General features: G+C 56.7%; 49 protein-coding genes, 2 tRNA genes, 1 pseudogene and 2 riboswitches (1 of these 54 running past the window's edge). Of the genes and pseudogenes, 19 read left to right on the top strand and 33 right to left on the bottom strand.

All coding sequences use genetic code 11. The annotated features are described in order from the left end of the window. The 9 genes from gcvP to apbC all read right to left on the bottom strand — a co-directional run. Nucleotides 1-462, bottom strand: partial view of an aminomethyl-transferring glycine dehydrogenase gene (gene gcvP / locus ERD84_RS15075; protein ID WP_130040497.1) — the 5' end (the start) only. 2445 nt of this gene lie to the left of the window's left edge; only the first 462 of its 2907 coding nucleotides appear in the window; the start codon lies at nucleotides 460-462; its stop codon lies off the left edge, out of view. Between the two features lie 3 nt (nucleotides 463-465). Next, complete coding sequence (gene gcvH, locus ERD84_RS15070; protein ID WP_130040496.1) at nucleotides 466-846, bottom strand: glycine cleavage system protein GcvH; 381 nt, start codon at nucleotides 844-846, stop codon at nucleotides 466-468. A gap of 60 nt (nucleotides 847-906) precedes the next feature. Next, a complete protein-coding gene (gene gcvT, locus ERD84_RS15065; protein WP_130040495.1) occupies nucleotides 907-2001 on the bottom strand; it encodes a glycine cleavage system aminomethyltransferase GcvT in 1095 nt (364 codons plus the stop codon). A 55-nt stretch (nucleotides 2002-2056) separates the two neighbouring features. Continuing rightward, nucleotides 2057-2167, bottom strand: a riboswitch (glycine riboswitch). A 24-nt stretch (nucleotides 2168-2191) separates the two neighbouring features. Continuing rightward, nucleotides 2192-2278: riboswitch (glycine riboswitch) on the bottom strand. A 78-nt stretch (nucleotides 2279-2356) separates the two neighbouring features. After that, complete coding sequence (locus tag ERD84_RS15060; protein ID WP_130040494.1) at nucleotides 2357-3625, bottom strand: BaiN/RdsA family NAD(P)/FAD-dependent oxidoreductase; 1269 nt, start codon at nucleotides 3623-3625, stop codon at nucleotides 2357-2359. 16 nt (nucleotides 3626-3641) lie between these two features. After that, nucleotides 3642-5903 (bottom strand): arginine/lysine/ornithine decarboxylase, encoded by a 2262-nt coding sequence (locus ERD84_RS15055; protein ID WP_130040493.1) that lies wholly within the window; start codon nucleotides 5901-5903, stop codon nucleotides 3642-3644. 25 nt (nucleotides 5904-5928) lie between these two features. Next, a complete protein-coding gene (gene dcd / locus ERD84_RS15050; protein ID WP_130040492.1) occupies nucleotides 5929-6492 on the bottom strand; it encodes a dCTP deaminase in 564 nt (187 codons plus the stop codon). A gap of 74 nt (nucleotides 6493-6566) precedes the next feature. Then, a complete protein-coding gene (locus tag ERD84_RS15045; protein WP_245150720.1) occupies nucleotides 6567-10178 on the bottom strand; it encodes a translocation/assembly module TamB domain-containing protein in 3612 nt (1203 codons plus the stop codon). Beyond that, nucleotides 10175-11947, bottom strand: coding sequence for an autotransporter assembly complex protein TamA (locus ERD84_RS15040; protein ID WP_130040491.1), 1773 nt, complete (start codon nucleotides 11945-11947; stop codon nucleotides 10175-10177). The genes ERD84_RS15045 and ERD84_RS15040 overlap by 4 nt, the downstream gene beginning before the upstream one ends. A 6-nt stretch (nucleotides 11948-11953) precedes the next feature. Beyond that, a complete protein-coding gene (gene apbC, locus ERD84_RS15035) occupies nucleotides 11954-13039 on the bottom strand; it encodes an iron-sulfur cluster carrier protein ApbC (protein WP_130040490.1) in 1086 nt (361 codons plus the stop codon). 112 nt (nucleotides 13040-13151) lie between these two features. On the opposite strand from apbC, the gene ERD84_RS15030 reads away from it, so the two are divergent. The 4 genes from ERD84_RS15030 to ERD84_RS15015 all read left to right on the top strand — a co-directional run bounded on the left by ERD84_RS15030 (nucleotide 13152) and on the right by ERD84_RS15015 (nucleotide 18123). Next, nucleotides 13152-13400 carry a hypothetical protein gene (locus ERD84_RS15030; RefSeq protein WP_130040489.1) on the top strand — a complete coding sequence of 83 codons (249 nt, stop codon included), beginning with the start codon at nucleotides 13152-13154 and terminating at the stop codon, nucleotides 13398-13400. Between the two features lie 162 nt (nucleotides 13401-13562). Next, on the top strand, nucleotides 13563-15635 hold the full coding sequence (gene metG / locus ERD84_RS15025; protein WP_130040488.1) for a methionine--tRNA ligase: 2073 nt from the start codon (nucleotides 13563-13565) through the stop codon (nucleotides 15633-15635). A gap of 22 nt (nucleotides 15636-15657) precedes the next feature. Continuing rightward, a complete protein-coding gene (locus ERD84_RS15020) occupies nucleotides 15658-16575 on the top strand; it encodes a cation diffusion facilitator family transporter (protein WP_130040487.1) in 918 nt (305 codons plus the stop codon). Between the two features lie 9 nt (nucleotides 16576-16584). Further along, nucleotides 16585-18123 (top strand): MDR family MFS transporter, encoded by a 1539-nt coding sequence (locus ERD84_RS15015; RefSeq protein ID WP_130040486.1) that lies wholly within the window; start codon nucleotides 16585-16587, stop codon nucleotides 18121-18123. Between the two features lie 41 nt (nucleotides 18124-18164). On the opposite strand, the gene ERD84_RS15010 is transcribed toward ERD84_RS15015, so the two are convergent. The 14 genes from ERD84_RS15010 to ERD84_RS14945 all read right to left on the bottom strand — a co-directional run bounded on the left by ERD84_RS15010 (nucleotide 18165) and on the right by ERD84_RS14945 (nucleotide 35371). Then, nucleotides 18165-19655 carry a sugar ABC transporter ATP-binding protein gene (locus tag ERD84_RS15010; protein ID WP_130040485.1) on the bottom strand — a complete coding sequence of 497 codons (1491 nt, stop codon included), beginning with the start codon at nucleotides 19653-19655 and terminating at the stop codon, nucleotides 18165-18167. A gap of 4 nt (nucleotides 19656-19659) precedes the next feature. Further along, complete coding sequence (locus ERD84_RS15005) at nucleotides 19660-20748, bottom strand: SMP-30/gluconolactonase/LRE family protein (RefSeq protein ID WP_130040484.1); 1089 nt, start codon at nucleotides 20746-20748, stop codon at nucleotides 19660-19662. A 4-nt stretch (nucleotides 20749-20752) separates the two neighbouring features. Continuing rightward, the gene (locus ERD84_RS15000) at nucleotides 20753-22864 is read right to left on the bottom strand and encodes an ABC transporter permease (RefSeq protein ID WP_130040483.1); all 2112 of its coding nucleotides are present in this window, start codon (nucleotides 22862-22864) and stop codon (nucleotides 20753-20755) included. A 63-nt stretch (nucleotides 22865-22927) separates the two neighbouring features. After that, entirely contained in the window at nucleotides 22928-23992 is a 1065-nt protein-coding gene (locus ERD84_RS14995; RefSeq protein WP_130040482.1) for a sugar ABC transporter substrate-binding protein, read from the bottom strand. 105 nt (nucleotides 23993-24097) lie between these two features. After that, on the bottom strand, nucleotides 24098-25162 hold the full coding sequence (locus ERD84_RS14990) for a sugar ABC transporter substrate-binding protein (protein WP_130040481.1): 1065 nt from the start codon (nucleotides 25160-25162) through the stop codon (nucleotides 24098-24100). 26 nt (nucleotides 25163-25188) lie between these two features. Next, nucleotides 25189-26202 carry an ABC transporter permease gene (locus ERD84_RS14985; protein ID WP_245150719.1) on the bottom strand — a complete coding sequence of 338 codons (1014 nt, stop codon included), beginning with the start codon at nucleotides 26200-26202 and terminating at the stop codon, nucleotides 25189-25191. Between the two features lie 420 nt (nucleotides 26203-26622). Then, entirely contained in the window at nucleotides 26623-27384 is a 762-nt protein-coding gene (locus ERD84_RS14980) for an IclR family transcriptional regulator (RefSeq protein WP_130040480.1), read from the bottom strand. A 31-nt stretch (nucleotides 27385-27415) separates the two neighbouring features. Next, the gene (locus ERD84_RS14975) at nucleotides 27416-28828 is read right to left on the bottom strand and encodes an FAD-binding oxidoreductase (protein ID WP_130040479.1); all 1413 of its coding nucleotides are present in this window, start codon (nucleotides 28826-28828) and stop codon (nucleotides 27416-27418) included. A 66-nt stretch (nucleotides 28829-28894) separates the two neighbouring features. Next, nucleotides 28895-30679 carry an IlvD/Edd family dehydratase gene (locus ERD84_RS14970; protein WP_130040478.1) on the bottom strand — a complete coding sequence of 595 codons (1785 nt, stop codon included), beginning with the start codon at nucleotides 30677-30679 and terminating at the stop codon, nucleotides 28895-28897. 154 nt (nucleotides 30680-30833) lie between these two features. Next, complete coding sequence (locus ERD84_RS14965; RefSeq protein WP_130040477.1) at nucleotides 30834-31868, bottom strand: TRAP transporter substrate-binding protein; 1035 nt, start codon at nucleotides 31866-31868, stop codon at nucleotides 30834-30836. Nucleotides 31869-31938: 70 nt separating this feature from the next. Further along, nucleotides 31939-33219 carry a TRAP transporter large permease subunit gene (locus ERD84_RS14960; RefSeq protein ID WP_130040476.1) on the bottom strand — a complete coding sequence of 427 codons (1281 nt, stop codon included), beginning with the start codon at nucleotides 33217-33219 and terminating at the stop codon, nucleotides 31939-31941. A gap of 11 nt (nucleotides 33220-33230) precedes the next feature. Continuing rightward, nucleotides 33231-33779, bottom strand: a complete 549-nt coding sequence (locus tag ERD84_RS14955) for a TRAP transporter small permease (protein WP_245150718.1) — start codon at nucleotides 33777-33779, stop codon at nucleotides 33231-33233. Nucleotides 33780-33852: 73 nt separating this feature from the next. Further along, nucleotides 33853-35025 (bottom strand): fumarylacetoacetate hydrolase family protein, encoded by a 1173-nt coding sequence (locus ERD84_RS14950; RefSeq protein ID WP_130040475.1) that lies wholly within the window; start codon nucleotides 35023-35025, stop codon nucleotides 33853-33855. Between the two features lie 272 nt (nucleotides 35026-35297). Then, nucleotides 35298-35371, bottom strand: a tRNA-Gly gene (locus tag ERD84_RS14945). A gap of 109 nt (nucleotides 35372-35480) precedes the next feature. On the opposite strand from ERD84_RS14945, the gene trmB reads away from it, so the two are divergent. From trmB to thiS, 3 genes are read left to right on the top strand one after another with little or no spacing between them, the layout of a single operon-like run. Continuing rightward, nucleotides 35481-36263: a tRNA (guanosine(46)-N7)-methyltransferase TrmB gene (trmB, locus tag ERD84_RS14940; protein WP_218948079.1), complete on the top strand. Its 783-nt coding sequence runs from the start codon at nucleotides 35481-35483 to the stop codon at nucleotides 36261-36263. A gap of 56 nt (nucleotides 36264-36319) precedes the next feature. Next, the gene (gene pip, locus ERD84_RS14935; protein ID WP_130040474.1) at nucleotides 36320-37252 is read left to right on the top strand and encodes a prolyl aminopeptidase; all 933 of its coding nucleotides are present in this window, start codon (nucleotides 36320-36322) and stop codon (nucleotides 37250-37252) included. 19 nt (nucleotides 37253-37271) lie between these two features. Next, a complete protein-coding gene (thiS, locus tag ERD84_RS14930) occupies nucleotides 37272-37472 on the top strand; it encodes a sulfur carrier protein ThiS (RefSeq protein ID WP_167667514.1) in 201 nt (66 codons plus the stop codon). Nucleotides 37473-37748: 276 nt separating this feature from the next. Here the strand turns inward: thiS and ffh are convergent, their stop codons facing one another. Continuing rightward, complete coding sequence (gene ffh / locus ERD84_RS14925; RefSeq protein ID WP_130040472.1) at nucleotides 37749-39170, bottom strand: signal recognition particle protein; 1422 nt, start codon at nucleotides 39168-39170, stop codon at nucleotides 37749-37751. Nucleotides 39171-39223: 53 nt separating this feature from the next. On the opposite strand from ffh, the gene ERD84_RS14920 reads away from it, so the two are divergent. Genes ERD84_RS14920 through ampD form a run of 3 tightly spaced genes read left to right on the top strand, consistent with a single transcriptional unit; the run spans nucleotide 39224 to nucleotide 40909 of the window. Then, on the top strand, nucleotides 39224-40069 hold the full coding sequence (locus tag ERD84_RS14920) for a cytochrome C assembly family protein (RefSeq protein WP_130040471.1): 846 nt from the start codon (nucleotides 39224-39226) through the stop codon (nucleotides 40067-40069). 7 nt (nucleotides 40070-40076) lie between these two features. Further along, nucleotides 40077-40337 (top strand): PP0621 family protein, encoded by a 261-nt coding sequence (locus ERD84_RS14915; RefSeq protein WP_130040470.1) that lies wholly within the window; start codon nucleotides 40077-40079, stop codon nucleotides 40335-40337. Next, nucleotides 40334-40909 carry a 1,6-anhydro-N-acetylmuramyl-L-alanine amidase AmpD gene (gene ampD, locus ERD84_RS14910; protein ID WP_130040469.1) on the top strand — a complete coding sequence of 192 codons (576 nt, stop codon included), beginning with the start codon at nucleotides 40334-40336 and terminating at the stop codon, nucleotides 40907-40909. The genes ERD84_RS14915 and ampD overlap by 4 nt, the downstream gene beginning before the upstream one ends. A 13-nt stretch (nucleotides 40910-40922) precedes the next feature. Here the strand turns inward: ampD and htpG are convergent, their stop codons facing one another. Then, nucleotides 40923-42836, bottom strand: a complete 1914-nt coding sequence (gene htpG, locus ERD84_RS14905) for a molecular chaperone HtpG (protein ID WP_130040468.1) — start codon at nucleotides 42834-42836, stop codon at nucleotides 40923-40925. A gap of 373 nt (nucleotides 42837-43209) precedes the next feature. On the opposite strand from htpG, the gene ERD84_RS14895 reads away from it, so the two are divergent. The 4 genes from ERD84_RS14895 to ERD84_RS14880 are packed head-to-tail and all read left to right on the top strand — an operon-like array spanning nucleotide 43210 to nucleotide 48345. Then, entirely contained in the window at nucleotides 43210-44076 is an 867-nt protein-coding gene (locus ERD84_RS14895) for a c-type cytochrome (protein WP_130040466.1), read from the top strand. A gap of 17 nt (nucleotides 44077-44093) precedes the next feature. Further along, nucleotides 44094-45473 (top strand): cbb3-type cytochrome c oxidase subunit I, encoded by a 1380-nt coding sequence (locus ERD84_RS14890; RefSeq protein WP_130040465.1) that lies wholly within the window; start codon nucleotides 44094-44096, stop codon nucleotides 45471-45473. Further along, nucleotides 45457-46299, top strand: a complete 843-nt coding sequence (locus tag ERD84_RS14885; RefSeq protein ID WP_130040464.1) for a CbbQ/NirQ/NorQ/GpvN family protein — start codon at nucleotides 45457-45459, stop codon at nucleotides 46297-46299. The genes ERD84_RS14890 and ERD84_RS14885 overlap by 17 nt, the downstream gene beginning before the upstream one ends. A gap of 18 nt (nucleotides 46300-46317) precedes the next feature. Next, nucleotides 46318-48345 (top strand): nitric oxide reductase activation protein NorD, encoded by a 2028-nt coding sequence (locus tag ERD84_RS14880; protein ID WP_130040463.1) that lies wholly within the window; start codon nucleotides 46318-46320, stop codon nucleotides 48343-48345. 7 nt (nucleotides 48346-48352) lie between these two features. Here the strand turns inward: ERD84_RS14880 and ERD84_RS14875 are convergent, their stop codons facing one another. Then, complete coding sequence (locus ERD84_RS14875) at nucleotides 48353-48703, bottom strand: formylglycine-generating enzyme family protein (RefSeq protein ID WP_130040462.1); 351 nt, start codon at nucleotides 48701-48703, stop codon at nucleotides 48353-48355. On the opposite strand from ERD84_RS14875, the gene ERD84_RS14870 reads away from it, so the two are divergent. Then, entirely contained in the window at nucleotides 48681-49478 is a 798-nt protein-coding gene (locus ERD84_RS14870) for a substrate-binding domain-containing protein (RefSeq protein WP_167667512.1), read from the top strand. The genes ERD84_RS14875 and ERD84_RS14870 overlap by 23 nt on opposite strands. Here ERD84_RS14870 and ERD84_RS14865 read toward each other — a convergent pair. The 5 genes from ERD84_RS14865 to ERD84_RS14845 form a co-directional block, all read right to left on the bottom strand. Continuing rightward, nucleotides 49475-49606, bottom strand: coding sequence for an entericidin A/B family lipoprotein (locus ERD84_RS14865; RefSeq protein ID WP_130040460.1), 132 nt, complete (start codon nucleotides 49604-49606; stop codon nucleotides 49475-49477). The genes ERD84_RS14870 and ERD84_RS14865 overlap by 4 nt on opposite strands. Nucleotides 49607-49703: 97 nt before the next feature. After that, nucleotides 49704-50246 carry a cupin domain-containing protein gene (locus ERD84_RS14860; RefSeq protein ID WP_130040459.1) on the bottom strand — a complete coding sequence of 181 codons (543 nt, stop codon included), beginning with the start codon at nucleotides 50244-50246 and terminating at the stop codon, nucleotides 49704-49706. 28 nt (nucleotides 50247-50274) lie between these two features. Then, nucleotides 50275-51606 carry a fumarylacetoacetase gene (gene fahA, locus ERD84_RS14855; RefSeq protein ID WP_245150717.1) on the bottom strand — a complete coding sequence of 444 codons (1332 nt, stop codon included), beginning with the start codon at nucleotides 51604-51606 and terminating at the stop codon, nucleotides 50275-50277. A 2-nt stretch (nucleotides 51607-51608) separates the two neighbouring features. Beyond that, the gene (locus ERD84_RS14850) at nucleotides 51609-52586 is read right to left on the bottom strand and encodes a Bug family tripartite tricarboxylate transporter substrate binding protein (protein ID WP_130040458.1); all 978 of its coding nucleotides are present in this window, start codon (nucleotides 52584-52586) and stop codon (nucleotides 51609-51611) included. A gap of 46 nt (nucleotides 52587-52632) precedes the next feature. After that, nucleotides 52633-53298 (bottom strand): TetR/AcrR family transcriptional regulator, encoded by a 666-nt coding sequence (locus tag ERD84_RS14845; RefSeq protein WP_130040457.1) that lies wholly within the window; start codon nucleotides 53296-53298, stop codon nucleotides 52633-52635. Nucleotides 53299-53471: 173 nt separating this feature from the next. On the opposite strand from ERD84_RS14845, the gene ERD84_RS14840 reads away from it, so the two are divergent. From ERD84_RS14840 to ERD84_RS14830, 3 genes and pseudogenes are all read left to right on the top strand, one after another. Then, a tRNA-Leu gene (locus tag ERD84_RS14840) sits at nucleotides 53472-53556 on the top strand. 135 nt (nucleotides 53557-53691) lie between these two features. Next, nucleotides 53692-54171, top strand: a pseudogene (locus ERD84_RS14835) (site-specific integrase); the annotation flags it as partial. Next, a complete protein-coding gene (locus ERD84_RS14830; protein ID WP_245150716.1) occupies nucleotides 54131-54643 on the top strand; it encodes a hypothetical protein in 513 nt (170 codons plus the stop codon). The pseudogene ERD84_RS14835 and the gene ERD84_RS14830, both read left to right, overlap by 41 nt. 581 nt (nucleotides 54644-55224) lie before the next feature. On the opposite strand, the gene ERD84_RS14825 is transcribed toward ERD84_RS14830, so the two are convergent. Continuing rightward, on the bottom strand, nucleotides 55225-56040 hold the full coding sequence (locus ERD84_RS14825) for a hypothetical protein (RefSeq protein ID WP_130040455.1): 816 nt from the start codon (nucleotides 56038-56040) through the stop codon (nucleotides 55225-55227). Between the two features lie 421 nt (nucleotides 56041-56461). Then, nucleotides 56462-56920 carry a hypothetical protein gene (locus ERD84_RS14820; RefSeq protein ID WP_130040454.1) on the bottom strand — a complete coding sequence of 153 codons (459 nt, stop codon included), beginning with the start codon at nucleotides 56918-56920 and terminating at the stop codon, nucleotides 56462-56464. A gap of 474 nt (nucleotides 56921-57394) precedes the next feature. On the opposite strand from ERD84_RS14820, the gene ERD84_RS14815 reads away from it, so the two are divergent. Then, the coding region (locus tag ERD84_RS14815) for a GNAT family protein (RefSeq protein WP_483414155.1) at nucleotides 57395-57671 on the top strand (277 nt) is incomplete at its 3' end.

The raw sequence follows: 57671 nt of genomic DNA, 5'->3' as shown, positions 1-57671 counted from the left end.
GGCCTCGGCTGCGGCAGTACCCTCGTCGAGCAGGGAAGCATTGGCGATGTCCAGGCCCGCCAGGTCGGCAACCATGGTCTGGTAGTTCAGCAGCGCTTCCAGGCGTCCTTGCGAGATTTCAGGCTGATAGGGCGTATAGGCTGTGTACCATGCCGGACTCTCGAGGATATTGCGCAGGATGACATTGGGCACATGAGTGCCGTAGTAGCCCTGGCCTATGTAATTGCGGAACACCTGGTTACGCGACGCAAGCTGTTTCAGGTCGGCCAAGGCACCGGCCTCGCTACGCGACGCAGGCAGGTTTAAAGCACCACGCTTGAGAATGCTGGAAGGTACGACTTCCTGGATAAGGCTGTGCAGGTCGGGAGCACCGATCGCTGCCAGCATGGCAGCCTGATCCGCTTGCGACGGACCAATATGCCGGCCTATGAAGTCGGAATGGGGGTCTAGATCACGTAACATAAATCAGCTCGCATCCACCTGCGCTTGATAGCCATCGGCATCCAGCAAGCCATCGACATCGGCTGAATTATTGGGCTTGATTTTGAAAATCCAGGTATCGAAAGCAGCCTGATTGATGAGGTCAGGGTTATCGTTCAGTGCTTCATTGAATTCAACGATCTCGCCATCGACCGGCGCGTAAATATCGGATGCCGCTTTCACGGACTCGACCACCCCAGCCATGTCACCCGCCGACAATGCTGTTCCTGGGTTGACATCACCCACAAAGACCAGATCGCCAAGTTGATCCTGGGCACTATCGGTAATGCCAACCAGCAGGACATCTCCGTCGGCTTTGACCCACTCGTGGGAAGACGTATATTTACGATCGCTAGGAATACTCATGATTAACCCCGTTATTGAATAAAGTTCGTGTTGATGCCGGGCAGATGTGCCGATACGAAATCAGGCCATCACCTTGCCATTGCGTACAAAAGGCATTTTGACTATTTCAGCCGGCAGCCATTTACCGCGAATTTCGACCTCGATGCGATCACCGGGCTGCGCGCCCTTGGGCACCCGTGCCATACCTATGGACACACCCATGGTCGGCGACATGGAGCCGCTGGTGAGTTCGCCCTCGCCCTGCTGGGTGCGGACTTTCATGTGTCCACGCATCACGCCTCGCTCGAGCAGCTTGACACCGACCAGCGTACGATCGACGGTGGCGCCCTCAAGTGCAGTACGGCCGATGAAGTCGCGCCCCGGGTCTTTCATTGATACCGTCCAGGCCAGAGCCGACACCAGCGGATCGACCTGTTCATCCATTTCCTGGCCGTACAGATTCATGCCGGCCTCGAGGCGCAAGGTATCGCGCGCACCCAAACCGCAAGCCCTCACGCCGTTGGCAGCCAGGTCGCGCCATAACGCGGTTACCTGATCGGCGGGCAGGACGATTTCGAAGCCGTCTTCGCCGGTATAGCCGGTACGCGCAACCAGGGTATCGTCAGCAACAAAGGCACCAGTAAAGGGGGACAAAGCATGGGTCTCCGCTTCCCAATCGGGACGCACTTCCCACAGTTTGTTGCGGGCATTGGGCCCCTGTACAGCCACCATGGCCAGATCGCGGCGCGGTGTAATCGTGACGTCGAAGCCATCGGCCTGGGCTACGGTCTGAATCCAGGCAAGATCCTTGTCGGCCGTGCCAGCATTGACAATCAGGCGCCATTGATCAGAGCTGAAGAAATAGACGATCAGGTCGTCCAGGACGCCCCCGTCGTTATTCAGCATGCATGAATACAGCGCTTTGCCCGGTATGGTTAATTTGCTTACGTCGTTGGCCAGCAGGCGTTTTAGAAAACCTTCCGCACCGGCGCCATGGACGTCGATATTGAGCATGTGCGATACATCGAACATGCCGGCGTCTTTGCGCACAGCGTGGTGCTCTTCGAGCTGGGAGCCGTAGGCGACGGGCATGTCCCAACCGCCAAAATCAACCATTTTGGCACCGGATTCAAGATGTATGGGATGCAGGGATGTTTGCTTTAAGGCGGTAGACATGGGGACTCCATAGTGGATTTAAAAAGACGACGCATGCCAATAATATGCTGGCCAGCACCGCCCTTCTGTCCTTTTGCCTGAGAGTTAACCCGAGCTTGCGGGTGTTCACCTTCGGCGCCCGCTACCATTTATGTTTGGTATTGCGGGTCTCTCCAGAGTGCTGCCTTGTAGATTTCAAGAGCAAAACAACAATACAAGAGCGGTACTGGGGACCTGAGCGATTCTGGGCGAATTGCGCCTTCGGTGGCCGAAACCGGCACTCTCCCACTCTGTGTAATGACAGCGATCGCAAAGAATAACCCGAAAACCCAGGCACGCCAAGTCGGACGGAAAAAACCCGGCCAGCAGTTACAAATCAGCCAGCCAGCAAGGCTCGTCCACAGGCCACACCTGAAGCCCAGGCCCACTGAAAGTTGTATCCTCCCAGCCAACCGGTAACATCGAGCGCCTCGCCCACAAAATATAAACCGGGCACTGCCTTGGCCTGCATGGTTTTTTGGTCTATGCCGCGCGTATCGACACCCCCACGCATGACTTCGGCCTTTTTATAGCCAGCACTACCGCTGGGCACCAGTGACCAACCATGTATTTGTGCAGCCAACTGCCGTAACAGCCGGTCGGGAACATCGGCCAGCCGCCGCACCGCCAGCCCCGCCTCGACCGCATCCGCCTGAGCCAGCCATTGTTCGGCCAAGCGCTTGGGCCACAAACCCGCCAGAACAGTCGCCAACTGCTGGCGTCCGCCTTGCTTGGCCGCCAACAATTCACGCTCCAGATCTTGCTGTGGAGCCAGGTTTATTTGTATGGCATCGCCTGGATTCCAATAGCTGGATATCTGTAGAATGGCCGGACCCGACAGACCTCGGTGCGTAAACAATAAGTCCTCGAGAAATTCCTGCCTGTGCGGCTTGCCTGCGCGCTTACCCGCCTGGCCAGTCCCCGACACCTGAGCCGCAGCCTTGACGACCACCTCGAGCGCAACACCGCTCAATACACTGAACGCCTGCCAGGTCTGCGCATCGAATGTCAGCGGCACCAGAGCCGGGCGCGGTTCAACCACCTTCAAGCCAAACTGCCGCGCAATGCCCAGGGCGAAGTCCGTCGCACCCAGTTGCGGAATGGCCATGCCTCCGGTTGCCAACACAAGCTGACTGGCTTGCAGCACGCCTTGATCGGTCTGCAAGGTAAATTGCCCGCCCTCATGAACAATCTCATCAACCTTGCAAGGCATGCGCCAGGACACGCGCCCAAGCTCACACTCGCGCTTGAGCATGGCAATAATGGCTTCGCTGGAGTCATCGCAGAACAATTGGCCACGATGCTTTTCGTGCCAGGCGATGCCATGCTTTTCGACCAAATCGATGAAGTCGCGTGGGGTATAGGCCGCCAGAGCCGAGCGACAGAAATTGGGGTTTTGCGAGAGAAAGTTGGACGGTCCCGTACCCACATTGGTAAAGTTGCAGCGCCCGCCGCCCGAAATGCGTATTTTCTCGGCCAGGCGTTGCGCATGGTCGATCAGGACCACACGCAAGCCACGCTGACCCGCTACAGCGGCCGCCATCATGCCAGCGGCGCCCGCACCAATCACCGCCACATCGAAATCGGCTTTTGCCATGCGACTCATTGAATGCCAGCGGGCTTTAGTCTTCTTTCAGGCAATCAACGTAATATCGTTCGTTGCCATCAGGACCGATATCGCTTGCCAGGCCATGGACATCTGTTTCAAAACCTGGAAACTTGGCGTTGAACTCACGGGCAAATTTCAGGTAATTCACAATACGCTGATTGAAGCGCTCGCCCGGAATCAACAGCGGAATACCAGGAGGATAAGGCGTAAGCAATACGCCAGTGACCCGGCCCTCCAGCTCTTCGATATCGACGCGCTCGGCTTCGCGATGCGCCATCTTGGCATAGGCATCCGACGGCTTCATGGCAGGCACCATATCGCTCAGATAGACCTCGGTCGTGAGGCGGGCCAGATCGTACTTGCGATAGGCCTCGTGGATTTGCTGACACAAATCGCGCAAGCCCATTTTTTCGTAACGGCGATGCTCTTTGCAGAAATCGGGAAGAATGCGCCACATCGGCTGATTGCGGTCGTAATCGTCCTTGAACTGCTGCAAGGCCGTCAACAGCGTATTCCAGCGGCCTTTGGTGATGCCGATGGTAAACAAAATGAAGAAGGAATACAGCCCCGTCTTTTCGATGACTACGCCGTGCTCGGCCAGGTATTTGGACACCAGCGCCGCCGGAATGCCGGTTTCGGCAAAAGTGCCCGAGATATCCAGACCCGGCGTGACCACGGTAGCCTTGATCGGATCAAGCATATTGAAGCCATCGGCCAGATCGCCAAAGCCATGCCATTCATCGCCAGACTCCAGCAGCCAGTCATCACGATGGCCTATGCCGTCTGAAACCAGGCGATTGGGACCCCAAACCTTGAACCACCAATCATTCTTGCCAAACTCGGATTCGACTTTGCGCATGGCGCGTCGGAAATCGAGCGCTTCGGCAATGCTCTCTTCGACCAGCGCAGTGCCACCGGGGGGCTCCATCATGGCGGCGGCCACATCACAGGAGGCAATGATCGCGTACTGAGGTGAGGTGGACGTGTGCATCAGATACGCTTCGTTGAACACATTACGGTCCAGTTTGCGCGTCTCGGAGTCTTGCACGGTAATTTGCGAAGCCTGCGACAGCCCGGCCAACAACTTGTGCGTGGAATGCGTGGCAAATACCATGGCATCCTTGCTGCGAGGGCGTCCCTCACCTATGGCGTGCATGTCCTGGTAGAACTCGTGGAAAGCGGCGTGCGGCAGCCAGGCCTCGTCGAAATGCAGCGTATCGATTTCAGAACCGAGCTTTTCCTTGATCATCTCTACGTTGTAGATGACCCCGTCATAAGTACTTTGCGTAAGCGTCAGGATGCGTGGCTTCTTGTCTTTTGCATTGCATGCAAAAGGGTTGGCCTCGATTTTTTTGCGTATGTTCTCAGGCTCGAACTCTTCCAGCGGGATGGGGCCGATAATCCCCAGGTGATTCCGCGTGGGACGCAGAAAAACCGGCACGGCGCCTGTCATGGTGATGGCGTGCAGAATGGACTTATGGCAGTTGCGGTCAACCACGACCACGTCATCGGACGCCACGTTGGCATGCCATACGATTTTGTTCGACGTGGATGTGCCGTTGGTCACGAAGAAGCAATGATCGGCATGAAAGATGCGGGCTGCATTCAGCTCGGATTCGGCCACCGGGCCTGTGTGGTCCAGCAATTGGCCCAGCTCGTCTACCGCATTGCACACGTCGGCGCGCAGCATGTTTTCACCAAAAAACTGGTGAAACATCTGCCCTACCGGGCTTTTCAGGAAAGCCACCCCACCTGAATGCCCGGGACAATGCCAGGAATACGAGCCGTCGGATGCATACTTGACCAGCTCGCGAAAGAAAGGAGGAGCCAGGCCATCGAGGTAGGCACGCGCTTCGCGGATAATGTGCCGGGCCACGAATTCGGGCGTGTCTTCGAACATGTGAATGAAGCCATGCAGCTCACGCAGAATATCGTTGGGTATGTGCTGTGAAGTGCGGGTTTCGCCATACAGGTAGATGGGAATTTCTTCATTCCGGAACCGCAGCTCACCGATAAAGCTGCGCAGATTCTTGATCGCATTGGCCACGTCTTCCGGCGAGTCAACGTCGAACTCTTCATCGTCAATCGACAAAATGAAGGCACTGGCACGACTTTGCTGCTGAGCGAAAGAACTTAAATCGCCATAACTGGTAACGCCCAGAACTTCGACGCCTTCGTTCTCGATGGCAGCCGCAAGCGCACGTATGCCAAACCCCGACGCATTCTCGGAACGGTAGTCTTCATCGATGATCACGATGGGAAAACGAAATTTCATTAGTGGCTCCCGGGCCTGGTACAAACTATGTACGAGGCAGCGTTACACCTTGCTGCCCCTGATACTTGCCGCCGCGATCGCGGTAGGATGTTTCGCAAACTTCATCACCTTCAAAAAACAGCATTTGCGCACAACCCTCGCCCGCATAGATTTTGGCAGGCAGAGGGGTGGTGTTGGAAAATTCCAGCGTAACGTGGCCTTCCCATTCAGGCTCCAGGGGTGTCACGTTGACGATGATCCCACAGCGGGCATAGGTGCTTTTTCCCAGGCATACCGTCAGGACACTGCGCGGTATGCGGAAGTATTCAACCGTACGTGCCAAGGCAAAGGAATTGGGCGGAATGATGCAGACGTCCCCCTTGAAATCAACAAACGATTTCTCGTCGAAAGCCTTGGGGTCGACGATAGTGGAGTTGATATTCGTGAATATCTTGAACTCGTCGGCGCATCGTACATCATAACCATAGCTGCTGGTACCGTAGCTGACAATACGTTGTCCGTTTTCTTCACGCACCTGGCCGGGTTCGAACGGCTCTATCATTCCATTGCTTGCTGCCTGGCGTATCCAGCGATCATTTTTTATGCTCATAACCCTAACCTTATAACGATGGCGCGTATTTTATCGCTTACACACTAACGGCGTGCGAAACGTACCCAACTGTCTTAATCCCGGGAGAACCAGCGATAAATCAGGGCCAGCCCATTCACGGTGCCGCCACTGAGTTCAGCCGTCAGACCTCTGGCCAGCCTATAGCTTGCCCGCCCCACTGTACCGGTATCGGACAAGGCTTGCCGGATGCTCAAGGTAAAGCCTTCGCCGACGGCCTTGCTGATCTGTATAAACTTGCGTTCAAGGTCGCTGGTACCGCTGTCGAGGCCGCTCACCACGCTTTCCGCAGGCAAAATACTACCAACGGCACCCAGCTCGCCCGAGCGCATGCTGAGCTCGTCGATACCAAACTTGCGGTAGAAGGGCTCACCATCGCCCAAGAGGGACGTACCCACCGAGAACAGCAGCGCCACGTCGCCCCCGGAATCATCGGGCCCATGCCCCAGCAGCAGCCAGGAAAGCTTCTCGAGTTCGCTCACGGCCGGATAAGACACCAGGTCGATACGCGGTCGTTTGGCCGTTCCCGCCACACGCACGCCCGCCTCGACCTGCAGCCCAGTCCGCAAGGCCTCGATATTCAGCGTCGGGTTGGTAATGTCACCCTGAAAAGTAATGGTTCCGCGGCGTAGCTGCAGGCGCTGCCCATAGGCTTCGATGGCCCCACCGCGGGTACGCAGGGCGCCCACTCCGGTCAGTCTGCCGCCTATCATCGAGATGCGGATACCACCGACCAGGCCTGAGTCAAGACCATAGCCCGTCAGGTAAAAGCGCGGCCCCAGGTCCACTTGCAGGTCAAGAGTCAAATCCATAGGTACGCTGGGTTCCACTGGCGCCTGACCCTCCCGCAGCACGACCACATCACTGTCTACGGTTGGGATCCCTCCCAACATATCCAGGTCGAACCAACCCGCGTCAGCAGTAACGGATCCGTTAATGGCAATAGAGGGCAACTGGAGGTTCAAATGCACCTCGCCACTGACCATGGCATAGCGGTCGGAACGCTGCAGAATGGGATAACGGTGCAAGACGACATCGATGGCGCCTCGCGACTCGAATAAAAACCACTCGCCCGTCAGGGTCAGATGCCCGCCTTTGGCCTCAGGATTGCTGCTGACCCACTCTGCCGTACGCCACTCTTTGGGCTCCACACGCAGCAGCGCAGGAAAGCTCAACTTTTCAAGAATGAGGCGATCGTCCTCCAGCCGCGCCGACAGGGTGCCATTCAGCAACCGGATGCCATCATCAACGCGTATCATCCGGATGTCCTGCCCAGTGATCGTGCCATTGCTGCGCCAGCTGCCATTTGCCTGACTTTGGAGTGCAACCTTGGCTTGCACCGCCCCACCCAACTCCATACTGTCGTCCAGAAACAGACTGGTCCAGCTCAAATCATCAATATCGGCATCGATATTGACCGTTTTGGTGTCTCGGGGGTTGATGCTGAAACGGCCTTCCGGCGAATGCAATAGTGTCGTGGCATTGGCCGAAATCCGACCCATTTTTTTGGTGGCCAATTGCAAGTCTGCCGTGATGCGACTGGTCGCAGCACCCGTAGGCCTGAAAGCCACATCCAGCCCCAGGGTTTCCAGACCGAGCGGGAAGGCGGGGTCGGCGGGAACCATGATGTCGCCCGAAATACGCTGGACATGAGCCTGTCCCTCGAGGGCACCGGCGAATTTCAGATCCCAGTCCAGCGCCAGGACTATCTCGGTCCCCGCATTGGCCTTGGCATTCCTCAGCCTGACGCTGCCCCGATCAATTTTTTCCTGATCGGGTACCTCAAGCAATTTCTGTATATCGTCAATCAAGCGCTGCGAAACCGACAGACGCTCAACCGAGCCCTGTGTTTCCCAACGCCCAGCCCCACCTCGCGAGCCCTGGTGCTGCAGGGTCAGCACATTACGCGATGACATCATGACTTCGAGCTGAGTACGCCCTACCTGCCATTGCCAGGCCGGCGCAGCTACGCCTGGAAAGAAACTGACTGGCACCTCACGTTCCGCCTTGAGGCCGAGATTTGCATGGTCGGCCTCAAGCGTCTTGATAGTGCCTTGCCAGCCTTCCGGGCTATTGAGCGCCTCGTCAGCCCGGCCCCAGCCTCCCTCAAGCGCGATATGGGCACGCATGGGCGCCTTACCCAGCTTGCCGGCCTGACTATGCTCCGGCGTATATTCGCCAGTCAGATCGGCCATATGCCTGCCCAGCTCGCCAGCAATGACTCCTTTAAGCGTCGCACCACCCGGCAGGTCGGGCCAAAAGGCAGCCAGCTGGGGGGCCAATAAATCCAGATTGATACGACTATCACGTAAGCCCAGTGAACCATCTGCCTGCAAGCGATTCCTGCCCAGCCGCAAGTCCATCTCGACGGCAGCCAGCCGCAAGCCCTTCCAGATCGGATCCTGTTGGGCATTCGTGACAGGCTCTATGCCTGCCTGCTGAGTCTGAACCTCATCCGTATCAACAACAGGCGATAGTCCCGCCTGCCCCTCGTTTACGATCTGCGTATTAAAGCTGCCGGACAAGGCTTGCTGATTCCAGCGCGACCCCTCCTGAATATTCAAATCCAGACTGCCTTGCCGGAACTCGCTGTGATTCTTCAGCTCCACATCGAAATCGGCCGCCATGGTCAGCAGCAAATCGGGGATCACATCACCGACCAATAGCCCGACATTCAGTTTGTTGCTGCGCAAAGTGCCCGTCACCCGATCATTGGCCTTACCTTCCTGGCCGCCCAATACCCAGTCCAGTTGAGCCTGTAATGAGGACCCATCAGCCAGTTTCAAATCGGCCACCGCATTCTTAAGGGGAAAGGCTGCACGCGGCGTCAAGTTGATATCGGCATCCACCTTCATGCCCTGGCCGGCGCCTTTCAGCACTACCCGCAACGCCTCCAGGCTGCCATCGAGCGTCGTGTCGATATCCAGGGCGCAGTTCCAGCCGTCCCTCGAGACAGTCTCTGCGCTGGAGCCGGAAGGCAGCGTAGGCAAATAACGGTGTGCGCATAAAGGAGAATCGGCGCCCAACCCTTCCGCGCGAGTGGTAATCTGCGCCTGCAGTGGCCAGGGATCACCCAGCTCCAGCACCTTGACCTCGCCCGAGAAGCCCGCTTTCAGTTGCTCATGCCCAACATCCAGACTTTGCAGCAGCAATTGCCCACCTACCTGGCTCAGTGCCAAAGACGTAGACAGATTACTGATATCGACCGGCAAAGGCTCGCCGTCCAAGGTAACAGCCAGCTCATCCAGCACCAGTCGATCGACCGCCAGGCGAAATGGCAAAATCGGCATAGCAAACGGTTCGCTGGCTTTTTCCTCTTGGCTGCTACGCAGATCAAGTCGTAATGAGCCCGCCGACAACTCGACGATATGCACGTTGCCATCCAGCAGCTCACGCCAATTGGCCTGCAAATGAAAACGCTCGAGTTCGAGCTCCGTATCGGGCAATGACAGCGAAAGCTCGTCTACCTGCACGCCATCCCAGATCGATCCGGAAATACCACGGGTCTGTCCGTCAAACTGCTCCGCCACCGTAATCAGCGCCCAACGCGTTCCTTCAGGCGTCCCCAGTACCCAATAGCCAAATCCACACACTACAGCGAGCAGCAGGACGGATAGCGGTCCCGTCCAGATCAAACCGCCCCGCAGCCATTTCGACAGCCGGTTCAAAATGCGATACCCAGGGAAAAGTGCAGCCTCAAGCGCTTATCGCGCTCGCCGTAAGCTACATCCACATAAAAAGGCCCTGCCGGTGTACGCACCGACAAACCGACACCAATACCCACGGCCGGGTCCATGTCACCGAAGGATTCCGCCGCATCACCTACATCGATAAAGTAATTCATCCCCAGCATCTCGGTGAAATAGTGTGTGTACTGAATACTGGCAACTGCCATTGCCGGTGCACCCACAACCGCATCGCCGCGATCCAGCCCTATGCTTTGGTAACGATAGCCGCGTATGGTTCTTGCTCCACCCGTGCGGTAACCAAAATCTTGCGGCAAGCGATCGGTATCGGACCAGACTTTGCCCACCTCACCGCGCACGGTCAGGACATCGCGTCGTCCGATAGGCCACCACTGTTGCAGGCGCAGGCTGCTGCGATAAAAAGGCTCGCCCTTGTCCAGGGTAATGCCTGCCCCCAGACCGAAGTCGATCAGATTGCCTTCACGCGGATCGTACTTTTTATCAACATCGCGTCTCAGCCACTGCCAGGTGGCCACCGAGGTGGGCACCTCATAGTCGTCATATCCGCTGATTTGGGTTTTGTCGTAGGCGACACCCAGGGCCCATTGGGTTTCATATTCGACCCGGCTGTCGCCCGCCGCCTTGCGTTCCTGCCGGCGTTTCCAGGCTGCACCGATCCGGCGGTTATCCACTCCCTCAACATCGGAATGCTCGTACAACACGCCTACGCTGTCCTTATAGCCTTTTAGCGTCGGAGGCAGATGAACATCGAAGAAAACGCGCTGATTGTCCTTGTCGACACCCGCCCCGGTTTCTATCCAGACAGGCTTGCCAAAGACTACATTCTGCCGATACAGGCCTTCAACCCGCAGGCCGTGGTCACTGTCCACACCAATGGACGTTGTGACGCGTCGCGCAGGCGCTTCGGACACCTGTACCCGCACTGGCAGCTCCATTTCGTCGCCGGCCAGGACCCGATGCGTGGACTCGTCCTGGTCGAGCGTGACGAACGCCCCTCGAAAGAATGACGTGGATTGCAAGGCCTGCTGCCAGTCATCGAGTTTGTCCTGGTCATACGGTTCGCCCGGTGCATACTGGATGTAGCGGTCGATCAGCGAAGCTGGCACCCGCTTCAGACCGCTCACCGACATAGGCCCCAGACGCACCCTGGGGCCGCTGGCCACATTCACGAACAAATCGGCACTGGCATTATCTGCATCGATGGTGGCTTGCGTACTGGCCAAACGGGCGAAATAGAAATCCTTGCGGCTGACAGCATCCAGCAGACCGACCTTGGCGTCGTGCCATGACGAGTTGATGAAAGGCATGCCTTGGTCCAACGGCCATTGTTCTTTCAACAAGTCCACACGCGCGGCGAACTCCGGGCGCGTGATCTGTCCTTTGAACTGCAGGTTTACATTTTCGACCTGCGTGCGCTCGCCCGGCTCAATAGTGATCTCCCAGGTTTCACCTGCGATATCCTCGCCGACCTCGAGAGTCACTTTAGGTGAAAAAAAACCCTGTGTCTCGAGGGCGGAAAGCGTGGCCTCACGAGCGCGGCGTCGCAGTCGCGAAACCTCACCGCCATCTTGATCTTCCGCCAAGCGGGTAATGGCTTCGACGGCACCATTAATGGCTTGCAATGCTTCGGGCGGCACGCCGCCCGGGTCGATTACGACCTCGGGTCGAGCGGCATGGGCACATTGAATGGCGCTCCATGCCAACAACAAACATCCCAACCCCAACCGCATGACTTGCTATACCTTGCGTGCAACAACTTTAGGCGTCATTGCTGAATTGTCAGGCGGCAATGCAGCGACCTGGGCCGCAATCTGCCTGGCAATATCATGATAGGCCAAAGCCGCTTTACCCTCGGGCTCGGCCACCACACTGGGCGTCCCCGAGTCAGTTTGTGTGCGTATGGCCATGGCCAAAGGCAAGGCCCCAAGCCAGGGCAGATTGAACTCCGCCGCCATATCCCGTCCGCCGTGCTCACCGAAAATAGGCTCGGCATGGCCGCAGTTGGTACACACATGCACCGACATGTTCTCGACCACACCCAGCACAGGAACATTGACCTTCTGGAACATACGCAAACCGCGGCGTGCGTCAGCCAGTGCCAGATCTTGAGGGGTTGTCACAATGACAGCACCGGTCAGAGGCACCTTCTGGGCCATGGTCAGGGCAATATCGCCCGTGCCGGGCGGCATATCGACGATGAGATAGTCCAGATCGTCCCATGCCGTCTGGTTGAGCAACTGTACCAAGGCCTGGGTAACCATAGGACCACGCCAGATAGCAGGCGCATCTTCTTCGATGAGAAACCCAATGGAGTTGGCTTGTAACTCATGGCCTATCAAGGGCTGCATGGTTTTGCCGTCATCGCTTTTAGGCTTACCCGACAGCCCCAGCATAAGAGGCACACTGGGCCCATAAATGTCGGCATCGAGCAACCCGGTGCGAGCGCCCTGACGCTGTAGGGCCAGGGCAATATTGACGGCTGTAGTGCTTTTTCCGACACCGCCCTTGCCCGAGGCCACGGCAATAATGTTGCGCACGTTAGGCAACGGCCTGAGCCCGGGCTGCACAGCGTGGCTGATAATTTTTGTGTCTTTATCCATGCGTTTGAGTGATAGCCCCAATGCACCTAAAGCAGTTTCAATACGTTTCTTCAATTCAGACTCCCCATTGTGCGAAGGATAACCGAGAGGTACAGTGATAGATACTTCCGTCCCTTCAACAACGATGTCGCAGTTTTTCGCCGTAACGGGCAGCAATTTTTTGGTGTTCGGGTCAGTAATTTCAGACAGCACACCCAGAATCTGTTCAGGGTTCACGCTCATTTCTATCGGCCTTGCCTCATTAAAATGCATTAAAACCAGTTCAATGCAGTAAAGTCTAAAGAATAGCGGATTAAGGGAATTTTTTTCCCTTGCCGAGGTCTACATAAACAATATGAATACATTTAATCAGATTATTCGCGGTATTCTCTTCTTTTTCCTTGCCCTTTTTGGCATGGCCATGGCTCTGCTTTTCATGGCCTCCACCGCCATTGCCGTTGCCATACTGTACGTTGTTGCACGCATCAAGGGCCGCCCTTTTGGCGTAAAGGCATACTGGGAAGAGCGCCGCAAACCCTCGACGCCAAAAAATATGTTCAAAAACAAGGACATAACCGACGTCGAAATGCGCGAAATCCCCTAAACAGGGGTTCCCGGCGCCACGTCCACACAGAGTACGCCGCAACGCGGCGCACCTGTTTGCTTAGGGCTTGCAAATTAACAATTCATAACCAAAAAATTTGCTTTTGCGGTACGGGCTAAAATCAATGCTCGTCCCCCCCTTGTTTTCTTTTGATACCTCAACATGTCGCGCACGATTTTCGTCACTACAGCTCTGCCCTACGCCAACGGTTCATTTCATATCGGCCACATCATGGAGTACATCCAGGCTGATATCTGGGTGAGATCCATGCGAATGTCGGGCCACACGGTACATTTCGTCGGTGCCGACGACGCCCATGGTGCGCCAATCATGCTGAAGGCCGAAAGCGAAGGCATTACACCGCAGGCACTGGTTGCCCGTTATGCCTCCGAGCGCCCGCAGTATCTGAACGGCTTTCACATCAAGTTTGATCACTGGCACTCAACCGATTCAACTGAAAACATTGAGCTATCGCAAGATATATACCGCCGCCTCAAGGCCGCCGGCTTCATTGACACGCGCACCATCGAGCAGTTCTACGACCCCGTCAAGGGCATGTTTCTGCCCGATCGCTACATCAAGGGCGAATGCCCACGCTGCCACGCCAAAGATCAATACGGTGACTCCTGCGAGTCCTGCGGCGCCGTTTATGCACCGACCGACCTGATCAATCCTTATTCCACGCTCACCAAGGCCACGCCGGTACTGAAGTCATCCGAGCATTTCTTCTTCAAGCTGTCCGACCCCCGTTGCGTGGAATTCCTGCAGGCATGGACCACCGGGAGCAATCCCAGCGGCAATAAACGGCTGCAATCCGAAGTGCTGGCCAAAACCCGCGAATGGCTGGGCACAGGCAGCGACGACGGCGAAGCCAATCTAGCCGACTGGGACATTTCACGTGATGAACCGTATTTCGGCATACCCATTCCCGATGCACCTGGCAAGTATTTTTATGTCTGGCTCGACGCGCCCGTAGGATATCTGGCTTCGCTCAAGGCGTACTGCAACAAGCAAGGTCTGGACTTCGATGCACTGGTCGACCCCAACGGCGATACCGAACAGGTTCACTTTATCGGTAAAGACATTGTGTACTTCCATGCCCTGTTCTGGCCGGCAATGCTCAAGTTTTCGGGCAAGAAAACGCCCGACGGCCTGCACGTTCACGGTTTCATCACCGTCAGCGGCGAAAAAATGTCCAAAAGCCGCGGCACGGGCATATCGCCCCTGCGCTATCTGGACATCGGCATGAACGCCGAATGGATGCGCTACTACATTGCCGCCAAGCTGAATGCTCACGTCGAAGACCTGGACTTCAACCCCGACGATTTCATCGCTCGCGTCAACAGTGATCTGGTCGGCAAATACGTCAATATTGCCAGCCGAGCGGCCAATTTCATCAGCAAGTACTTCGACGGCCAGCTAGGCTATCAGGCCGACACTGCAGCGCTGGAGCAAGAACTGCTGCAGGTGGCCGAACAGGTACGCGTTTCTTTTGAAAACCGCGAGTACGGGCGCGCTGTCCGCCAGATCATGGCGCAGGCCGACCTCATCAACCAAGCCTTCGATGCCGCTCAGCCCTGGGTTCTGGCCAAAGGCATTGCTTCGGCGCCTGAAGAACAAAAGGTCTTGCTGCAAGATATCTGTTCGCGCGCCCTGGCTGGATTCAAGGCGCTGTCGGTCATGCTGACGCCCGTATTGCCCGAACTAACCAAAAGAGTTGCACACGAACTGTTCGGCCAAGACACTTTATTCCAGTGGTCCGACGCGGCAAAACTACCCCAGCGGATTGCTCCCTTCAAGCACTTGATGCAACGCGTCGAGCCCAAAATGCTGGACGATCTGTTCGAGCCACCAGCTGTCCCCGCCCCTACGCCGGGCGGCGAAGCCATCGCCGACACCATCGATATCAAAGACTTCGGAAAACTCGATCTACGCATCGCCCGCATTGTGAATTGCGAAGCTGTAGAGGGTTCCGACAAACTACTGCGCCTGACGCTGGATGTAGGCGAAGGACGTCACCGGCAAGTGTTTTCCGGCATCAAGTCGGCCTACCAGCCGGCCGACCTGATCGATCAGTTGACCGTCGTGGTAGCCAACCTGGCGCCCCGCAAAATGCGTTTCGGCATTTCCGAAGGCATGGTGCTGTCAGCCAGCCACAACGACGCCAACATTGATGCTGGCCTGTATATTCTGCAAGCTTGGCCAGGTGCGCAACCCGGCATGCGTATCGGCTAAGTTTCATAAAAAAGGGTTGTCCATGAGCCCGCATTTTGACCCCGAGCGCCAGAGTGCAGGCCATCGCAGCACATTGGTCAGCGTTGCTGTCAATATCGTTCTGACCATCGTCCAAATAGTGATTGGGCTATTTGCCCATTCACAAGCCCTGGTCGCCGACGCGATTCATTCGCTATCAGACCTGGTGTCCGACGGCGTTGTGCTGATCGCCAACAAACATAGCCAAAAAGCCCCCGACGCCGATCACCCCTACGGTCACCGGCGTTTTGAAACTGCCGCCTCGCTGGCCGTTGGGGCACTGCTGCTTGCGGTGGGCATAGGCATGCTATGGGGCAGTTTCACCAAGCTGCAGCGTCCTGAGGCCATCCCTGAAGTGCACAGCGCGGCTCTGATTGTGGCTGCACTGGCCCTGATCACCAAAGAACTGCTGTTTCGCTATCTGTTGCGTGTAGCCCAGCGCGTACGCTCTACCATGCTCGCAGCCAATGCCTGGCACGCACGCTCGGATGCCGCATCATCATTCGTGGTGGCACTGGGCATCATCGCCAACTTGGCTGGCTTTCATCTGGCCGACCCTCTGGCTGCCCTGATTGTCGGCCTGATGATCATACGCGCGGGCTGGAAATTTTTCTTCACTTCGTTCAACGACCTAATGGACTCCGCCGTAGACGAAAATACCGAAGCAAGAATACGTCAGCATATTGTGGCAACGCCCGGCGTTCAAGGCATACATGATTTAAAAACCCGCAAGATGGGCGACATGATCTGGGTGGAAGTCGACATAGAAATGGACGCTACCCTGACGATAGCGCAAGGCCACGACATTGCTGTGGCAGCACGTAAGCGGGTTATGGATAATGAGCCTGTGCTGGACGTGATGACGCATTTCGACCCGGTAAGTGTGGGCACAGCACGCAAGCAAGACCCGCACATACCGTAGAGAACAACCATGGCATCCGCAAACCCTGCTACACCTGCGCCCACACGATTAAGCCCACAAGAGATCCGTTCCATCATCATAGGCCTGATGCTGGCCATCCTGCTTGGAGCGCTGGACTCAACAATTATCTCGGTAGCCTTGCCCAAAATGGCTGCCGATCTGCAAGGCATCAACTTACTGGCATGGGTCATGTCGGGCTACCTGATTGCCATGGCGGTTGCCACGCCTATCTACGGCAAACTGGGTGACATCTATGGGCGGCGCAGCGTGCTGTCCAGCGCCATCATTTTATTTCTGGCGGCGTCCGTAGCCTGCGCCATGGCACCGACCATGCCCGTTCTGGTGGCTGCCCGGATTCTGCAAGGTCTGGGCGGCGGCGGATTGATTTCCGTAGCCCAGGCGACCATTGCCGATGTTGTCAGCCCACGGGACCGGGGTCGCTACCAAGCCTATATCAGTGGGGCGTTTGCCGTGGCGAGCGTATCGGGCCCCGTGCTTGGCGGCTTGCTGACGGCCTATCTGTCGTGGCGCTGGGTATTCTGGATCAATCTGCCGCTAGGCTTGATCGCCCTGCTGATCTCACGCCGCGCCCTGGCTAAACTGCAAGTACCGCAACGCAAGCGATCGGTCGACTATCTGGGCGCAATTCTGCTGAGCGCAGGGTTGACAGCCATACTGCTGGCCATCACGCGCGCGGGCCAGCAAAATGTACCCGGACTGGACCACAACAGCTTGTGGATGGCCGGGCTTGCCATCGTCAGCCTGGCTGCTTTCGGCTGGCATGCCCTGCATGCGGCCGAACCTATCGTTCCGCTTGGCCTCTTTCGTATCCGTACCGTCACCCTTTGCTGCCTGATTCTTTTTATCGCTTTTGTAGAACTGGTCGCCCTCACAGTACTCGTACCGCTGGAATTACAAATGCTGACGTCGATGGGTGCCGATGGCGCTGCCTGGCGCCTGATTCCGCTATCGTTGGGGGTACCGATGGGCGCCTATACCAGTGGTCGGCTGATGACGCACTGGGGCACATATAAGGGCATTCAATTGACAGGCACCCTGCTCACGCCCATCGCTATTTTTCTCATCGCCTTCGCCAACCCTACAGCCACAGTCATCATGACAATCCTGCTGAGCCTGGTTGGCTTCGGCATAGGCTTGCAACTTCCCTCTTCTACGGTCGCCGTGCAGAATTCTGTGCCACATCATCATGTAGGCGTGGCAACTGCTGCATCGGCGTTTTGTCGATCATTGGGTTCGGCCATAGGCATTGCCTTGCTGACCGCATTTTTATTGTCGTGGCTGCGCACAGGTGCCGATGGCCTGGGCAATGGCATGAGTGGCGCAGAGATCATCAACACGCTTATCGGACACAGCCATGCCAGTCTTCAGGATATGGATTTATCCGGCCTGGCACCTGTGGCGCAGCAATCTTTCGAGAAGGTCTATATGCTGGCTGCGGCGCTTGCCACACCATCGATTTTTCTGACCTTGCTCTTGAAGAATGAGCCTTTAAGCGAGAAGGCGCCAGAACCGGCATCGAAACTGTAAAGCAGCTTACTTCGACCAATCGAAATATGCCTTAGGCAACATCAGTGTATCGACGCATACATGATTTCTTCTTCTGTGACGTCTGAGTTGGTGAACTCTTCGACGATACGCCCCTGGCGGGATACCAGAATACGGTCAGAGAGCATCATTACTTCAGGCAAATACGAAGAAATCACCACGACCGCCAGGCCCTGATCGGCAAGCCCCCTGATGATATCGTGAATCTCAGCGACTGCACCCACATCTACACCGCGGGTTGGCTCATCGAAGATGACCAGCTCGGGTTCTTGTATCAACGACTTGGCGATGACGACTTTTTGCTGATTGCCGCCTGATAGCTCGATAACATGGGCATTCTCGGTAACGGCCCTGACATTCAGCTTCTCTTTCCAGTTGGCTCCCACGGATTTTTCTTGGGAGCGACTCATAAACTGGCGTTTCCCACGCAGTTTTGCAAGCAGCCCCATATAGATATTGCGCGAGATTGTCATGGTTTCGAAGAAGCCATCGACCTTACGGTCTTCGGTGATGTAGGCAATGCCGCCCGCCATGGCAGGCACAGGCACCCGGTAGCGCACCGCCTGATCCTTGAACACTACCTTGCCACCATGTGTGTAGTCACGTTTGAGCACACCCGCCACCACCTTGAAGGTTTCAGTCCGTCCTGATCCAATCAGACCGAATACCCCCGTGATCTGCCCGGCGAAAACTGAAAACGAAGTGTTCCGTACCATGGTACCCATGCGCAGGTTTTGCACGCTCAGCACCCGCTTGCCAGCCGGCCGCAAGGTGGTTTTTTGTCCGTACAAAGTGCTGGTCAGGTCACGGCCAACCATGGCACGCACAATACGGTCGCGATCGAAGTTGGCCGTGTCGTCGGTAACGATGTGTTTGCCATCACGCATCACGGTGATCCGGTCAGACAGCTCCAGCGCCTCTTCAAGGGCGTGGGAAATGAAGATAATGGATACGCCGCGCGCTTTCAGATTGCTCATCAAGTCGAAGAAGTATTTTTTTTCTTCTGGCGTCAGGGTTGCAGTGGGTTCGTCGAAAATAATGACGCGCGCATCATGCAGCACGGCGCGGGCGATCTCGACCATTTGTTTTTGTGCCGCCCCCAGGTTGGCCACCATATGCGTAGGGTCGACATTGAAATTCAGGGACTGCAGTAGTTGCTGGGCGGCAATATACACGGCACGCAGTCGATTGACGAATTTCTCTTTGCCCAGAAAAAGATTCTGACCAACCGTCATGGTGGGCACCAGGCTGGTTTCCTGGAACACCATGGCTACCCCTGCTGACAAGGCCTCGACGGGGTTGCGAAATAGCACCTTTTTGCCGTCGATGCGCATTTCACCACCGCTGAGCTCCACGACGCCGGCCATCACCTTGGTCAGCGTTGATTTACCGGCACCATTTTCGCCGCACAAAGCGTGAATTTCGCCCGGCATCAGCGTGAAGTCGACGCTATCGATGGCGGGAACACCGCCATATCTTTTGGTTGCCTGCTGAAGTTCCAAGATGGGTGTCATCGTGTTAATCCTGTAGATTCAGTTCAGAAAGCGGTACACGCAGGATACGACCTGACCCCTTGGACAAGGCCAGCAAGGCGCCGTCGAACTCAAGGGCTGCCGTAATACCATGATGCAGTCCACCCACGCGGCTATGCACCGAATAAAGAGGTTCGAGGTCTTTCGAAAGGCGCAAGACGAGCCCGTAGGAGCGGGGTGGCGCCCACGGCTTGAGAATGCCCATCTGGCGCACACCACCCTGCTGCAGGGGCTCAAGAAAATCACTCCCTGAACTCAGGGCTGGCGCGATCCAGTATTGCGGCTCGATGGTTTGCATCATTTCGCTGCGGAAGGCGTCTTCTCGCAGGACAAACTCCAGAAGCTGGCTGCGCGGCGCAAAGATTGTGAGCCAGAAACCACCATCGGAGGCGCGGGAGATACGTGAGGGATAGCCTGCTATTTGGCTCGGACCGATTTCGACGGTTTCCCCCTGGATGACGCGCAAGCGATGTGCCCATGTTTCGGACGCAATGATGCGACTGCCGTCAAAACACACGCCATAACAGTAAGCCAGCCCCTGGGCCCTGACACGGCAGGAATCGGACTGCGGATCGTACTCGAGAATGCGGCCACTCTTGCCCCGGCTGAGCAAATCAGTTGTCCAGTCGGCATAGGACACATTGCTTGATCCTTGGCTGATCAGCAAGCTGCCGCCAGGCCCTTCATGCATAGCGTTGATGCATTGAACAGCCTGGCCTTCCAGTGTGTGGACTTGTTTTCCATCGAACGAGCCCATTATGAAAGACAGGCCATCTTGCGTAGCGGCAACCAGGCCATCGCGAAATACCGCAAGCGCCTGCGCGGGCGCGGACAATTGAGCAATAAGGTGCTGATCGCCGTCCGGGTCGATCTGGAGAATATCGCGGCCACACGCCGCAATCAGTTGACCATTGCCGTTGACCACCATATCTTCGAGGCCTGCTCGCTCGAAAAACACCTGGGCTTTTTCAAGAATATTGTTGGGCTTCAACGCACCATCCAGAACAGGAACCGAGGTATCGGCCTCGCCTACGCCAAAAAAACGATTGTGTGCCCGTTTGAGAGTTTTAAACATGCCTTCAAGCCCGTTCGATAGGATATTGCATGAACTCGGGATCTGCGTCTTCGAGTTTGTAGCGTCCGATGCGGTTGTTGGAGATTCCACCCAGGTACAGATAACCGCGATGCTCGCGCATGGAGGTGATCATGGGATGGTTTTCTCCGCTGCGATCCCAGTAAGACTCAAGGACCTGGCCATTTTCATCGCATTTAATGACGCAGCCCACATTGATATTGGGTGCCAGCCATTCATCCTGTCCCAGACGCTTGACCATGCGGCGCCGGAACGCAGGTGAACGCATGGCCAAATCAAACGTCGGGCTGCGCATGCCCATGATGGCAATCCAGTAATTGCCATCGGAAGCCCGATTGATATTGTCCGGATAGCCAGGCAGATCGGGAATGATGACTTCGACCGTACCCTTCTTGGGCCCATCAAACCAATAGCGGCTGATCCGGCATGCCCAGCTTTCCGCAAACAATAGCGACTGCCCATCGGAAGCCATGCAGACACCATTGGGGAAGACAAGATTTTTCAGCGCGGTATGGGTCCGCCCGGTATTCGGGTCATAGCAGATAATGCGACCATTGCCACGCCCCTCAAGGCTGTCGATAGGCCACTCGTGCATCTCGTAGCGTACCGTAGCCTCGGAAAAGAAAATGCGGCCGTCGGGTGCGATATCCAGGTCGTCGGCCAATCGCAGACGGCTGTCATCGACCACCGACATCAAGGACCGTCCGGTTTCGTCTGTAACCTTGTCTACCGAGCGGTCCTTGCGGTTTACCCGGTACAGACCCATGCCACCTACGCAGACGTAAATATTACCGCTCTTGTCAAAGGCCATACCCAGGGGCTGGCCGCCTATATGGGCATAGAGTTCCGAACGTTGATAGTCGGGCGCAAAGAAGCGCATGATGTTGCCATGGCGTGTCCCGCAATAAAGGTTGTCGTCCTCGTCGAGGATGACATCTTCGGGCGACTCTACCATGCCCAGGCCGATGCGCTCGATATTGCCCAGCTTATTGTTGACGGCATAGGGCGACCCCGACCCTTCCACCCCCACGCTGGGTGCGGCAGGCAAAGGCAGGTATCCTGGGCTGACGTAGAGTTCTCTGAGCGCCTTGCCTCGATTCTTGAACCAGCGAATATCGAGCGTCACGGCCGCGATCATGATGAAGGCCAGCGCCATGCGGATATATCCTGCCGGAACAGACAAACCCCTGAGACTATTGGTGACGATCAGCACAATCAGTGTTCCAAGGACTACTTTGGCAACCGAGCCCTTGCCACCGCCCAGCCTGATGCCTCCGAGCAAGGCAGCCGCCAGCACAATGATCTCAAGGCCTATCCCGGTATCGGCGCTGCTGCTGTCAACCCGGGCGGCAAACAACACTGCCGCAACTGCTGCAAAGACACCCGATGCCACGTAAGCCGAAGCGGCAATCCGGTTGACCGATAAACCTGAGTTGTAGGCGGAGCGGCGCGAGCCTCCGACGGCCATCATATGCCAGCCGCCGCGCATTCGAGTCAGGAATATGTGGAAGAGAATCGCCACGACGAGAAAAATCCACATCGAGATGGGCAAACCCAGGAAGGACCCGTTGCCCAGCTGATCCCAGAGATCGGAATCAGGAATGGTGGAGGCGATTTCCACCGCCCACTTGAACTGAATAAGATTGAAGATGGCGCGAAAGATGATGAGCGTGACCAGCGTCGTAAGAAAGGCACGCAGCTTGAGATAGCCGATCAGTACGCCATTGACGGCCCCCATCAATGCACCGCAAACCAGCGTTGCACCTATCGCGGCAAGAACGGGCCACTCGAGCACATGGATGAGATACAGCACCACGACGTTGCAGATCGCATACATGGACCCCACACTCAGGTCTATGCCGCCCACAATCAGCACCAACGCCATGCCGCAAACAATAAAGCCTATCTCGCTGGCTTGTCGCAACAGGACAGATATGGAGTTGAAGGAGAGGAAGTTATCGACGATGGAGGCAAAGACGGCGACGACCACCAGAAGTACGATCAGCGGTACCGCCGTTTCCATCCATTGCTTTGCCAGCAGTTCGCCAATCGCCCTGTCAGGCCAGTAACGATAACGAAGTTTTTTTACCGTATCCATGCTTCTGTGGTGCTTCCCTTAAGTTCAACAAGCAGCGCCCCGCGCGGAGCACGCGAATTCGGCTTACTGATGCACAGTATCAAGTGACCAGCAAGCGCTTGCATCCATGGTTGCTTTGGTGACTTCGCGTAGCGGCGAATACAGTGCCACCTTGAGCTTGCCTGGTTCATCGGGAGCCTGCAGCGCCATTTGAATCAGGTTGTTGACATCGCGGCCCTGTCCCGGCACGTTGAAGCTGATGTAGTTGTCGAACTTGCCTTCCTGGATAGCCTTGCAGGCGAAATCACTGAAGCCGCCATTGGTCGACAAGAACACCTGGCCCGTCTTGCCCTCTTGTGCAATCGCAGAGGCCGTCCCCAGGTCGGGCACGTCCCAAACGCCAATAATGGCGCACAAATCGGGGTGCTGCTTCAGGGTGACCTCGGTGATGGACTTGGCCTTGGACGATTCATAATTACCCACAGACTGGCGGGCAACTATATTTATGTCCGGATTTTTTTCGAATACATTGTTATAGCCAGTTTGCAGATAGACCGTCCAGGGCGCTGTCGTAGGCCCATTAAGAATGAGCACCTTGCGGGAGGTATCTGCTCCGCAATGCTTGACCACGGACTGCGCCTGCATCTCGCCAATGACCGTGGCGTCGCCGCCGGCAAAGCCGGTGCTCATGGCCAGGCTCTTCATGTTCAGTTGAACGACGTAGACGCCCGCATCTTCAAGCTTTTTGATGATCTTGGCATAGGATGTGACATCGGGGTTGTGCACGACGACGACATCTGGCTTGGGGTCTTCGTTCAGCAACTGCGTCAGGATCTGTACCCCTGCCGAGGTATCGAAATTAGCGTTGCGGACCTCGTACTCGTAGCCCAGGCGCTTGGCTTGCAAGCCCATGATCTTGGACCAGGCCTCGGTAAGGTCCAGGCCCATGAACACCGGCACAAACACCACCCGCTTGCCTTTGAAAAGTTCATAGTACCGTGTACGTTCCGGGTCTTTGATTGCTCCCGAGCCCTGTGCGTAGGCCTGGCCCGCAAAACAAACCGCCAGAAGCACGGCAAACATAGCAATCATCAGGGTTACCGTCTTGCGGCCCACACCCATACGGTTGTTGAAGCGAAAGCATTCCATGGCATTCTCCGTGTAAAGCCATTACCTGGCCAAGACTGCCGGCCATCTTGATAAAATTTTCTTCGTGGGCTCCACGGTAGTGCGGGAGCCCTTATTGATGCAGTTTTACTGACGCAGGGTGTCTACCGCCCAGCATTGATGACTATCGGCATCTTCCTGGGTGTAAACAAACAGCGGGGTGTACAAAGCAACCTTGAGCTTGCCCGGCTTGTCGGGGCTCTGGAGTGCCATCTGAATCAGGTCGTTCACGTCGCGGCTTTGGCCCGGTACGTCATAGCTAACATAGTGATCGAAAGCTTTGGTCTTCAGACCCTTGCAAGCGACTTCGCCGCCACCACCACTGGTAGAGATAAGAACCTTGCCGGTTTTACCCGCATCTTTTACCGCAGCGGCCGTTGCCAGATCGGGAATATCCCAGACACCCATGATGGCGCATAGATCGGGATGTTGCTTGAGGGTGACCTCGGTAATGGACTTGGCTTTGGAAGACTCGTAATTGCCTATGGACTGACGCGCCACGACCTTGAGGTTTGGGTGCTTTGCCAGGACATTGTTGTAGCCCTCTTGCATGTAGACCGTCCAGGGTGCTGTGGTGGGGCCATTGAGAATCATGATTTTTTGTGAGCTGTCTGGCCCGCATTGCTTGGCTACCCACTCGGCCTGGGTTTCACCGATGACGGTGGCGTCGGCCCCTGCAAAGCCCGTCGTCATGGTCAGGCTTTTCATGTTGAGCTGAATCACATAAATGCCTGCGTCTTCAAGCCGTTTCTCGATCTTGGCATAAGAGGTGACGTCGGGGTTTTGAATCACCACCACATCGGGCTTGGGATCTTCGTTGAGCAGTTGAGTCAGTATCTGCACACCTGCTGACGTATCGAAGTTGGCATTGCGGACCTCGTAGTCATAGCCCAGCTGCTTGGCCTGCAGGCTCATGACCCTGGACCAGCCCTCGGTAAGGTCCAGCCCCATGAACACCGGCACAAACACCACCCGCTTGCCTTTGAAGGTTTCGTAGTAATGGGTGCGTTCGGGGTCTTTGATGGCGCCCTGGCCCTGCGCATAAACCGTTGCGGAAGCGAATACCGCCCCCACGGCAACCGACAGACTCAACACTGCCGTCGCAATCCGTCGTCCTAAACGCCTGTCGCGAAATAATTGAAAACTGCTCATGATTGTCTCCTTGGAGTAGCTTGACGCTAGATATCGCCTTGTTGTGCGGTTTCTTCGTTACGGGGATTCAACACGCTGTCCAGGGCAATGGCAAACAGCAATACAATGCCCTTGAGCAGATTTTGCATATCGAGGGCCAGATTCATAATGGTCATGCCGTTAATGATCGTGCCCACCAACAAAGTGCCCACGACCACGCTGAGCACCCCACCACGCCCTCCGGACAAACCCACACCGCCCAGTACTACGACCAAGATAATGTCGTAAATCAGGGAGAGGTTATAGATACGGGTGTCCATCAGGCTATTGGAAGAAGCCATCACTAGGCCAGCCAGCACCGCAATAAGCGCTGCCAGTACATATTGAAAAACCATGATGGGGCGAACCGGAATGCCTGTAGTGCGCGCGGCATTGGGATTGTCGCCAATGGCATAGATGAACAGCCCCAGCTTCGTGCGGCTCAGGAACAGCCAGGTGCATACCGCAACGACAGCGACAACAATGATGCTGCTGGGGATACCAGCGATATCGGTACCGCCCAGCCACAACAATGCATTCATTTGTTCAGGCCATGGCACCATATCGGATTTCAGGATGCCCACCTGGCCCAGGCCTGCCAGGCCTAAGCCCACTGCCAGCGTGACAAACAAGGCCGGGATCTCGGCGTAGGCAACAAAAATACCGTTGAGCAGCCCTACCGCCACTGCAAACAGCAGGCCTAGAATCAAGGAGGGCCACAGCCCCAGGCCAGCACCGGCCAGGGTCATGATCAATGCCGTGGGCACCGCCATGACGGCCACCATGGACAGATCGATTCCACGTCCGATTACGACGATAGCCATCGCGAAACCAAGGATGCCAAGCACCGATATGGAGCGCAACATGGCCACGATATTGCCCACGCTAAAGAAACCTGGCAATGCAACAGAAAAAATAGCAAAGATCACGATGAACAGCAAAAACACTATCGTTTGCTGATCGAGTTTTATGCTTTTCCTGGCTGGCGAATTCATCCGCGAAGGCAGTTGGGCGGAGCTCACTCTTTTTCCCCTTCCAAATTATTTTGATCAATAAAACTACTGAACTTATTGTGGGAACTGAAATGGAAAATGCGGTGCTACTGAAATCTCTGTAGCAGACTCTAGCAATGCGCTTACATCACTGTCAATGCGTGTTTGCCTGCTGAAGCGCTGCCGGAAGGGAGTTGAAATCAATATTAGCCAGCAGCATCAGGCACCCTGGTATTTACCCGATAAAAAATATCCAAGCCATTGATTCATTATTGAAAATATCAGACCGCTCTCTACACTTACCGGCAAGGAAAGCAAGCAATGCGGTGGCGTTCCGAAAGCCGCTATCGTTCTGATTAAGATGGGGTTTCGAAAAAACAAAGCATATCGTCCTGCCAGCATCGGCATCGAAACCAGGTGTTTTATGCTTTGCCGCGCTCAGGCACCGGATCAACCACGCGTCGACAGACGCTGTTTGACTTGTTCGGCCACCCGCACAATAGCCTGCATAATGGCCTTTTCCCGCTTCTGGCCCAGACGGTCGGTGGGGATCGACGTACTGACCGCAATCCTGCGCCCCGTCGGGGTTTCTCCGGCGTAGACTGCAAAACAATTCAACCCCGCAGCCACCTCCTCCAGATCAAGCGCCAGCCCAGACCGGCGGACCGTCGCAAGTTCCCCCAGCAATATGTCATGCCGGGTAATCGTGCGATCCGTGATGGCCACGAGTTCTTGCGGCAGCAACTGCAGGACTTCTTCATCGGACAATTGCGCGAGCAGCGCCTTGCCCAGGGCGCAGGCATGAGCGGGTAGCCTGGTCCCCATATCGGAAACCAGACGAACCGGACGGTGTGCATCCTCGCGTGCCAGATAGACCACCTCTTTGCCCTGCAGCACGGCCAGCTGGACAACTTCATTGTGCGCATTAACAAATTCTGCGGCTGCCGCCCGGAAAATATGCTGCAGATTATCGAAGTGCACATAGGCGCAGCCCAGCATGTAAAGCCCAATGCCTATAACGTAGCCACTTCCCTTTTTCTCGATCCAGCGTCGCTGTTCGAGCGAAGTGAGCAGCAAGTAAAGCGTGCTTTTTGCCAGGCCGGTGTGCAGGGCCAGGTCAGTCGGACTCACGGGCTCGCTGCTCGAGGCCAGCACCTGAAGAACAGCATCGGCCCGGTCCACCGCGGGCACTGCGGAATTGGAATCACTCATTTCGATCTACACCACCGTGAAAGTCTCAAAGTCATGCATCCCAAGCAAGCACTTTACCCGGATTGAAGATGTTGTACGGATCATAAGCGTGTTTCAGCAATCGCATGAGTTCAACACCAGCCACCCCATGCTCGGCCTTCAGAAATTCGATTTTATGGATGCCGACGCCATGCTCGCCCGAGCAGGTACCTTCCATGCCGATAGCCCGGTGAACCAGGCGATGATTGATAGCCTCGGCCGCCTGCCATTCCTTGCGGCTATCCGGATCGATCAGCATCTGAACGTGAAAATTGCCATCCCCAACATGGCCCACGATCGTGAACGGAAACTCGGCCGATTTCAGGTCCTCCACTGTCTGGGTGACGCAATCGACCAGTTTCGAAATGGGCACGCAAACGTCCGTGGCAACGCTGCGCGCGCCAGGTCGCAACTGCAGCCCCGCAAAATGGGATTGATGCCGGGCAGCCCACAAGCGCGCACGGTCCTCCGGGTTCTCGGCCCAGGTAAACCCCGATCCGCCATGATCGCGCGTGATTTCCCGAACCACCTCAGCCTGTTCGCGCACGCCACCGGCACTGCCATGAAACTCGAACAACAACAGCGGAGTTTCCGCAAGCTCCAGCCGGCTATGGCGGTTGACGGCCCCGACCGCACGCTCATCCATGAACTCAATGCGGGCGATGGCGGTACCGGTCTGCATAATCTCTACCACCGACCGCACGGCATCAGCCAAGGTCGGAAAATTGCAGACTGCCGCGGTCACCGCCTCGGGCCGCGGATAAATTCGCAGCGTCACCTCTACGATGACCCCCAAAGTGCCCTCGCTGCCAACGAACAACCGCGTCAGATCGTAACCGGCGGACGATTTGCGCGCCCGGCTGCTTGTGCGGATGACCTCGCCATTGGCCGTCACGACCTTGAGCGACACGACATTCTCGCGCATGGTGCCGTAACGCACCGCATTGGTGCCCGATGCACGCGTCGCAGCCATCCCTCCGATCGACGCATCCGCCCCCGGGTCGATGGGGAAAAACAGGCCGGTGTCGCGCAGCGCATCATTGACCTGGGTCCGCGTGACGCCCGGCTGAACGGTGATGGTGAAATCCTCGGGCTGCACTGCAATGATCTGGTTCATCTCCGTCATGGACAATGTAATTCCGCCCTCGATAGGCAATACATGTCCTTCAAGGGACGAACCGGCACCGAATGGAACGATCGGCACACGATACTGATTACACAGCCTGACGGCCTGCGCGACTTCGTCCGCGTCGCGTGGAAACACGACGGCGTCGGGCGGACACTCGGGATAGGGTGATTCATCCCTGCCGTAATGCGCACACACAGCGCCGGACGTCACAAACCGCGTCCCGAATATCTCTTTGAATTCGGCCACCCCTTGCGGCGGCAGACTCCGCCGCCTGGTAGTGTCAAAAACGCTGCTCATGCCGTGCCATCCTGTTCCGACCCAGTCTCATGCCATCGCACCCCGGCCAGCGACCGGGTATTGCCCTCAGTGATTGTTGCGGGCCTCACCGCGAGTCTCCAGAATATTCAGGTAGAGCGTCGCGGGTTCCAGGCAGGCACCTGTTCCATGCTGGCCGATAGTGCCGCGATAGATCTCTTCCCAGGGCGTCTGATTGACTAGCTTGGGCGGCTGCCAGGCTGCGCGCCGCTGTTCGAGTTCCGCATCGGAAATCAGCACATCGACCCGATGCGCATTCAGGTCCAAACGAACCTTGTCGCCCGTCTCCAATAAAGCCAGTCCGCCACCAATGGCGGCCTCTGGCGAGACATTGAGGATGGAGGGACTGGCCGACGTGCCACTTTGCCGGCCATCTCCCATGGTGGGCAAGGTATCGATGCCGCGCGCGATCAAGGCGGCCGGCGGCTGCATATTGACGACCTCCGAGCCTCCCGGATACCCCACAGGCCCCACATTGCGGATGACCAGCAGCGTGTGCTCGTCAATTCCGAGCGCGGGATCCTCGATCCGGGCGTGATAGTCTTCGGGCCCCTCGAAGACGACGGCATGCAGCTCGGCCACATTCGGTTGATCGGGATCAGACAAAAAGCGCGCACGGAACTTGTCGTCAATGACGCAGGTCTTGATGATGGCGTTATCGAACAGATTGCCGCTGAGCACCACATAGCCGGCATTATCCTTGAGCGGGTTTTCGTAAGCCCGGATAACTTCACGGTCGGGTTCGTCCGCGCACTGCAGGTTTTCAGCCAACGTTTTACCTGTGACCGTCATGACATCCGTATCAAGCTTACCGGCCTGCATCAATTCCCGCATCACGCCCGGCACGCCACCGGCACGGTGAAAGGCCTCGCCCAAATACCGGCCCGCCGGCTGACAGTCCACCAGCAAGGGAATGTCCGGACCGAGCCGCTGCCAGTCTTCCAGTGTATGGTCTATGCCCATGTGACGGGCGATGGCGATCATGTGGATCGGGCAGTTGGACGAAGCGCCCAGCGCTGCTGCCGCCACGACAGCGTTTTCGAAGGCCGCCTTGGTCATGATGTCCGAGGGGCGCAGATTTTCGTGCACCATATCGACGATGCGGCGACCCGTCTCATACGCCATCCAGCCTCGCTCCCGGTACGGCGCAGGGATAGCCGCACACCCCGGCAGCGACATGCCCAAGGCCTCGGCCAGCGAGTTCATGGACAGGGCTGTTCCCATGGTATTGCAATGGCCGATCGACGGTGCCGAGGCGGCCGCGGCATCCATGAAGCCGTTGTAGTCGATGTCTCCGACCGCGAGGCGACGGCGGGCTTCCCAAATCAGCGTGCCCGAACCCGCCAGCTTGCCGTCCCACCAGCCATCCAGCATCGGACCTCCGGACAGGACAATCGACGGGATATTGACGGTCGCAGCGCCCATCAGGCACGCTGGAGTCGTCTTGTCACAGCCGGTCGTCAGAACAACACCATCGAGCGGATAGCCGTGCAGGACTTCCACCAGCCCCAGATAAGCCAGGTTCCGGTCGATGGCAGCCGTCGGGCGCTTGCCTGTCTCCTGGATCGGATGCATGGGAAACTCCAGAGGAATTCCCCCGGCATCACGAATGCCGTCCCGAACGCGCTTGGCCAATTCGATGTGATGGCGATTACAGGGACACAGGTCGGAACCGGTCTGCGCAATGCCGATAATCGGCTTGCCCGACTGCAGCTCCGCACGGGTGATTCCGTAGTTCATGTACCGCTCGACGTACATGGCCGTCATCCCCGGGTCGGCCGGGTTGTCGAACCAGCGACGGCTACGCAATTTGGATTGTTCAGAATCAGACATAAGACAACGCCTTCAAATGCTTCCGGCGGCAAAAGAAAATCGATCAACCCACGGTGCCGCCCTCCGTGATCGAGTCGGCCGGATCATACGGCCTGCATACTGGCGCGGCGCAGCCGCGAGGCGACTCGCATGCTACGCCGCTTACCGCGGATGCTTACTGTGCTGCTTTCGCGGCCTTCATGATGCCATCCACCGTATCGGGTCCGATTTCTGTACGCAGCTTGGCCACGATGGGCTGCAGCGTCGTCCGGATCTTTTCCTTTTCCTCGGGAGAGAAGCGAGACACCTCGACACCCTGGTCCTTGATGAACTGCAGCGCTTCGCTGTCTGCCTTGCGGCTGATCTTGCGCTGGTAAGCCTGGGCGGTCTTGGCAGCCTGGGTAATGACACCCTGCTCATCAGCCGTCAGGTCATCCCACCAGCGCTTCGAGGCCAGCAGGACGAAAGGCGTATAGACGTGATTGGAAATCGTCAGATACGGCTGGACTTCGTAGAACTTGCTGGTCTTGATCGTGCTCAGGGGATTTTCCTGGCCGTCGACGGTCTTGGTTTCCAGCGCCGTAAACAATTCGGTAAAGGGCATGGGGATGGCATTGGCTCCCAGTCCATTAAACACCGCCAGCGCCACTTCGTTCTGCATGACACGCAGCTTGATACCCTTGATATCTTCCATCTTGGCAATCGCACGGCGCGAGTTCGTGATGTTGCGGAAGCCATTCTCCCAATACAGCAGGCCGATCAGCCCCTGTTCAGGCAAGGTGTCCAGCAGCTTCTTACCCTCGGGGCCGTCCAGCACCGCATCGGCCACTTTTTCATTGTCGAACAGGAAAGGCAAATCGAAGACGCCAAAGCCTTTAACCATACCCGCCAGCGGCGCAGTGGAAACGAAGGTCAGCTCCTGCGACCCGCCGATCAGTGCGTTCTGCATCTGCTCGTCGGAGCCCAGAGAGCCGTTGCCATAGGTCTTGACCTTCATCTTGCCGTCGCTCAGCTTGCCGACTTCTTCGGCGAAGAAACGCACGGCATGGCCCGACGGGCTCGAATCCGCCAAACCATAACCAAAGCGGATGATCCGCGAATTGATGTCCTTGGCCATGACATCGTAGCTGGCCAGGCCCATGGTCATGGCCGCGGCCAGGCCCAGCACCGCCGTTTTAAGACTCAATCTTTTATTCAGATCAACAGACATTTGTCATCCTCCAGAAATATCGCCGGTTTGCCGGCAGCAGCCCATGGCCACGGCCCTCGCGATCCGGCCTTTAATAAAACCAGTCCAGGGGGACCAGTACGATTTGCGGGAAAATTATCATCAGAGCAACCAGTAGCGTGTAGGCGATGACATAAGGCGTCACCCCCTTGATGACCTCCTCCATCCGAACGCGCGCCACGCTGCTCACGACGTTCAACACAGTACCCACCGGGGGGGTCAACAGACCGGCGCAGCCGACGATGACGAAAATGACTCCGAAATAGGTCGGATCAATACCGGCCTTCTCGATGACCGGCATCAGCACCGGTGCCAGTATGAGGATGGTGGGCGTCAGGTCCATGGACGTGCCGATCAGGGTCAGCAGAATGACGATGCAGAACATCAGCAAGGTGGGCGAATCCGTCAGCGGACCCAGCAGATCGATCAGCTGAGTAGGCAGATCGGCCAGCGTAATCATGTAGGACGCCACGAGCGCTGCCGCCACCAGGTACATCACGATACTGGTCGTCTTGGCCGTATTGACCAACACCAGATAGAGCGTACGCAACGTGATCTCTCGGTAAACGAAAACACTCACAAACAAGGCATAGGCTGCGGCGACAGCCCCCGCCTCGGTCGGCGTGAAAATCCCACCCCGCAACCCGCCGATGATGATGATCGGCAGCATCAAGGCCCAGAGAGAATCCCTGAATGCCTTCAGTCGAACTGCGCCGCTTTCCTTGGGCGCCATCGTGACGCTCGTCGAACGGCGCGCCGAATAAGCCCAGACCGCCGTCAGCGTCAACCCCATGAGCAAACCCGGGACGATACCGGCGATGAACAGCTTGGTGACCGAGATATTGGCTGCCACGCCAAAGATGATGAAGGAAATCGAGGGTGGAATGATGGGAGCGATGATCCCGCCGGCGGCGATCAAGCCGGTCGATCGGCTCATGTCGTAGCCCTGATCACGCAGCATGGGAACCAGCAGTGCGGCCAATGCGGCCGCATCAGCGACAGCCGAGCCAGACAAGGCCGCCAGCAGAATGCTGGCCATGATGGCCACATAGCCCACGCCCCCCTTGATGTGACCGACCAGCGTGGTTGCCATGAAGACCATGCGCCTGGACATGCCTCCCGCATTCATGGCTTCACCCGCGAGAATGAATAGCGGCACGGCCATGAGCGAAAAATTATCGGCACCCGTGAGCATGTTTTGCACGATGATCTGGGGATCGAAGAAGGACAGATGAAACATCAGCGCAATAGCGCTCAGGATCAGCGCAAAGGCGATGGGTATACCAAAAGCCATGAAGCCAAGCAGCGTACCAACAAAAATGAGGACGTCCATGATCAGATCTCCTACTCGCTGCCCACCGAGGTGCGAAACACCTTGGTATTCTCTGGCAGTGCGGGTGTGCGCACTGCCACGAATAGATCCAGTACTACCATCAGGGCCATGGCCACCGCTGAAAACAGAACGGCACCACTGAAGACGGCGATCGGCATGCCAGCCACCGGGGTGACGGTGCGCATGCTGATTACGGTCTGTGCCCAGCCCCCCGTGATGATCAGCCACAGCACCCAGAGGATGAGCAACTGCCGGATCAAGTGGACGATTTTCTGCATTTTGGGCGAAAATCGCTCGATGCCCATGTTGATCGCCAGGTGCTCGCGCGTCCTGAAGGCCAGCACGGCCCCGCCAAACGTCAGCCAGACGAAGGCCAGCCGCGCGATCTCGCTGGAAATATTGATTCCAGAATTAAATACATAACGCAGCACTACATTACCGAACACCAACACCAGCATGACGAAAACACACAGGGCCAGGGCGGCGGTCAACACCTTAAACATCAGATCGGACAGCGCCCGGATCCTGGGCACTGTCACATTGCTGTCTTTGTCCTCCAACCTCATCTCCTTAGTTCTCTCTTTTATTCATCGCCCGTATTTCCAGGCTTTACTTCAATTGGAATGCCCCTGGCTAAACGGGCAGCAGCCCCCGCGAACCCAAATTCTGATATAGCGCCCGCACGCCGAACGTCCAGGGTGAAATCTTGGTGGACAGCCCGACCTCATTGACCAAGGCACCCAGCAACGGTGATGAAATAGTCACGATGTCACCCATGTGATGGGTGAACCCGGCACCCGGGGCGCCACGATCCTGGACGGGCGAGAACATCGTGCCCAGGAACAGCATGAAACCGTCGGGATATTGATGGTGATCGCCGTAGACCTGAGCAACGAGGTCCAGCGGATCCCGGCTGATCAGGCTCATGTGGCTGACGGCCTCGAGCTTGAAACTATCCAGGCCCTCGATCAATAACGAAACTTCAGCCTGTCGGACGGAGTCCAGCGTGTAGTGCTCATCAAACAGGCGGATAAATGGACCGATGGAGCAAGAGCCGTTGTTATCCTTGGCCCGTCCCAACAACAGGGCGCTACGGCCTTCGATATCGCGCAAATTGACGTCATTGCCTAGCGTGGCACCCCGTACCCTTCCCCGGCTGTCGACGGCAAGCACGATTTCGGGTTCTGGATTGTTCCACTGGGAATCCGGGTGCAGGCCTATTCTGTCTCCCTGACCGACCGATGCCATCGGCGGCACCTTAGAGAAAACCTCTGCATCCGGGCCGATGGCAACCTCCAGATACTGGGACCACTCGCCGCGCCGGACCAGTTCGCTCTTCAACTGCCGCGCACTGTCGGATCCGGGGCGCACCGACGACAACTCGGCGCCGATTGATTGCTGCAAGGAGTCGCGAATGATTTGGGCCTGCCGGGCATCACCGCCGGCTCTTTCTTCGATGAGCCGCTCGAGCAGACTGATGATGAACGTGACGCCCGACGCCTTGACGACCTGCACGTCACAGGGTGCGCACAGCACAGGCGACGCGCTTTCCAGCGTCCGGTTTAGGCTATTGCGCACCAGATCAGTAACCAGGCCGATAGGGGTGCCTGCCACGCTACGTACAAATCCGACACAGTCATCCTGGTCAAGAAGGTCTGCCATGGTGGGCGCATAGGCCGAAATATCGAAGACCATACCCTCTTTGACGACAACGGTGCTGGGACCGCCTTGCGGCCCCGGCAACCATACCCTTCCCACAAGCGTGGCCTGGTCGACATCGACAGGCAAGTAACTGACGGCATCCATCTATCTGATTCCTAGTGTTCAGTGCATTGCACACTCTCCAGACTCACAGGGCACACAACCCAAAAGGAGAGGTGGAGAAACCGAAAGCAGTCTAGTGTTGGCTTTTCATAAAAACAACATATTGTTTTTATTTCCAGCATATTGGAAATATGGGCCGCAGCAGATTCGACCTAGGGCCGGGGAGATTCAATTGATTGATTGCGTGTTTCGACATCGGCGCAGCACGGGGCGACTTTCAGCCTATGTCAGCAGAACACCTTGGAAAGTCTGTGTGGAGCGGGTGAAGGGAATCGAACCCTCGTATGCAGCTTGGGAAGCTGCCGTTCTACCATTGAACTACACCCGCATAGCGCGAAGTGCCGAATTATAGCGCTGCTATTGATCTCTTGCCTGTAATCTGCTGATCAGACCCTGACACGGTAAAAAACCGTCCCGGCAACCGCTACAATTCAGCCATGAACACGAATACCGAACCAAAATCCGGCGGGCAGACCCCACAGGGCGCTGCCGCCAGCAAGCTTCCGGCCATAACGCAGGCCGACGACGTGGTAACCACGTCCAGCGCACCGTCTGGCACCAGTCACATCCGCAGCTTCGTACACAGGCGCGCCCATATTACGCCCAGCCAGAAGGAAGCCCTGGATCGCCTGCTGCCGCAATGGTCTGTGGCCTATCGCTGCGCACCACTAGACCTCGACCAGGCATTTGGCCGGTCGGCCCCCACGGTACTGGAAATTGGCTTCGGCATGGGTGAAACCACGTTGAAGATTGCACAAGCACGGCCAGACGACAACTTTCTGGGTGTTGAAGTGTTCAACGCGGGCGTCGGTGCACTGCTCAAACGCATAGATGAGGCAGCCCAAACCAATATACGCATCATCCAGCACGACGCCGTCGAGGTTGCACGCGACATGATTGCTCCTGACACGCTTGCCGGCGTCCATATTTATTTTCCCGACCCTTGGCCCAAAAAACGCCACCATAAGCGCCGTCTGGTTCAGCCACCGTTCATCGAACTGCTGGCCAGCCGCATCAAGCCGGGCGGCTATATACATTGCGCCACCGACTGGGAAAATTATGCCGAACAAATGCTGGATGTACTGAGTCACGTACCGTTGCTGACTAATACCGCTGACGATTATGCCCCTCGTCCCGATTTCCGTCCACAAACCAAGTTTGAAACACGTGGACTACGCCTTGGGCATGGCGTTTGGGATCTGATCTTCACCCGTAAATAAACGAAAGCAGAGCCGGTAAACACCGGCTCTGCACTGCACAGCACAAGGAAGCTCGCGTGTATCCGGACATACAGCCTTACGACCAGGGATTCTTGAACACTGAAGACGGCCACCAGGTGTACTGGGAGCTTTGCGGTAATCCGCAGGGCAAGCCCGCCATCTTTTTGCATGGCGGGCCTGGCGGCGGCTGCTCGACTGCGCATCGCCGCCTGTTCAACCCCGAGCGCTATAAGGTATTGCTGTTCGATCAGCGTGGCTGCGGGCGCTCTACACCTCATGCAAGCCTGGACAACAACACGACCTGGCACCTGGTGTCCGATATGGAGCGCCTGCGTACCGAGGTATTGCAGTCCGACCAGATGCTGGTATTTGGCGGATCGTGGGGTTCGACGCTGGCACTGGCCTATGCGCAGAAGCATGCTGCTCATGTCAGCGCACTGATTGTGCGCGGCATCTTCACTGTACGTGAAAAAGAACTGCTATGGTTCTACCAGGAAGGCGCATCACACCTGTTCCCCGACTATTGGGAGGACTACCTCGCGCCCATCCCCGAACACGAGCGCCACGATCTGATTGGTGCCTACCATCGCCGTCTTACTGGCAACGATCGTGCCGCGCAACTGCAAGCCGCTCACGCCTGGACGCAATGGGAAAGCCGCACCATTTCCCTATTGCCCAGTATTGCGCATCAACAAGACCATGCCGCCGACGATGCCGCTCTGGCCTTCGCCCGCATCGAAAATCACTATTTTGTGAACAAGGGCTTTATGAAAGAAGGCCAGTTGCTGCGCGATGCGCATTTGCTGCACGGTATTCCTGGTGTCATCATTCAGGGACGCTACGACGCATGTACGCCCGCCGCCACCGCCTGGGCTCTGCACCAGGCCTGGCCTCAGGCGGAATTCCACCTGGTCGCCGATGCCGGCCACGCTTTCGACGAGCCTGGCATACTGGCCCGACTATTGGCCGCGACCGACCAATTCAGTTGATCTGGAAATCTGTATGACCATGAACATCACTCTTAACGGTAAGCCCTTGCAAGTGGAGAAGGTTTCGACCATTGCCGAGCTTATCAAGCATCTGGGCTACGAAGGCAAACGCATTGCCGTCGAGCAAAATGGCGATATCGTCCCCAAAAGCACGCATGGCGCAGCACCGCTGGCCGATGGTGATCAGCTGGAAATCGTGGTTGCTGTGGGTGGGGGCTGATTCGGCGGGCTATCCAGTATTTGCCGGGCTGCTCAACGGTTGGTTACGAGCTTCTATAGGCGTGTACTGGGGTGCTGTCGGCCGGGCTTTGCTTCTCGTGACTGGTTCGGCGCCTGCGCGCCGAACACCACTTCGCCTTGCTCGTCCGGCCATTCGGCCTACCTTCGCCTACGGCTCGTTCAGCCCCGAAAGTCGCTGCAGCCCGGCCGACAGCACCCCAGTACACTTATATCAGGGAAGCTCGTAACCAACCGTTGAGCAGCCCAGCAAAAATTCTTAGCGGAAACCGCCGAAACCGCCACCGCCCTTGCCCAGCCCCTTGAGCCCGCCCATGGCGCGCATCATCTTGGCCATGCCGCCCTTCTTCATCTGCTTCATCATCCCCTGCATCTGATCGTATTGCGACAACAGGCGATTGACCTCTTGTACCGGCACACCGGCGCCCGCGGCAATACGCCGTTTGCGTGAAGCCTTGAGCAATTCGGGTTTGGAGCGTTCGGCCGGCGTCATGGAATTGAGTATCCCCTCGCTGCGACGCAGCTGCTTTTCGGCTTGCGCGCTTTGCATCTGACCCGCTGCCTGGGCAAACTGCGCTGGCAATTTCTCGAGCAGTGAGCCCATATCGCCCATTTTCTTGACCTGCTGCAACTGATCGCGAAAATCATTCAGGTCGAAACGGTTACCCGACTTGATTTTGGCAGCCAGCTTCTCGGCCTCGGCCACATCGATATTTTTCTGGGCCTGCTCAACCAGCGACACAATATCGCCCATGCCCAATATGCGCTGAGCCATGCGCTCAGGATGGAAGGGTTCCAGGCCATCCATTTTTTCGGATAGACCCACGAACTTCAGGGGCTTACCGGTGACATGACGCACCGATAGCGCCGCACCACCACGCGCATCGCCGTCCATTTTGGTCAGCACCACACCCGTGAGCGGCAGCGCCTGGGAAAACGCCTGCGCCACATTGACCGCGTCCTGCCCTTGCATGGCATCGACCACGAACAAGGTCTCGACAGGTGTCAGCAAGTCGTGCAGGGCCCGGATTTCGCGCATCATGTTTTCATCGATACCCAGACGACCCGCGGTATCGACAATCAGCACATCGTAATGATGGCGCTTGGCATGATCCAGCGCTTGCCGTCCGATATCTTCAGGCTTTTGCGAGGTATTGGTGGGCAGGAAATCAACCTTGACCTGCGCGGCCACCGTCTTGAGCTGCTCGATGGCGGCGGGACGATAAACGTCGGCGCTGACCACCAGAACTTTTTTCTTGCCTGTTTTTCGCCCTCCCTGCAAATGGCCACCTTCGGACAACCATTTGGCCAGCTTGCCGGTGCTGGTGGTTTTACCCGCGCCCTGCAAACCCGCCATCAGGATGACAGCAGGCGGCTGCGATGCCAGCGACAGCTCGCTGGCGTCAGCACCCAAATCGCCCCCCATGAGGGCGGTCAGCTCTTTGTGCACCACGCCTACCAGAGCCTGGCCTGGATTCAGGCTACTCACCACATCCTGGCCCACGGCACGCTCTTTGACCCGGGCAACGAAGTCGCGTACCACCGGCAAGGCGACGTCGGCCTCGAGCAAAGCCATGCGCACCTCGCGCAACATGTCTTGCGTATTGGCTTCGGTCAGGCGGGCCTCGCCGCGCATGGTTTTGACCACGCGCGAAAGTCGTTGAGTCAGATTGTCGAGCATAGAGTGATTTCGCTTAAACTAGTGAGTATTGGATAATCAGAACTTAAGGGTTTATGTCTGCAGGCATTGTATTTCACTTGCTGGCCGCACTGGCGTATACGGTCTTGGCCGTAACGTTGTGGCGACCTTTACGCAATGAGGCCGACGTGCTCGGCACCGTCAGCACAGGGCATGTCCGGAAAATCTGCCTGGCTGGCGCCATTGCCCTGCATGGCATAGCACTGGTGCAAGCTATTGTGCCCGAGCATACCCTACGTTTGGGCTGGGCGCTGGCACTCTCTGCAGCCGTGTGCCTGGGTATGATTGTATTCTGGCTTGAAAGTCTGGTCATGCGCATTGATGGCCTGCTGCTCGTTTTACTGCCCGCTTCGGCACTAACCGCCCTGCTGGCCGCGCTCTTTCCGGCCACACACCTTGTTGACCATGCGGGTAACGAATGGCTGCGCGTGCACCTGCTGATTGCCCTGATCGCCTATGGCCTGATCACCGTAGCAGCCCTGCAGGCCATGCTCATGACAGCCCTCGACCGCCAGTTGCATCGCCCCGTCCAGGCCGAGGCCAATCGTACTACGCTCGACCGCGCCCTGCATTCCATGCCTCCGCTATTGGTGCAGGAAGTCCTGCTATTTCGCCTGATCTGGATAGGCTTTGCCATTCTTACCCTTACGGTCATCACTGGCATGGTGGTATCGCTCAGGCTGACCGGCCTGGCTTTGCCCATGGACCACAAAACGATTTTCACGCTGCTGTCGTGGCTGACCTTTGGCGGACTGCTGCTGGGCCGCTACACACGCGGCTGGCGCGGGCGCATTGCCTTACGCTGGACACTGGTAGGCTTTGCTTTCGTGCTGCTGTCCTATACTGGCAGCCGCTTTGTGCTCGACGTTATTCTCCGATGAGGCTTATGTGGGAAAAGTATTATTCTGGGTCATAGTCATTATCGGCGGCTTGATGGCAGCACGCCTTATCGCGCGTCATAACGAACGTAGCCAGCTTGATGGCAAACAGCCCAAGCAGGTCAAAAAACAAAAAAACCAGGAAAAAGCGGTTGAATCCATGGTGCGCTGCGAGCATTGTGGCATTCATCTCCCCCGTTCGGAAGCCATACTGAGCAATGGCAAGATCTGGTGCAGCCAAGAGCACGCCCAGCGGCAGGAGCGCCAGTGAAGGTGCTCGACCGCCACGGTTGGCTCAAGCCTCGGCCAGGCATAATGCATGCCCCCTCGCCCAACCACGACGAACGCCCGGCCGGCCAGGACGCAACCCTGCTGGTCATGCACAATATCAGCTTGCCACCCGGTCGTTTCGATGGCCCCGAAGTGGTCGATTTATTTCTGAACCAGCTCGATTACAACAGCCACCCATGGCTGGAGCGCTTGCGCGGCTTGCACGTTTCGGCACATTTCTTCATACGGCGCAACGGCCTGATCGTGCAGCATGTCCCCACCACCCAACGGGCCTGGCACGCGGGCGTTTCATGGTTTGAGGGGCGCGATCGCTGCAATGACTTTTCCATAGGTATCGAGCTGGAGGGCACTGACACCCTGCCCTATACCGATGAACAGTATCAGGCACTGCAAAGCCTGGTGCCCGCGCTCAAGACCCGCCACCCGCTCAGGGCGGTGCGCGGCCACGAGCATATTGCCCCTGGCCGCAAGACCGATCCCGGTCCCGCCTTTGATTGGAAGCGATTCAGCCGCGAAACCGGCATCCCGCTGCGTAAGCTGCCGCCGGTGTAACGTAGATCGCGGCTTAGACTGCACCCCCCAGCAGCAAGCGGTTCATACGCTTGACGAAGGCGGCCGGTTCGGCCAGGCTTGCGCCTTCTGCCAGCATGGCTTGGTCCAGCAGCAGCAAGGCCCACTCGTCGAAATCAACTTCTGGCGCTACTTGCAGGCGGCCGATCAGGGCGTGTTCAGGATTGATTTCCAGAATAGGCTTCAGGTCGGGGGCGGTCTGGCCCGCAGCTTGCAGCATGCGCAACAAATGCGGACTCAGCTCGTTTTCATCAACCACAACGCAGGCAGGTGAATCGACCAGGCGGCCGGTAACGCGCACCTCTTTTACCTTGCCATCGAGGGCCTTACCCAGGCGTTCGACCAAAGGCTTGAAGGTTTCAGCCACTTCGGCCTGGTGTTTTTTTTCTTCCTCGTCAGCCATCTGGTCGAGATTCAGACCACCCTTGGCGATGGACACCAGTGACTTGCCGTCGAACTCACGCAGATAGGAAAGCATCCATTCATCAACACGATCAGACAACAGCAAGACTTCCAGGCCCTTTTTACGGAAAATTTCCAGATGCGGGCTATTGCTGGCAGCAGCGTACGAGTCAGCACTTACGTAATAAATCTTGTCCTGCCCTTCTTTCATGCGCGACACATAATCGGCCAGCGAGACAGTCTGGGCAGCGCTATCGTCATGGGTAGACGCAAAGCGCAACAGCTTGGCAATGCGCTCTTGATTACCCTGGTCTTCGCCCGTACCTTCCTTGAGCACCTGACCAAACTGCTCCCAGAACTCGGCATACTGCTCGGGCTTGTTTTCTGCCAGATCTTCGAGCAGGGACAGCACACGCTTGGCTGAGCCTTCGCGTATGACACGCACATCACGGCTTTCCTGCAGGATTTCACGTGACACATTCAAAGGCAGGTCGGCCGAATCGATCACCCCGCGCACAAAGCGCAGATAAGACGGGAGCAGCTGTTCGGCATCGTCCATGATGAAGACGCGTTTTACGTAAAGCTTGACGCCACGCCGTCCTTCGCGATCCCACAAGTCCATGGGTGCATGCTTGGGAACAAACAGCAACTGCGTGTATTCGCTGCGCCCTTCAACGCGGTTATGCGTCCAGGCTAGTGGATCGTCATAGTCGTGCCCAATATGCTTGTAGAACTCCTGGTACTGCTCATCGGTAATTTCAGACTTGGGGCGGGTCCACAAGGCGCTGGCCTGATTGACCGTTTCCCATTCGTTTTTCTTGACCTGCTCGGATTTTTCGGCGTCCCACTCTTCCTTCTGCATCTGAATGGGCAGGGAAATATGATCGGAATAGCGGCGCAATACTTCACGCAGCTTCCAGCCATTGACGAACTCGTCCTCTTCTTCGCGTAAATACAGTGTGACCGAAGTACCCCGATCAGCTTTTTCGACAGGGGCAATAGTGAATTCGCCCTGGCCTTCCGACTCCCACAATATGGCATCCGTTTCGTCGGCGCCAGCACGGCGGCTCAGTACCGAAACCTTGCTGGCCACAATGAAAGACGAATAAAAGCCCACGCCAAACTGACCGATGAGCTGCGCGTCTTTTTGCTTGTCGCCTGTCAGCTGCGAGAAGAACTCTTTGGTACCAGAACGTGCGATCGTACCCAGGTTGGCGACGGCCTCGTCGCGCGACATCCCGATGCCGTTGTCCGAAATCGTGATGCTGCGTGCATTCTTGTCGTACTCGACACGAATACGCAAATCGGTGTCGCCCTGGAACAAATCAGGGTTGTCAATCGCCTCGAAGCGCAGCTTGTCACATGCGTCGGACGCATTGGACACCAGTTCGCGCAGGAAGATCTCCTTGTTGCTATACAAGGAGTGAATCATCAGGTGCAGCAATTGTTTGACTTCAGTCTGGAAGCCCAATGTTTCCGATGCCATATTTGTGTCTGTTTGAGTCATTGTCTATCCATCATTAACTTCCCGTCGTCGGGGAGACAGGAGTTCTTTTATATATAAAAATCCATCGCGGCCAACTTCACTTCAGTGCTTGGCCTGAAGAGGGCCGTTGCACAGGGAGATGGGGCCGGACCCGAATTTTTCAAGTCCTTGTCGCAAGCGAGCTTCAATCTGTTACAGTCCTTTTTAAGCGTTTACGCTAGGGTTATGAATGTGAACCACCACAAGGGGGCGCCATCATGCAGGCAGACGGACTTTATAAGATTACAAAGGTCGTAGGTTGGGCGGTACTGGCACTGATGGTGATCGCCATCTTATATGCCTGTATCACAGGTATACGCTACTGGTCCGGCATCGGCGTCTAAGGAGTACTGCCATGAACAAACGCCAGACGCGTATGTTTGCCCTTGTCTCGACAGCCATCGCAACAGTCGTTTTCCTGGGCATGACGGTCGACAGCCACCGGCAATTCCCCACCCTGACAAACTCCGATCAAATCACCGACAGCGTTGTACGCGGCCAGGACGTCTGGCACAACTACAACTGTATCAACTGTCACACGATTTTTGGTGAAGGCGCCTACTATGCACCCGACCTCACCAAAATCACTCAGCAACGCGGCGTTCCGTACCTGACCGCCTTTCTGAAAGATCCGTCGCAGTTTTACAACGAAGAAACCCACCGGCGCATTATGCCCAACCTGGGCATGGCCGACGATGAAATCGCCGATGTCATCGCCTTTATGGATTGGGTCAGCAAAGTCGATAATCAAGGCTGGCCTCCCAGGCCCATATTGGTTGCCGGCGGATCCATACCCGGCACCGATCTCAGCCTGAGCCAGCAAAAAACCGAAGGCCAGGCTGAAACCGGCAGCTTGCCGCCAGGCGCCAGGCCTGTCAGCGACGACAACAATCCCATTGCACTGGGCGAGGCACTGTTCAAATCGGTAGTTCCCACCTGTGCAGCCTGTCACAGCATGGCAGCAGGCGTCAATTTGGCCGGGCCATCACTGGCCGGCATGGCCACCAATGCCGCAAAAACCATCGAATCACCCGACTACAAAGGCAAGGCAACAACTGCGGAAGAATTCATACGCGAATCAATAGTCGAGCCCAGTGCTTACCTGCATCCGGGCCCCATGTACTCGGCCAGTGGCACCTCGTTCATGCCTCCAAGCTATGGCAAGGACCTTAGCCCCGAGCAGATCGACCAACTGGTCGCCTACCTGCATTCGTTCAAATAATCGCCCCAGGAGTCGCCATGCGTTACAGATCTCAATCCGTCGCCTACTGGTATTTTGCCCTGGCGCTTATCCTGTTCGGCCTGCAGCTGGTCTTTGGCCTGCTCTCGGCAGCCAAATACCTGGGTCCCGACCCCTTGCTGAACATCATGCCCTTTGACGTCACCAAAACGGTGCACACCAATCTGCTGATTGTCTGGGTGCTTACCGGTTTCATGGGGGCCACCTACTGGATTGTTGCCGATGAATCCCGTAGCGAATTGCATAGCGTCAAGCTGGCTTACATCCAGCTGGTCCTGTGGGCCATTATGGGCGTCACCGCCATCATCAGCTATTTCTTTGGCCTGGGAACCGGCAACAAACTGCTGGAACAACCTCTGCCCAACAAGCTGCTCATTGTCGTCTGTATGCTGATCTTTCTGTACAACATCGGCATGACCATCAAACGATCCGGGCGCTTCACTACGACAGAAGCCGTACTGCTGCTGGGTCTGGCCAGCTCGGCCCTGCTGTACCTGCCCGCCTTGCTGCACTATTCCAACTACGTCGTCTCCATCTACTATCGCTGGTGGACCATCCACTTATGGGTAGAAGGCGTATGGGAAATGATCCAGGGCGCCTTCCTGGCCTATTTGCTGATCCGCCTTTCGGGTGCCGACCGCGAAGTCCTTGAAAAATGGCTGTATGTCATTGTGGGCCTGGTCTTTATTGCCGGCATTCTGGGTACCGCCCACCACTACTATTGGGTCGGTGTGCCCGCCTACTGGCTGCCGCTGGGCGGTTTCTTCAGCGCGCTCGAACCAGTCGCCCTGGTCGGCATGGCCATGTACGCCTACTTCGCCATACGCCGCACCGGCATACGCCACCCCAACATCCTGGCACTGCACTGGGCCATAGGCAGCGCCGTCTTCACGCTGTTCGGCGCGGGACTATTGGGGCTGGCACACACTTTTCCTGACATCAACAAATGGACACACGGCACGCTGGTCACCGCCATGCATGGTCACGCCGCCTTCTATGGTGCCTATGTGATGATTGTACTGGCGGTCATCAGCTACGCCGCGCCTACCATGACCAAAGGCCGACCCGAAGAGGGTACTTCCTTGGGCATGTGGGCCTTCTGGCTGCAAATTTCCGGCATGTTCGGCATGACCCTGTCATTTGCAACGGCCGGCATCGGCCAGGTCTACCTCGAGCGTGTGCTGGGCATAGGCTATCTCGACGTACAGCTGAAAATACAAGTGCACTTCCTGATGCTGGTAGCCACGGCATCGATATTCGTCATCGGTGCCATGCTGTTCATCTATGACTTCTTCCGCTACCCACCCCGGCTGGAGCCATTAGACGAAAATAGTCCGACCAGCACTCAAGGCACGCTGGCCAATGAACAAATTGGCTGACGCCAGCACTTTGGTACCGGAACAAGGCGGAGGTCTGGCTGCACCACCCTCCGCCGAACCCTTTTACCTGCCGGCCCACGACGAAGTGTCACTGTTTGAACAGTGCCACCACAACAAGCTGGCTGTCATGCTTAAGGGCCCAACCGGTTGCGGCAAGACACGCTTCGTTGAACACATGGCCTGGAAGCTGCAGCGCCCGCTGGTCACCATATCGTGCCACGACGACCTGACTGCCAGCGACCTGATAGGACGCTATCTCATCCGGCACGACCGTACCGTGTGGCAAGACGGTCCCCTGACCGCCGCCGTACGCGCCGGGGCCATCTGCTACCTGGATGAAATCGTAGAGGCGCGGCAAGACACCGTGGTCGTACTCCATTCCCTGACCGACTACCGACGTACCTTAAGCATAGATAAAACCGGTGACGTGGTACAGGCTGCACCAGGCTTTCAGCTAGTGGTCTCGTACAACCCGGGCTACCAGCGCATGCTGAAAGACCTGAAGCCCAGCACCCGGCAGCGTTTTGTCACGCTGGACTTCGACTTTCCTCCACCCGACCAGGAAGCCAATATCGTCCATCAGGAAAGCGGTATAGCGCCTGCTCAGGCCCGTGCCCTGGTGGAACTTGCCCACAAACTACGCGCGCTGCAAGACCGCGGTCTTGCCGAAGTACCCAGCACACGCCTGCTGGTAGCCACGGCCCAATTGATTACACATGGCATATCCATGCGCCGTGCCTGCCAGGTAGCGCTGCTGGCTCCACTCTCAGACGATGCCGCCCTGGTAGGCGCCATGACCGACCTGGTCGAACTGACCTTTCCCTAGCGTCAAAAAGGTTCACGTATGGCGGAAGCTGAAGACGTCATTACCGATGCCGCCCGGCATGCCACCATTTACGCTCGCGAGTTATGGCTGCGTCAGCGCGGCAAAGCCGACGCTCCGCGCCCCATCATTCTGGCACAAGCCTCCTCCCGATTGGATTTACTGGTCAGCGCCATCTTCGAGCAAAACTACGCCATCAGAGTAGCGCAGCCTCCCGCCATCCCCACATTATTAACGCGCCTGTTTCGCCGGCACGACGTTGTGCAATCGAACCTGACCCTGCCCGCCACCAATGGGCAGGCAATCTGGCTACCCAATACCGTGAACAGCACCGACTGGCCAGAGGCCATGGAGCGTTTTCGTACCCTGACCCTGCTGCAAGCCATGCGCGCCTTTCGCGGTAGCGCAAGCATGCTGGCCGCATTCAATGAAACAGACGGGCCGCGTACCCACGCCCTGTATCTGCTGCTGGAAGCTCAGGCCTGCGACCATGAGCTGGTACAGCGGCTGCCCGGCACGGTACCGAACGTTGCAGCACTGCGCCGGCATGCTCTGGCACACAGGCCAACACCCGAACATATACCTGCCGCCTGCCGGCCCATAGAACGCCTCGTGCAAACCACCCTCGCTGCAGCCCTGGATAGTGGAGAAGGCCTGCCTGTATGCGCATCGCCCAGCGCTTCGCTGGCGCACGCCCGCACGCTGCATCAGCAAACAGACTGGGGCGACAAGGCCCCACATACGCTGGCACTGTACAAGGATTGGTGGACCGGCGACCTTATTGCGCCATCCGACGCAGATACTGACCCGCTGGAGGAAACGGCCATGGCAGATCCGAGTCGCAACACGCCACGCAGTGCCCGCCTGCCCCGCCGCCCCAAAGAACGCAAGGCCAGCGAAGACGAAGACCAGGACAAGCAAGGCGTATGGATGGTTCAGACGGCCGACCCGCTGGAAAAAGCCGAAGACCCCATGGGCATGCAACGCCCGGCAGATCGCGACCAGGACACCGCTGCCGAAGAGTATGCCGACGCATTGTCGGAACTGGCCGAAGCCAGACTGGTCAGCACACCTACTCCTGCCAAAGAAGTCCTGCTGTCCGACGACCCCCCAGACAAACAAAGCATCGCCACCACGTCCTCTGCCACGCTGGTGCAAGGCATACTGCATTACCCGGAGTGGGACTATCGCCAAGGCGGGTATCGCCATCCCGGCGCTGCCGTGCACGTATTGGCCCCAGAGGCCGGCTCTCAGGGCTGGGTAGACAAAATGCTGGACCAGCACCGCAACCTGGTCCACACCATACGCCGGCACTTCGACGCTTTACGTCCCGAACGGCAGTGGCTGCAACGACAAGCCGATGGCGACGAGATAGACCTGGATGCATGGATAGAAGCTGGCGCCGACGCCCGCGCCGGACTACCTATGCCGCAAAACCTGTATCGCCAGCAGCGCCCACAGGTACGCAACCTGGCCATCATGCTGCTGGTCGACATCAGCGGCTCCACCGACTCATGGCTGAGCGGCAGCCGGCGCATCATAGACGTGGAGCGCGAAGCCCTGCTATTGGTGACAATCGCCCTTGAGCACATGGGCGAACCTTGCGCCATTCAGGCCTTTTCAGGCGAAGGGCCTCTAGGTGTAACGGTCAGGCAGATCAAGGATTTCAAGGAACCGCATGGCCCCAATATTGCACGGCGGATCGCAGCACTGGAACCGCAACACTACACCCGCAGTGGCGCTGCACTGCGCCATGCCACTGCTCAGTTAATGAAACAGCCCGCCCAGCATCGCTTGCTGCTGTTGCTGTCCGATGGAAAGCCCAACGACCTGGATGAGTACGAGGGACGTTATGGCGTGGAAGACACAAGACGCGCCGTAACCGAGGCACGCATGCAAGGCGTCTTTCCTTTTTGCCTGACTATTGATCGTCAGGCTGCCAAATACTTGCCGGGCATGTTTGGTGCCGGGCAGTATGCCTTGCTGCAAGAGCCTACAGAACTTCCTCGGGCGCTGCTGGCCTGGCTACGCAGGCTGGTGGCGCGGTGAGGCCTTCTTATTGCACCACCCGGAAACCACAGTTGCTGGCGGTACTGTCCGGTGTGCCGCTGTTGCGTGCTGCCACACGATAGCGATTGCAGTATGAGGCATCGCATAAAAATGAACCGCCGCGCAATGAGCGAAAGCCGGTATCACGGGTGAAAGCAGGGTTATGCAGGTCAGTGACCTTATGATAGTGCAGCGAGAAGAAGTCAGCACACCACTCCCATACATTCCCTGCCACGTTGTACAAACCGTAGTCGTTGGGTCGAAATGATCTGGCGGTTTGCGGGCCAGGCACCCAACCTGCATCCGAGCCATCAGGAAAGTTTCCCTGCCAGATATTGCAAGGTAGGCTGCCGTCCATCAATAGCTCGTCACCCCAAGGGTATTCGCTGGTACTGGCCGAACATCATTACGACCTGGATGCCGAGCTGCGGGTGGCATCGCAGTTGGTACAGCACGGCGTGGACGCCTTTGTATTCGTAGGCCTGGACCACCACCCTGCCTTGTTTTCCCTGCTCGAAGACTACGGGCGGCCTTATGTACTGACTTGGGGCGTCGACCCATTACATCGACATCCCAGCGTGGGATTTGACAATCACGCAGCAGCCTACGAAGTGACGCGCCATCTTATTGAACTGGGCCATCGGCGCATCGGACTGCTCAGCGCACCTCTGCCGGGCAATGACCGCGCCATGACACGCGGCACTGGCATGCGCGCCGCCCTGGCCGACGCCGGTCTGCAGCTTGCGTCGCACCATGTGCAATACGCACCCATTCATCTGGACACCGCAGAACAAGGCATGGCCAAGCTAATCAGCCAGTCCGACCGTCCGACCGCCGTAGTAGCTACCAATGACATCTTTGCTGTGGGCGGCATGATCGCGTGCCGCAAAGCTGGCCTGTGCATTCCGCGTGATATGTCCATTACAGGCATCGACAACACCGACCTGGGTGCCACTCAGACTCCTGGCCTGACCAGTGTTTGCACACCCATAATTGAAATTGGCCATGCCGCCGCAGAGCAGCTCATGGCCAGACTGGAAGGACAGCCCTACGAAGCTTTCCAGTCGTTCCCCATTGAAGTGGTATATCGCGGCAGCACTGCGCCGCCGCAATATAAAAAACCAAGCCTCTAGCTGGTTTTCTCCTGGATTTTCTCGCCGCCGCGCTCAATATCTTCGCCAGTGCCATGGAATGTACTGGTGCAGCCGCCAGCCAGGGCGGCAAACGCCAGGAGTATGGGCATCCAGACTCGTGCTTTCATTTGGCTTTCTCCTTATATCGGTTGCTTGGCAGTGTTTCACCCGCTGGCAAAACACTCGAAAGCCTTATAGCAAGTAGCGCGCCCAGCATTCAACACATTAACGTTTCTGTCCATCCAGCAGAATGAAGGCAATTCTGGCTGGCTCACTGGAGCGGTTGCTCCACCCATGATTGGTACCTCGCTGTATCAAGACGTCTCCGGCCTGCATGATGACCTCTTCTTCGTCCATGATCGCGACAAGCTCACCCGCCAGCAAGATGGCGTAGTCCACGGTCGTGGTGGTATGCATACCCGGATGCTGACCTGGCTTGGGTGCATGCTGGGCGTCTGCGAACAGTTGGCCGAAACTTGCCTTCATCGCCCGTTCGCGCTCTGCCTCATCCTTGGGCTCAGGAGGAATATCGATAATACGAATCACCGAGCCGTTTTTGGGCGGTTGCACGCCAACCAACCCGGTGACCAGGTCGGGCCCGTTGACGTCTGCCGGTGTCGAGTCGGTGGCCCACAAATTGGTAACCCGATAGCCGGGCCGCTCCGCCACCGTGCGCACGGCAGGCGACACACCATCTTCAATAATGCACGAACGGCCACTGGCATCATGGCCGGTAACGATACGCCGTATGGGTTTTGTTAAATCCATGTGAAAATCCTCTTGAGTCAACGTTGTTTCATTCATGCGGATTGGTGACTACCCGCCCGGCACACTCGCCAAACCCTATGCCGACATACCCTTCACGCTGGCATCGGCCTTTAAGAATGACCTCGTCACCGTCTTCCAGATAGCGTCGCGTTTCATTGTCGGGCAACTGCAAAGGCTTTTTGCCATCCTGCGTCAGTTCAAGCAAACAGCCCAGGTCGTGGTTAGACGGCCCCGACACCGTGCCTGAGCCAAGCAAATCTCCAGGCAGCAAGGGGCATCCGTTTTCAGTGTGATGCGTAATCATTTGCGCCACAGTCCAATACTGATCTTTGTAGCCTGGCCGGCTGATTGTGTGATCCTGCCCTGTAGATCGCATCCGCTCTGTGCGCACACATACCTCAAGGGCAATGTCTATTCCGCCCCATTCCTGATTGACAGAAGAATGCAGATTGGACACAAGAGAGGGAGCATCGTGCTCGCGCTGCGCGGCAGCACATCTGAAAGGCGCCAGCGCCTCGAGCGTTACCACCCAGGGTGAAATGGACGATAGGAAACTCTTGGCCAGGAAAGGTCCCAGCGGCTGGGCCTCCCATCTTTGCACATCGCGCGCAGACCAGTCATTAAGCAGGCAAAAACCAAACACATGCTGCTCTGCCTCGTCCATGACAATCGGCTTGCCCAAGGCGTTGCCCTGCCCGACAAACACACCCAGCTCCAGCTCGAAGTCCAGCTTCCTGGTCAGCTCATACGTCGGAGTCTGACAGTCGTCACGAAGAATCTGCCCACGTGGACGAATGCACGGAGTACCGCTCACCCGCAGCGACGATGCGCGGCCATGGTAGGCAACGGGCAAAGTATGAAAATTAGGCAATAAAGGATGTTCGGGACGGATCATCCTGCCGGTATTACGCGCGTGATAAATGGACGTAAAAAAGTCTGTGTAATTACCCACCCGTGCAGGCATGTGCATGACGGCATCACTTTGCGGCACCAGGCAGCCAGCAAGCTGCTGCCGCTGCGCCGAACCCAGCCTCAAGCCGCGCGACAACGCCAGACGCAGCATCTTTGACTGCCCCTTGTCCAAAGCCATCAAGTCGTTCAGGGCATCCTGCGCGCACGCCAGCACCACAGATTCGGGCAAATGGGACCACACCCCACATTTAATGGCCGCATGCAGGTCAAGCACCTGATTACCGATGGCAACACCCAAGCGCTTGCGGCCATCTGATGCCGTACTGAATACCCCGAAAGCAAGGTTTTGTACGGGAAAGTCTGTCGTAGCGGTATTGGCAGAACTGACCCAGCTTGTTAACCCGGGATCATGCGTTTCATCCAGGCCCGCCATGGCAACGCGCTCCATGCCTAATCCTTCTTGATATTCAGGTCACGAGTCAGCGCTTCATTTTCCTTAAAGGTTTGCTGCAAGCGCTCCTGGAACTGGGCCGCCGTCAAATAGGCCGGAACCTGCTGCAGGTTCGCTGACGCCTCTGTGAAAGCCTTCGATTCGACAACTGTTTTACACAAGCCCTCCAGCTTCGTAACAATGGCTTCGGGCGTGCCCGCTGGCACATATAAGCCATTGAGGCCCGGCGTGGTGGCCGGATAGCCCAAGTCGCTCATTGATGGCACATCGGGCAAGGACGGATGGCGCTTATCAGCAAGCACAGCCAGGACGCGCAGGTTTTTGCCTCCCAAAGACGAAATTGCCGGCGCCCCGAAGTCCACATGCCCACCCATCAAATCCGGAAGCATCTGGCCATCGCCCCGATAGGCAATTGCGTTCAGCGTAATACCCAAAGCCTTCTCGATAGCGGCCACTGAAAGGTGCGGAACGGAACCCGGACCCGCGTGCCCGTACGATACGTCTCCAGGATTAGCTTTGGCTTTCTGTATGAGATCCTCCAGCGACTTGATAGGAGAATCAGGCGTCACGGCAATGGCAAAAACGTTTTCGAAAACCTGGCAAACCGGTTCGATCTGCTCGGTATCAAATGGCATCTTGCTGAGAAGGAATGGCGCGTTGGTCAAAGCAGAAGCCGGTGAAAAAGCGATGGTATAACCGGTGGGCTGCGCATGAGCCAGCGCCGAAAACCCAACTGTGCCTCCCGCCCCCGGGCGATTCACAACCACCCATTGCTGCTCGGTCAGTTTGGATGCTTCCTCGGAAAATGCACGGGCCATGGCATCGACGCCACCGCCTGCGGCATAGGGCAGAATGACCTCGAGTCGCTGATTGGGATAAGCGTCTGTCTGTGCCATTGTCAGCCCGGGAGCCAGCAGCGCCACAAGCGCACATGCGGATAGCGTTTTCAAGGTATGGGAAGCGAAGGTCCTTTGCATATATATCTCCAGTGACTGCTAATGGGTTGAGTGCTTTAACTGTAAATTAGGTAGAGCTGGGCGCCTGCAGCGCTCCGACAAGAAAACGGCAAAGCGACGCAGCCATTCGGGCCATGTCGGTAGCATCGGCTTGACCATTGGAAAGCCGGGCAAGGCGGTTTACGCTCGAGCTGTCAGTAATTGTCAGAACAATCGAGCTCACCATGAAGGCATAGCGCCAGTAAAACTCCTTCCTGTCCACAGAAGGACATGCTTGCGCCATGGCATCAATAAAACAGCTTGCCATCGGGTCAAAATGCTCTTGAATGATGCGGTTGGTGCCGGGTGTGGGCGCCAACCGATGCCGCAGGATCATTTGTGCAAGCAAGGCTCCGCTGCGACGAGAAGCCGGGTCAAAGTAGGGACGCATAAAGATCTTCACAATCTCGTCCAAACGAACCGAGGCCGCACCCTCTTGCTGCAACAAGGTTTCAAGCGCCAAAGCCCGCTCAGTATTGATCTGGCTTGCCAGCGTTTCAAACACCGCCTCGGCAAGCCCCTCTTTACTGCCAAAGTGGTAATTGACCAAAGCCACATTGACTGAAGCCTGCGCGGTCAGCTCGCGAAGAGACGTTCGATCTACCCCTTTCGCCCCAAACAACTCGATGGCCGCGTCAATGATTCGCGCCCTGCTGCCCGTTTCTTCTTTAAGGCTGCCTTCAGAAGCTGGCATAAACGCCCCTTAACAATGCCGATAACTTAGGGCCACAAGTATATTTTTAAACGAACGTTTAAATCAAGTGTTTAATTTAATAAGTGATGAAGGCTCAGCGAAAATCTGAATCTGTGCGTATAATTACGCCTTCCTGCCACGCCTCAGGTTCTTTGGGGCGACCTGCTTGAAATGCCCGGGTGGTGAAATTGGTAGACGCAGGGGACTCAAAATCCCCCGCCGCAAGGCGTGCCGGTTCGATTCCGGCCCCGGGCACCAGCTTAAAATATGCAATGTTTATAAGTGTTTAGCTGGGTTCAGACCTCCACCCCAAGACTGGGGGACTTTCCAAAATTGCGAGTTCGGTACAGTTTCGGTACAGTGGTGAAGCGCTGAGCATCACCCGGAGCCTGAATGGCCACTATCGTCAAGACTCCTTCCGGTACCTGGAAGGCACTAATCCGCAAAACTGGCTGGCCTAGCACCGCCAAAACTTTTCGCACCAAAAGAGACGCCGAAGACTGGGCGCGCCGTACCGAAGATGAAATGGTACGCGGCATGTACATACATCGTGCGCCCGCTGAGCGGATGACTCTTGAGACGGCGCTGAAGCGTTATTTGCGAGAAGTTACCCCCACTAAGCGCGCATCGACCCAGATTGGCGAACATAAAAAGGCCCTGGCGCTGATCAAGCATTTGGGTAAATATTCCCTGGCTGGCTTGAGCGCCGACATTGTTGCCCAGTACCGTGATGCCCGACTAGCAGGTGATGAGGGTGAGGACGGCAAGCGTGTGCCGCGTAGCAATAACACGGTACGCCTAGAACTAGCCCTCCTTGGCCATCTATTCACCATTGCGATCAAGGAATGGGGCATTGGGCTACCACCTGAACCGGGCAGAGCTGTCTGTGGGTGACCATGTCCGCATCACACGCAACGATGCCCAAAATGACCTGGTCAACGGACAGCTAGCGAAGGTCGCGGCGATTGATGCAACCAGCGTCACCATTGACACCAATGGCCGCCACGTGCAGCTGCCCACAAATCGACCGCTAAACATGGACTATGCCTACACCACCACCGCGCATAGCGCCCAAGGCCTGACCTGCGGCCGAGTCCTTTATAACGCCGAAAGCTTCAGCCGCACGACCGCCCAGGACACTTACTATGTCAGCATCTCGCGGGAACGGCATGAGGTCGTTGTGTTCACAGACGATGCGAAAAAGCTTCCTGAGCGGGTGGACCAGTTGACGTACAAGGGGCTAGCGCATGACCTGCAGCCAGTGGCGACCAATGAGCTAGCGCACGGTCAGAACGAACTGGATCCTCCTGCCCTAGGCGCAGGTTCTGAACTGGAAGTAGGATAACTAGCCGCTCCTTGCTCTCTATTCCACATACCGCCTAGTTAACCAAACAAGCAACCGCAGCTGCGTCAAAGTGGACTTGTTGTCATGCCCGGCAGGAATCGGCCGAGGCTGTGTGAAAACGTCAAAAAATTTTGAGAGCTGAAAAATCGACCTTCCAGATCGACCGCTATTCAATTTTCTCGTGCTCGGGAATGGTGAGAGCACCCTTGAAAATGAGCTATGACGATGTTTTCACACAGCCTCGGCCATAAGCAGACACTGGTCAAATTGGCAATGCCAGCACATGCCCAATAAGGTGCCTGCATTGAAAATCGCCTCCCACGCCGGCTAACGACCGCGACGAATTGCAGAGTGAGGCGGGAATGATGTCGAGACACGAGAACTAATCACCCATCCTAGCTAAATTTAGAGGTGAATCGGCCAAGGTTCAATTCATCATTACTCACTGACCGAGTTGCCGACGTCGTCAACCCCGCGGGTGTATGTCAGGAATACCAGCCATCCAATTAGTGCTCGCCAGCCACCCGAGGTCGTGAATGCAGCGTCGAACCACGCCGTGCGCTGAACACACGGCATCTCGATCAAGTCTCACCAACCACCTTAAACGATGCAATACGACTCTCCAACTCGGCGGCTGACACCTTCAGCTGTTCAAAGTCGTGGCTCAACAACTTGCTGATATGCGGAACGCCATCGACGCCTTTGCCGTCAAAGTGGTTCAGAAAAAATTTGATAGCCTCGAGCGTTTCTTGCAAACGACGGCCAAATATTGGCTCGTGATGCGCAACACGATTACGGGTTTGATATAGGCGTTCGAGCTGAGTTGCAATGTTCGCTCGCGTCAGACGCTTATCTGGGAAGATGGTTTTTAGGGGCGTCCATAGTATGTTTGCATAGTCTTTGGAGTACAGGCGCTTCCAGAAGAAAAAAGTCAATTGAGCCATGACCTGGCCTATAGGAACAGCAATTTTTGCTTGCCTCTCAACCACCTGACGCTTATACGCCATTCTTCCTGCAGGAGCGGGAGGACCTGCGGGAAACGCCAGCGTATCGAGATGGCGTTTCTGCGCCTGACTCATCTTTGCATATATTTCCCGGCGCGCACTTTTAATCGCCTGCTTGATTTTAGTGGATTCAGATGGTATCCATACCAGGGTGGGAGGCGCTGTAACGAGCCAGTCAGCCGTTCCGTAGTGGCTTTGCAGTCTTTCATAGACGACATTGCGTAGTGCTACCTCGATTACGGCTGTGACCGACATCAACTGCGATCCGAGGCGTAAGGTCTGTTGATGCAGCGAGATGGCATCTCCCCTAGATCCTGTGATGGCCTCAAAAGTAGCCAGCCGCTCTAACGACAAAAATCGGACCAAATCAGAAAAATCTGTATCGCTAGACATTCGTGTTCCCTACCCCTATAATTGGAGGTGAAAAGCCGCGAATCGTTGGCTAGCCTAGTACGAGACCTAGTCTCCAAGAGCGGACATCCGGCTTCCTAATGCAGTACCCGAAAGCGCCCACTAAGGGCGCTTTCTTTTTCAACCCCCTAATTCTACGCAAGGCTGAACAGCGACAACCTCTATGCCAATCTGCAGAGAAGATTGTACCCGACATGACGCATCTTGATACACTCCTCATCTAAATCGGTTAGGCGCTTTGCTACTCTTTGAGAGCGACAGCCAAGGGGCGCATGCAAACATATGCGCAAGGCAGCCTTTGCTCATGATGAGACGCCCAGCCTTCCTAGAGACCAAAGACCGCTTCGGGTCGTTTCGTGTCCGACAGATCTGGCAGTGTTCGTCAGATCAAGTCTAGATTTATTCATTTCAATTGTGCATACGCCTGAAACGCTGCGAATGGCTTCTTCTGGAGTCGGTTCTCTGTGCAGAAATTATTCAGGTAGGTCAGATACGCTCGGACGCTCTGATCCTGTGCCACCCGGCCGAATGAATACTCAAAGAAGCCCATCTCCCTTTTGGTCATGATTCGTTGAGCCCGCATCTCGCAAACCAAGTCGATTAGCGTCAGGAGTCGATCCATCTTTGGTTCAAGCTCTGAACCATGAAAATCCTCCCCGTATTCGAACTCGTTATATTCGATCTTGTAGAAAGCTTCGACAACGGCTGGGTCACTACGCAGTTGCATGTAGAGGTCCTTGAGAAAGGTCGCTCTCTGGGATCGAGCGCCCACGCGAATCTGCCATAAGGCCGCCAAGACGCCAAAAGCCGTCACGAGCAGCAATGCTGAGTTGATGATGTCCGCCAGCGAAATTTCGTTCAACCTGATGCCCTTTAAGAGTAATGTGCCCGCAGACCTTGCGGGATAAGCCGGACGACGCAGAATTCTACACAACATTCTCTTGAAGGCCGAGAATTGCCATCTTTCTCCAGACTGGTATGACGCACCTGTTCAGTTGGGGCAGAACTGGGGTAATGATCTTATCCACCCCATGCTGGATCCCAAACCGGCAGTTTCTCTAGCAGCAACCGCTAACTGAGTCGACCAAGGTTTTGTAGATGGTTTTCGGTTGGCTATTCAGCCATCTGCTTCTCACCACCGAAAACCCAATCGCGGAATGAACTTGAATGGTAGCTGCCGCTGCAAAGTAGTGAGGGTGATTTTCCTACGGAACTTCCGCTTTGGGTCGGGTTCTGCCTTCTCCAACCAGCATCAATCGGCCAAAACGAGACCGTCGACACACATTCCTGTTTTGTCGATAATCGATAACTGCAAACAGGTCGAGGGGAAAGTGGAATGCATGTGCGCAAGTTTCGAGTCGGCGACGAAGCGGCTCTTTTCAAAGTTTATTACTCTGCCATCCATCAGATCGCGAGTAGAGACTATTCCTCGCCGCAGATCGAGGCATGGGCACCTGCCGATCTGGACGGCCGCATTTGGCAGACGCGAATCAGAGGGATCAATCCGTTTGTCATAGAGGCGGACGGACTGCTCATCGCCTATGCAGATCTGCAGGAGAACGGTTACATCGACCATTTCTTTGTCTCGGGTGATCATCCGCGGCAGGGCGCGG

This window comes from Pollutimonas harenae, from assembly GCF_004153685.1.
In the GTDB taxonomy this organism is placed as follows: domain Bacteria; phylum Pseudomonadota; class Gammaproteobacteria; order Burkholderiales; family Burkholderiaceae_B; genus Pusillimonas_C; species Pusillimonas_C harenae.
The sequence above is the reverse complement of the archived record's forward strand: the minus strand, read 5'-3'. Positions and strand labels throughout refer to the sequence as shown.

Excerpts from the sequence above, each read along its gene's own strand:
- gcvH (WP_130040496.1), bottom strand. The coding sequence starts at position 846 with ATGAGTATTCCTAGCGATCGTAAATATACGTCTTCCCACGAGTGGGTC.
- gcvT (WP_130040495.1), bottom strand. The coding sequence starts at position 2,001 with ATGTCTACCGCCTTAAAGCAAACATCCCTGCATCCCATACATCTTGAA.
- ERD84_RS15060 (WP_130040494.1), bottom strand. The coding sequence starts at position 3,625 with ATGAGTCGCATGGCAAAAGCCGATTTCGATGTGGCGGTGATTGGTGCG.
- ERD84_RS15055 (WP_130040493.1), bottom strand. The coding sequence starts at position 5,903 with ATGAAATTTCGTTTTCCCATCGTGATCATCGATGAAGACTACCGTTCC.
- dcd (WP_130040492.1), bottom strand. The coding sequence starts at position 6,492 with ATGAGCATAAAAAATGATCGCTGGATACGCCAGGCAGCAAGCAATGGA.
- ERD84_RS15040 (WP_130040491.1), bottom strand. The coding sequence starts at position 11,947 with ATGCGGTTGGGGTTGGGATGTTTGTTGTTGGCATGGAGCGCCATTCAA.
- apbC (WP_130040490.1), bottom strand. The coding sequence starts at position 13,039 with ATGAGCGTGAACCCTGAACAGATTCTGGGTGTGCTGTCTGAAATTACT.
- ERD84_RS15030 (WP_130040489.1), top strand. The coding sequence starts at position 13,152 with ATGAATACATTTAATCAGATTATTCGCGGTATTCTCTTCTTTTTCCTT.
- metG (WP_130040488.1), top strand. The coding sequence starts at position 13,563 with ATGTCGCGCACGATTTTCGTCACTACAGCTCTGCCCTACGCCAACGGT.
- ERD84_RS15020 (WP_130040487.1), top strand. The coding sequence starts at position 15,658 with ATGAGCCCGCATTTTGACCCCGAGCGCCAGAGTGCAGGCCATCGCAGC.
- ERD84_RS15015 (WP_130040486.1), top strand. The coding sequence starts at position 16,585 with ATGGCATCCGCAAACCCTGCTACACCTGCGCCCACACGATTAAGCCCA.
- ERD84_RS15010 (WP_130040485.1), bottom strand. The coding sequence starts at position 19,655 with ATGACACCCATCTTGGAACTTCAGCAGGCAACCAAAAGATATGGCGGT.
- ERD84_RS15005 (WP_130040484.1), bottom strand. The coding sequence starts at position 20,748 with ATGTTTAAAACTCTCAAACGGGCACACAATCGTTTTTTTGGCGTAGGC.
- ERD84_RS15000 (WP_130040483.1), bottom strand. The coding sequence starts at position 22,864 with ATGGATACGGTAAAAAAACTTCGTTATCGTTACTGGCCTGACAGGGCG.
- ERD84_RS14995 (WP_130040482.1), bottom strand. The coding sequence starts at position 23,992 with ATGGAATGCTTTCGCTTCAACAACCGTATGGGTGTGGGCCGCAAGACG.
- ERD84_RS14990 (WP_130040481.1), bottom strand. The coding sequence starts at position 25,162 with ATGAGCAGTTTTCAATTATTTCGCGACAGGCGTTTAGGACGACGGATT.
- ERD84_RS14980 (WP_130040480.1), bottom strand. The coding sequence starts at position 27,384 with ATGAGTGATTCCAATTCCGCAGTGCCCGCGGTGGACCGGGCCGATGCT.
- ERD84_RS14975 (WP_130040479.1), bottom strand. The coding sequence starts at position 28,828 with ATGAGCAGCGTTTTTGACACTACCAGGCGGCGGAGTCTGCCGCCGCAA.
- ERD84_RS14970 (WP_130040478.1), bottom strand. The coding sequence starts at position 30,679 with ATGTCTGATTCTGAACAATCCAAATTGCGTAGCCGTCGCTGGTTCGAC.
- ERD84_RS14965 (WP_130040477.1), bottom strand. The coding sequence starts at position 31,868 with ATGTCTGTTGATCTGAATAAAAGATTGAGTCTTAAAACGGCGGTGCTG.
- ERD84_RS14960 (WP_130040476.1), bottom strand. The coding sequence starts at position 33,219 with ATGGACGTCCTCATTTTTGTTGGTACGCTGCTTGGCTTCATGGCTTTT.
- ERD84_RS14950 (WP_130040475.1), bottom strand. The coding sequence starts at position 35,025 with ATGGATGCCGTCAGTTACTTGCCTGTCGATGTCGACCAGGCCACGCTT.
- trmB (WP_218948079.1), top strand. The coding sequence starts at position 35,481 with ATGAACACGAATACCGAACCAAAATCCGGCGGGCAGACCCCACAGGGC.
- thiS (WP_167667514.1), top strand. The coding sequence starts at position 37,272 with ATGAACATCACTCTTAACGGTAAGCCCTTGCAAGTGGAGAAGGTTTCG.
- ffh (WP_130040472.1), bottom strand. The coding sequence starts at position 39,170 with ATGCTCGACAATCTGACTCAACGACTTTCGCGCGTGGTCAAAACCATG.
- ERD84_RS14920 (WP_130040471.1), top strand. The coding sequence starts at position 39,224 with ATGTCTGCAGGCATTGTATTTCACTTGCTGGCCGCACTGGCGTATACG.
- htpG (WP_130040468.1), bottom strand. The coding sequence starts at position 42,836 with ATGACTCAAACAGACACAAATATGGCATCGGAAACATTGGGCTTCCAG.
- ERD84_RS14895 (WP_130040466.1), top strand. The coding sequence starts at position 43,210 with ATGAACAAACGCCAGACGCGTATGTTTGCCCTTGTCTCGACAGCCATC.
- ERD84_RS14890 (WP_130040465.1), top strand. The coding sequence starts at position 44,094 with ATGCGTTACAGATCTCAATCCGTCGCCTACTGGTATTTTGCCCTGGCG.
- ERD84_RS14885 (WP_130040464.1), top strand. The coding sequence starts at position 45,457 with ATGAACAAATTGGCTGACGCCAGCACTTTGGTACCGGAACAAGGCGGA.
- ERD84_RS14880 (WP_130040463.1), top strand. The coding sequence starts at position 46,318 with ATGGCGGAAGCTGAAGACGTCATTACCGATGCCGCCCGGCATGCCACC.
- ERD84_RS14875 (WP_130040462.1), bottom strand. The coding sequence starts at position 48,703 with ATGGACGGCAGCCTACCTTGCAATATCTGGCAGGGAAACTTTCCTGAT.
- ERD84_RS14865 (WP_130040460.1), bottom strand. The coding sequence starts at position 49,606 with ATGAAAGCACGAGTCTGGATGCCCATACTCCTGGCGTTTGCCGCCCTG.
- ERD84_RS14860 (WP_130040459.1), bottom strand. The coding sequence starts at position 50,246 with ATGGATTTAACAAAACCCATACGGCGTATCGTTACCGGCCATGATGCC.
- fahA (WP_245150717.1), bottom strand. The coding sequence starts at position 51,606 with ATGGAGCGCGTTGCCATGGCGGGCCTGGATGAAACGCATGATCCCGGG.
- ERD84_RS14850 (WP_130040458.1), bottom strand. The coding sequence starts at position 52,586 with ATGCAAAGGACCTTCGCTTCCCATACCTTGAAAACGCTATCCGCATGT.
- ERD84_RS14845 (WP_130040457.1), bottom strand. The coding sequence starts at position 53,298 with ATGCCAGCTTCTGAAGGCAGCCTTAAAGAAGAAACGGGCAGCAGGGCG.
- ERD84_RS14825 (WP_130040455.1), bottom strand. The coding sequence starts at position 56,040 with ATGTCTAGCGATACAGATTTTTCTGATTTGGTCCGATTTTTGTCGTTA.